General features: G+C 64.5%; 49 protein-coding genes and 1 tRNA gene (2 of these 50 running past the window's edge). 28 read left to right on the top strand and 22 right to left on the bottom strand.

The genetic code is table 11. From position 1 onward, the window contains the following. From rlmB to rnr, 3 genes are all read right to left on the bottom strand, one after another. On the bottom strand, nt 1–77 hold the 5' end (the start) of the coding sequence (gene rlmB, locus ACCQ06_RS09330) for a 23S rRNA (guanosine(2251)-2'-O)-methyltransferase RlmB (RefSeq protein WP_104613862.1). The gene continues 673 nt to the left of window position 1, outside the view; the window shows 77 of its 750 coding nt (coding positions 1–77); its start codon is at nt 75–77; the stop codon falls past the left edge of the window. Between the two features lie 315 nt (nt 78–392). Further along, nucleotides 393–866, bottom strand: coding sequence for a GFA family protein (locus ACCQ06_RS09325; RefSeq protein ID WP_104613863.1), 474 nt, complete (start codon nt 864–866; stop codon nt 393–395). Nucleotides 867–1,000: 134 nt separating this feature from the next. Continuing rightward, nucleotides 1,001–3,526: a ribonuclease R gene (gene rnr, locus ACCQ06_RS09320; RefSeq protein ID WP_316691887.1), complete on the bottom strand. Its 2,526-nt coding sequence runs from the start codon at nt 3,524–3,526 to the stop codon at nt 1,001–1,003. Nucleotides 3,527–3,647: 121 nt separating this feature from the next. Here rnr and ACCQ06_RS09315 point away from each other — a divergent pair. Next, a tRNA-Leu gene (locus tag ACCQ06_RS09315) sits at nt 3,648–3,734 on the top strand. A 435-nt stretch (nt 3,735–4,169) separates the two neighbouring features. Here the strand turns inward: ACCQ06_RS09315 and ACCQ06_RS09310 are convergent. From ACCQ06_RS09310 to ACCQ06_RS09300, 3 genes are all read right to left on the bottom strand, one after another. Next, nucleotides 4,170–5,606, bottom strand: coding sequence for a platelet-activating factor acetylhydrolase IB subunit (locus ACCQ06_RS09310; protein ID WP_316691885.1), 1,437 nt, complete (start codon nt 5,604–5,606; stop codon nt 4,170–4,172). A 437-nt stretch (nt 5,607–6,043) separates the two neighbouring features. Continuing rightward, complete coding sequence (locus ACCQ06_RS09305; RefSeq protein WP_228323466.1) at nt 6,044–6,154, bottom strand: acyl-CoA dehydrogenase family protein; 111 nt, start codon at nt 6,152–6,154, stop codon at nt 6,044–6,046. Between the two features lie 28 nt (nt 6,155–6,182). Further along, nucleotides 6,183–7,331, bottom strand: coding sequence for an acyl-CoA dehydrogenase family protein (locus ACCQ06_RS09300; protein WP_104613865.1), 1,149 nt, complete (start codon nt 7,329–7,331; stop codon nt 6,183–6,185). 123 nt (nt 7,332–7,454) lie between these two features. Here ACCQ06_RS09300 and ACCQ06_RS09295 point away from each other — a divergent pair, with 123 nt between their 5' ends. The 4 genes from ACCQ06_RS09295 to metH are packed head-to-tail and all read left to right on the top strand — an operon-like array spanning nt 7,455 to nt 12,791. Continuing rightward, nucleotides 7,455–8,447 (top strand): ArsR/SmtB family transcription factor, encoded by a 993-nt coding sequence (locus ACCQ06_RS09295; RefSeq protein ID WP_316691882.1) that lies wholly within the window; start codon nt 7,455–7,457, stop codon nt 8,445–8,447. After that, nucleotides 8,447–9,586: a homocysteine S-methyltransferase family protein gene (locus ACCQ06_RS09290; RefSeq protein WP_104613867.1), complete on the top strand. Its 1,140-nt coding sequence runs from the start codon at nt 8,447–8,449 to the stop codon at nt 9,584–9,586. The genes ACCQ06_RS09295 and ACCQ06_RS09290 overlap by 1 nt, the downstream gene beginning before the upstream one ends. Further along, nucleotides 9,583–10,041 (top strand): hypothetical protein, encoded by a 459-nt coding sequence (locus ACCQ06_RS09285; RefSeq protein WP_316691879.1) that lies wholly within the window; start codon nt 9,583–9,585, stop codon nt 10,039–10,041. The genes ACCQ06_RS09290 and ACCQ06_RS09285 overlap by 4 nt, the downstream gene beginning before the upstream one ends. Next, nucleotides 10,038–12,791 carry a methionine synthase gene (gene metH / locus ACCQ06_RS09280; protein ID WP_316691877.1) on the top strand — a complete coding sequence of 918 codons (2,754 nt, stop codon included), beginning with the start codon at nt 10,038–10,040 and terminating at the stop codon, nt 12,789–12,791. Before ACCQ06_RS09285 ends, metH begins: the two co-directional genes overlap by 4 nt. Before the next feature lie 148 nt (nt 12,792–12,939). Here the strand turns inward: metH and ACCQ06_RS09275 are convergent, their stop codons facing one another. The 10 genes from ACCQ06_RS09275 to ACCQ06_RS09230 all read right to left on the bottom strand — a co-directional run bounded on the left by ACCQ06_RS09275 (nt 12,940) and on the right by ACCQ06_RS09230 (nt 23,018). After that, nucleotides 12,940–14,145 (bottom strand): AGE family epimerase/isomerase, encoded by a 1,206-nt coding sequence (locus tag ACCQ06_RS09275; protein WP_228323471.1) that lies wholly within the window; start codon nt 14,143–14,145, stop codon nt 12,940–12,942. After that, on the bottom strand, nt 14,142–15,128 hold the full coding sequence (locus tag ACCQ06_RS09270; RefSeq protein ID WP_316691875.1) for a carbohydrate kinase family protein: 987 nt from the start codon (nt 15,126–15,128) through the stop codon (nt 14,142–14,144). Before ACCQ06_RS09270 ends, ACCQ06_RS09275 begins: the two co-directional genes overlap by 4 nt. Continuing rightward, on the bottom strand, nt 15,125–16,435 hold the full coding sequence (gene fucP, locus ACCQ06_RS09265) for an L-fucose:H+ symporter permease (RefSeq protein ID WP_316691873.1): 1,311 nt from the start codon (nt 16,433–16,435) through the stop codon (nt 15,125–15,127). The genes ACCQ06_RS09270 and fucP overlap by 4 nt, the downstream gene beginning before the upstream one ends. A 13-nt stretch (nt 16,436–16,448) precedes the next feature. Continuing rightward, a complete protein-coding gene (locus ACCQ06_RS09260; RefSeq protein ID WP_104613873.1) occupies nt 16,449–17,588 on the bottom strand; it encodes a LacI family DNA-binding transcriptional regulator in 1,140 nt (379 codons plus the stop codon). A gap of 175 nt (nt 17,589–17,763) precedes the next feature. Then, a complete protein-coding gene (locus tag ACCQ06_RS09255) occupies nt 17,764–18,612 on the bottom strand; it encodes a transporter (protein ID WP_316691871.1) in 849 nt (282 codons plus the stop codon). Between the two features lie 430 nt (nt 18,613–19,042). Further along, on the bottom strand, nt 19,043–19,780 hold the full coding sequence (locus ACCQ06_RS09250) for a DUF2058 domain-containing protein (protein WP_323707078.1): 738 nt from the start codon (nt 19,778–19,780) through the stop codon (nt 19,043–19,045). Nucleotides 19,781–19,798: 18 nt separating this feature from the next. After that, nucleotides 19,799–20,035 (bottom strand): SlyX family protein, encoded by a 237-nt coding sequence (locus ACCQ06_RS09245; protein ID WP_024939344.1) that lies wholly within the window; start codon nt 20,033–20,035, stop codon nt 19,799–19,801. Then, complete coding sequence (locus ACCQ06_RS09240; RefSeq protein WP_228323476.1) at nt 20,028–21,374, bottom strand: UDP-glucose dehydrogenase family protein; 1,347 nt, start codon at nt 21,372–21,374, stop codon at nt 20,028–20,030. The genes ACCQ06_RS09245 and ACCQ06_RS09240 overlap by 8 nt, the downstream gene beginning before the upstream one ends. A 24-nt stretch (nt 21,375–21,398) precedes the next feature. Beyond that, nucleotides 21,399–22,370: an FKBP-type peptidyl-prolyl cis-trans isomerase gene (locus tag ACCQ06_RS09235; RefSeq protein ID WP_104613877.1), complete on the bottom strand. Its 972-nt coding sequence runs from the start codon at nt 22,368–22,370 to the stop codon at nt 21,399–21,401. A gap of 90 nt (nt 22,371–22,460) precedes the next feature. Continuing rightward, nucleotides 22,461–23,018: a glutathione peroxidase gene (locus ACCQ06_RS09230; protein ID WP_228323477.1), complete on the bottom strand. Its 558-nt coding sequence runs from the start codon at nt 23,016–23,018 to the stop codon at nt 22,461–22,463. Nucleotides 23,019–23,153: 135 nt separating this feature from the next. Between ACCQ06_RS09230 and ACCQ06_RS09225 the strand changes: the two genes are divergently transcribed. From ACCQ06_RS09225 to ACCQ06_RS09195, 7 genes are all read left to right on the top strand, one after another. Beyond that, a complete protein-coding gene (locus ACCQ06_RS09225; RefSeq protein ID WP_055844822.1) occupies nt 23,154–23,402 on the top strand; it encodes a hypothetical protein in 249 nt (82 codons plus the stop codon). Between the two features lie 2 nt (nt 23,403–23,404). Then, on the top strand, nt 23,405–23,767 hold the full coding sequence (locus ACCQ06_RS09220) for a GntR family transcriptional regulator (protein ID WP_005988451.1): 363 nt from the start codon (nt 23,405–23,407) through the stop codon (nt 23,765–23,767). Beyond that, the gene (locus ACCQ06_RS09215) at nt 23,764–24,639 is read left to right on the top strand and encodes an ABC transporter ATP-binding protein (RefSeq protein ID WP_005988449.1); all 876 of its coding nucleotides are present in this window, start codon (nt 23,764–23,766) and stop codon (nt 24,637–24,639) included. Before ACCQ06_RS09220 ends, ACCQ06_RS09215 begins: the two co-directional genes overlap by 4 nt. After that, entirely contained in the window at nt 24,636–25,622 is a 987-nt protein-coding gene (locus tag ACCQ06_RS09210; RefSeq protein ID WP_104613880.1) for an ABC transporter permease, read from the top strand. The genes ACCQ06_RS09215 and ACCQ06_RS09210 overlap by 4 nt, the downstream gene beginning before the upstream one ends. 9 nt (nt 25,623–25,631) lie before the next feature. Then, the gene (locus ACCQ06_RS09205; protein WP_316691859.1) at nt 25,632–26,456 is read left to right on the top strand and encodes a DUF4097 family beta strand repeat-containing protein; all 825 of its coding nucleotides are present in this window, start codon (nt 25,632–25,634) and stop codon (nt 26,454–26,456) included. A 32-nt stretch (nt 26,457–26,488) separates the two neighbouring features. After that, the gene (locus ACCQ06_RS09200; RefSeq protein ID WP_104613882.1) at nt 26,489–27,022 is read left to right on the top strand and encodes a DUF2884 family protein; all 534 of its coding nucleotides are present in this window, start codon (nt 26,489–26,491) and stop codon (nt 27,020–27,022) included. Nucleotides 27,023–27,228: 206 nt separating this feature from the next. Then, a complete protein-coding gene (locus ACCQ06_RS09195) occupies nt 27,229–27,651 on the top strand; it encodes a hypothetical protein (RefSeq protein ID WP_104613883.1) in 423 nt (140 codons plus the stop codon). Between the two features lie 147 nt (nt 27,652–27,798). Here the strand turns inward: ACCQ06_RS09195 and ACCQ06_RS09190 are convergent, their stop codons facing one another. Continuing rightward, complete coding sequence (locus tag ACCQ06_RS09190; protein ID WP_228323480.1) at nt 27,799–29,205, bottom strand: class II fumarate hydratase; 1,407 nt, start codon at nt 29,203–29,205, stop codon at nt 27,799–27,801. A 287-nt stretch (nt 29,206–29,492) separates the two neighbouring features. Between ACCQ06_RS09190 and ACCQ06_RS09185 the strand changes: the two genes are divergently transcribed. The 16 genes from ACCQ06_RS09185 (at nt 29,493) to ACCQ06_RS09110 (ending at nt 50,946) form a co-directional block, all read left to right on the top strand. After that, nucleotides 29,493–30,815, top strand: a complete 1,323-nt coding sequence (locus ACCQ06_RS09185) for a hemolysin family protein (protein ID WP_316691855.1) — start codon at nt 29,493–29,495, stop codon at nt 30,813–30,815. 35 nt (nt 30,816–30,850) lie between these two features. Continuing rightward, nucleotides 30,851–32,218, top strand: coding sequence for an adenylosuccinate lyase (gene purB, locus ACCQ06_RS09180; protein ID WP_316691854.1), 1,368 nt, complete (start codon nt 30,851–30,853; stop codon nt 32,216–32,218). 372 nt (nt 32,219–32,590) lie between these two features. Further along, entirely contained in the window at nt 32,591–33,091 is a 501-nt protein-coding gene (locus ACCQ06_RS09175) for a DUF3060 domain-containing protein (RefSeq protein WP_228323483.1), read from the top strand. 393 nt (nt 33,092–33,484) lie between these two features. Then, nucleotides 33,485–34,945 (top strand): ribosomal protein uL16 3-hydroxylase, encoded by a 1,461-nt coding sequence (locus ACCQ06_RS09170; protein ID WP_316691853.1) that lies wholly within the window; start codon nt 33,485–33,487, stop codon nt 34,943–34,945. Continuing rightward, entirely contained in the window at nt 34,942–35,874 is a 933-nt protein-coding gene (locus ACCQ06_RS09165; protein WP_316691851.1) for a GNAT family N-acetyltransferase, read from the top strand. The genes ACCQ06_RS09170 and ACCQ06_RS09165 overlap by 4 nt, the downstream gene beginning before the upstream one ends. A 180-nt stretch (nt 35,875–36,054) precedes the next feature. Continuing rightward, nucleotides 36,055–38,883, top strand: coding sequence for a 2-oxoglutarate dehydrogenase E1 component (locus tag ACCQ06_RS09160; RefSeq protein WP_425611864.1), 2,829 nt, complete (start codon nt 36,055–36,057; stop codon nt 38,881–38,883). A gap of 42 nt (nt 38,884–38,925) precedes the next feature. Continuing rightward, on the top strand, nt 38,926–40,131 hold the full coding sequence (sucB, locus tag ACCQ06_RS09155; protein ID WP_316691847.1) for a dihydrolipoyllysine-residue succinyltransferase: 1,206 nt from the start codon (nt 38,926–38,928) through the stop codon (nt 40,129–40,131). Nucleotides 40,132–40,275: 144 nt separating this feature from the next. Then, a complete protein-coding gene (gene lpdA, locus ACCQ06_RS09150; protein WP_316691846.1) occupies nt 40,276–41,712 on the top strand; it encodes a dihydrolipoyl dehydrogenase in 1,437 nt (478 codons plus the stop codon). 164 nt (nt 41,713–41,876) lie between these two features. After that, nucleotides 41,877–42,470 carry an LOG family protein gene (locus tag ACCQ06_RS09145; protein WP_170068416.1) on the top strand — a complete coding sequence of 198 codons (594 nt, stop codon included), beginning with the start codon at nt 41,877–41,879 and terminating at the stop codon, nt 42,468–42,470. A gap of 275 nt (nt 42,471–42,745) precedes the next feature. Beyond that, on the top strand, nt 42,746–43,348 hold the full coding sequence (locus ACCQ06_RS09140) for an IMPACT family protein (protein WP_316691844.1): 603 nt from the start codon (nt 42,746–42,748) through the stop codon (nt 43,346–43,348). Continuing rightward, nucleotides 43,345–45,114, top strand: coding sequence for an ABC transporter transmembrane domain-containing protein (locus ACCQ06_RS09135; protein ID WP_228323490.1), 1,770 nt, complete (start codon nt 43,345–43,347; stop codon nt 45,112–45,114). Before ACCQ06_RS09140 ends, ACCQ06_RS09135 begins: the two co-directional genes overlap by 4 nt. Before the next feature lie 90 nt (nt 45,115–45,204). Continuing rightward, complete coding sequence (locus ACCQ06_RS09130) at nt 45,205–46,104, top strand: hydrogen peroxide-inducible genes activator (RefSeq protein ID WP_316691842.1); 900 nt, start codon at nt 45,205–45,207, stop codon at nt 46,102–46,104. An 88-nt stretch (nt 46,105–46,192) separates the two neighbouring features. Next, a complete protein-coding gene (locus tag ACCQ06_RS09125; RefSeq protein ID WP_316691840.1) occupies nt 46,193–47,881 on the top strand; it encodes an ATP-binding cassette domain-containing protein in 1,689 nt (562 codons plus the stop codon). Beyond that, nucleotides 47,865–48,950 carry an efflux RND transporter periplasmic adaptor subunit gene (locus ACCQ06_RS09120; protein ID WP_316691839.1) on the top strand — a complete coding sequence of 362 codons (1,086 nt, stop codon included), beginning with the start codon at nt 47,865–47,867 and terminating at the stop codon, nt 48,948–48,950. Before ACCQ06_RS09125 ends, ACCQ06_RS09120 begins: the two co-directional genes overlap by 17 nt. Continuing rightward, complete coding sequence (locus ACCQ06_RS09115) at nt 48,947–50,350, top strand: TolC family protein (protein ID WP_316691838.1); 1,404 nt, start codon at nt 48,947–48,949, stop codon at nt 50,348–50,350. Before ACCQ06_RS09120 ends, ACCQ06_RS09115 begins: the two co-directional genes overlap by 4 nt. A gap of 401 nt (nt 50,351–50,751) precedes the next feature. Then, entirely contained in the window at nt 50,752–50,946 is a 195-nt protein-coding gene (locus ACCQ06_RS09110; RefSeq protein ID WP_104613899.1) for a hypothetical protein, read from the top strand. 250 nt (nt 50,947–51,196) lie between these two features. Here ACCQ06_RS09110 and ACCQ06_RS09105 read toward each other — a convergent pair whose 3' ends face one another. The 5 genes from ACCQ06_RS09105 to grpE all read right to left on the bottom strand — a co-directional run. After that, on the bottom strand, nt 51,197–52,327 hold the full coding sequence (locus ACCQ06_RS09105) for a prephenate dehydrogenase (protein WP_316691836.1): 1,131 nt from the start codon (nt 52,325–52,327) through the stop codon (nt 51,197–51,199). Next, nucleotides 52,324–53,232 (bottom strand): pyridoxal kinase, encoded by a 909-nt coding sequence (gene pdxY / locus ACCQ06_RS09100; protein ID WP_228323495.1) that lies wholly within the window; start codon nt 53,230–53,232, stop codon nt 52,324–52,326. The genes ACCQ06_RS09105 and pdxY overlap by 4 nt, the downstream gene beginning before the upstream one ends. Nucleotides 53,233–54,045: 813 nt before the next feature. Then, nucleotides 54,046–55,173, bottom strand: coding sequence for a molecular chaperone DnaJ (dnaJ, locus tag ACCQ06_RS09095; RefSeq protein ID WP_316691834.1), 1,128 nt, complete (start codon nt 55,171–55,173; stop codon nt 54,046–54,048). 161 nt (nt 55,174–55,334) lie between these two features. Beyond that, nucleotides 55,335–57,260 carry a molecular chaperone DnaK gene (dnaK, locus tag ACCQ06_RS09090; RefSeq protein WP_005988399.1) on the bottom strand — a complete coding sequence of 642 codons (1,926 nt, stop codon included), beginning with the start codon at nt 57,258–57,260 and terminating at the stop codon, nt 55,335–55,337. 142 nt (nt 57,261–57,402) lie between these two features. Next, nucleotides 57,403–57,671, bottom strand: partial view of a nucleotide exchange factor GrpE gene (gene grpE / locus ACCQ06_RS09085; RefSeq protein ID WP_104613903.1) — the 3' portion only. It continues 250 nt past the right edge of the window; only the last 269 of its 519 coding nucleotides appear in the window; its start codon lies beyond the right edge, outside the window; it ends in the stop codon at nt 57,403–57,405.

Below are 57,671 nucleotides of genomic sequence, written 5' to 3'. Positions count from 1 at the left end.
CGCACGTTGTCGGCGTCGTTCTCGACGGACGAGGCGACAGCATTGACGCCGACGATCCACTGGTTCTGCTTGCTCATTGCGCGGGCATACGAAGAAATGAGGGGGAATGGTAGGGCCTGCGGCCTGCTACGTCACGGCCGGGGCGTGGATTGCCCGACAAATCGGGCCAAAGTCGTGCCGCAATGCCATTGGCACCTGCGGGCGTCATGCGCCACTGGCTGCAGCGGGCATGCAGCAACCGTCTCGGCACGCCGGATGTCTTCGCGCTGCGTGAACCGCTATGGATGGCTGCCTGAACGCTTAGCGCGCCGACGTCGGCAACACGCCGCAACGCACCGACATCCGCATGTTTGAACACAGCAATGAGCTGCATTGCGAAGCCACATGACCGCTTACACCGGCCACCGCTCGGTGTCGTGATCCGGATGCTGATGCGATACAAGAGCTGCCTGAAACGCCCATGCAGCCGCGTCGTCCTCGCTCGGGCGTGTCAGCAGCTGCGCCAGGGTATCGACGAACGGCAACTTGCGCTCCAGCCCGTACTGAATGTGCGGAGGCAACCGCTCCGGCCTATCGAATGCACCGGCGGCAATCGCCACGCCGTCGGGCGCTTCATAGGTCAACGGCGTCCCGCACTCGGCGCAAAAGCCGCGCTGTACCACTGACGAGGATGCGAAGCGCTTGGGCTCGCCACGGGTCCAGCGGAACTCGGTGCCGCGCACCGACACCAGCGGCGCGTAATACGCCCCGAAGGCTTTCTGACACATGCGGCAATGACAGATCGATGCGTCATCCAGCACGCCGCGCACATGAAAACGCACGGCACCACATTGGCAGCCACCGCTGTATTCGCAAGATGCACGCATCGTTTGCCCCTCAGATCAGCGTGTGATGCAAGCCAACGCGTCATACCGGCACGCGGCGGCACTCATGACGCACTTGCCAACTCGATGCACTGCGGGCAGCCATTCCGGCCGCCCGCAACACCATGCATCCAGCATCAATACGACTTTTTCTTGCGCTTGGTCGGCTTCTCGCGCGGCGGCAGCGGTGCTTCTGTAGGCGCACCATCCTCTGCCAAACGGAAGTCGATCTTGCGTTCTTCCATGCTGGCCTTGAGCACCAGTACGCGTACCGGATCGCCCAGACGGAACTCGCGACCACGGCGCTCGCCGCTGAGCGTCTTGCGGATCGGGTCGAACTGGTAATAGTCCTGCGGCAACTGGGTGACATGCACCAGGCCATTGACCTTGGACTGGGTCAGCTCCACGAACAGGCCGAAGCCGGTCACGCCGCTGATCACGCCATCGAACTGGCCGCCGACATGCTTTTCCATCCAGGCGGCGCGATAACGCTCGTCCACTTCGCGCTCGGCTTCATCGGCACGTCGCCCACGCTCGGAGCATTGCAGCGACAGCGCCGCCATCTGCCGCGGCGTGTAGATGAATTTTTCCGGGCTGGCGCCGGTCAGCGCGTGCTTGATCGCGCGATGCACCAGCAGATCCGGGTAACGGCGGATCGGCGAGGTGAAGTGCGCATATGCCTCCAACGCCAGACCGAAGTGACCGTTGTTGTCGGGCGAATACACCGCCAGGCTCTGGCTGCGCAGCAGCACCGATTCCAGCAGCGCGGCATCCGGGCGCGCACGCACCTTCTTCAGCAGCTTGGTGTAATCGCCCGGGCGCACCTTGCTCCACGCCGGCAGGCTGAGCTGGAATTCCTTAAGGAACTCCAGCAGGTCTTCGTACTTGCTCTCCGGCGGCCGCTCGTGCACGCGATACGGTGCAGGCACATGCACGCCCAGCAGATAGCGCGCGGCTTCCACGTTGGCGGCGATCATGCATTCTTCGATCAGCTTGTGCGCGTCGTTCCGCACCAGCATGCCGGCCTGGGTGACCTCACCGGTGTTGTCGAGCACAAAGCGCACTTCGGAGGTTTCGAACTCGATTGCACCGCGATGCGTCCGCGCCTTCGACAACACGTTGTACAGCTGATGCAGATGCTGCACCTGCGGCAACAACGGGCCGATGAATGCCTTGGTATCGGCATCGTCTTCGCCAACCGCCTTCCAGACCTGGTTATAGGTCAGGCGCGCATGCGAGTTCATCACCGCTTCGTAAAAACGCGAGCCGGTCACTTCGCCATCGCGGCCCACCTGCATGTCGCAGACAAAGCACATGCGGTCGACCTTGGGCATCAACGAGCAAATGCCATTGGACAGGGTCTCCGGCAGCATCGGCACCACGAACCCCGGGAAATACACCGAGGTGGCGCGCTTTTGCGCTTCATCGTCCAGCGGCGTGCCGGGACGCACATAGTTGGACACGTCGGCGATCGCCACCACCAGACGGAAACCGTCGGCATTGGGTTCGCAATACACCGCGTCGTCGAAATCCTTGGCGTCCTCGCCATCGATGGTGACCAGCGGCATCTGCCGCAGGTCCACGCGCCCACCGATCATCTGCGGCTCGACCACCAACGGCACGGCGGCCGCTTGGTCCAGCACTTCCTGCGGGAATTCGTGCGGCAATTCATGGCCATGGATGGCCATTTCCACCACCAACGACGGCGTCAGCTTGTCGCCCAGCACCGCGATGATCTTGCCGATGGCCGGGCGGCGCGCGTCAGGCGGCGCGATCAGTTCGCACACCACCAACTGCCCTTCGCGCGCCTCGCCAATGCCGTCCGGCGCAATCTGCACGTTGCGTTGCACGCGCTTGTCGTCCGGGTCGACGTAGGCCACGCCATGTTCGTAGAAGAAGCGCCCGATCATGCGCGACATGCGCCGTTCCAGCACGCGTGCGATGGCGCCTTCGCGGCGGCCACGGCGGTCGATACCGGTCACGTTGGCCAATGCACGGTCGCCGTGCATCACCTTGCGCATTTCGTACGGCGGCAGGAACAGGTCGTCACCGCCCTCGTCCGGCTTGAGGAAACCGAAGCCTTCCGGATTGGCGATCACCACGCCGGCGATCAGGCTGGTCTGCTGCACCGGCGCGTAGCCGCCGCGGCGGTTCTGCACCAACTGCGCCTCGCGCACCATCGCCGCCAGGCGCTTGCCCAGCGCCTCGATGCGATCGCTCAGGCCCAGCTGCTCGGCGATCTCTTCGGCGGTCTGCGGGCCGTCGCAGGCTTCCAGCAGCTGCAGGATGGCCTCGCGGCTGGCGATCGGCTCGGCGTAGCGCAATGCCTCGCGGTCGGCATGCGGGTCCTTGAATCCGGTGTCGGCGACGGCCTGGACGGTGTCTTTCTGGAAACGTTCCGGCGGCGGCGCGGCCGGACCGCTCTTGCGTGGATGCGGCGCGCGGGGCGCAGCAGGCTCGACTGGAGGTGCCGGCTGATCGGACGACGCCTTTGCCGCAGCGCGCTTGTTGGCGGATTTGGTGGACGCACCTGCCGCAGCGCGGACCAGGAAGTCCGGCATCCAGCCCGGCAGTTTTTGTTGCTCGGCGGTGGTGGACTCGCCCGGGCTGGCGGATTTGCGGCGGCTGGGCCGGTCGGAATCGGGGGTATTTTTCTTTGTCATTGCCCTAATGGTAACCCCTGCGGTCATGACATGGGCGGCAAGGCTAGCCAGGCCGTTGGCGATTGCTACACATCACCCGTTGACAACCCCGCCAGGAGTCTGCAAAATTCGCGGCTCACCTGCCCAGGTGGCGGAATTGGTAGACGCACTAGCTTCAGGTGCTAGCGGGGGCAACTTCGTGGAGGTTCGAGTCCTCTTCTGGGCACCAGTTTAAAAAGACCTCCGAGCGATCGGGGGTCTTCTGGTTTCTGGGGTTTGAAAATGCGGGCGCTGCGGTTGAAGGCCGATGAGGTGATTCAGAGCCGCTAAGAAAACTTAGCGAGCAGTCGTCGGCCGGATGTGGACGGCGCGCTCAAAATCGCAATGGACGATTGGTAAGTGCCAGTTCCGGGCACCGGCCGCGCCCGCCGGGTGGTGAGTGCAGTCGTTTGATTAGCTGTGCTCCGCCGATTGATCCATCGACGTGACCGGATGATCGCGACGCCTACGCGGCCTTGCGCTCCACTTCATCACGACCGCCGATCAGAACGACGACCAACGCGTCGCTACCCAGACCTACGGCGCACGCTGCACCACGGTCAAACACCAAGACTTCGAAACGACAGCACCCACCTGCCTGGCGGGCGCCGCCGTGATGGCTGCCCTACGGAGCGGCCGTTATTCCAGCATCGCGCAGGGCCTGCGCCCAGATCCTGTAACCGGCTTCGCTGGGATGCGTACCGTCGGGCATCAGCGCCTCCGGCAGGCTGCCATCGGGCTGCAGCAGCTGCTTGCCGATATCGACCAGACGCACCGATGGGTTGGCCGCATAGCGTTCGCGCAGCAGGCGGTTGGTTTCGGCAATCGGGCCGCGTTGCGGATCCCTAGAAGTGCGGCCGCGCGGCATGATCGCCATCAAAATCAACTTACTGTTGGGCATGCGTGTGCGCACTTCGCGCACGATGGCATCGACGCCCTGCGCGGTTTCGGCTGGCGTACTCGCACGCGATTGCGCGGTGCCGGTGAGATTGTTGGTGCCGATATGCAGCACCACCCAACGCGGATCGAGGCCGTCGAGCTCGCCCTGGCGGATGCGCCACAATACGTTCTGGGTGCGGTCCCAGCCAAAGCCCAGATTCAATACCGGCCGCTGGCCGTACAGCCACTGCCAGGACTGCGGCCCGCTGACGCGCGTGGCCTGTGGCGGGCCGGCCCAGAAGTGGGTGATCGAATCGCCAATCATCACCACCTCCGGCTTCAAACTGCGCGCGGCAGCCAGCGCGGCATGATGGCGCGCGTACCAATCGTAGGAATCCTGCTCCAGCCAATCGACCGGCATCAAGGCAGTGGTCACGTCGCGACCGAGCTCGGCCACCGGCTTGACCGGCGCTTCACCCAACAGTCGCGCCAGGGTCGGCTCGATCGCCTCGGCGAGCATGCGCTGGCCCTGCGTATCCGGGTGCAATGCACCGGCCGCCGGACGAAAGCGCGTGTCGTAAAACAACTCGGTGCGCAGCTTGCCGTCGCGCTGGAACACCGCGCTCACATCCAGATAGGTCACACGCGGGTTGTCGCCGTAGCGCACCGCCAGACCCTGGTTGATCTGCGCATCGCGACGCGATTTTTCGCCGGAAACCGCGCTGGGCAGCACACTCAACAGCAGGATGTGCGTACGCGGCAGCTTTTGTTCGATTGCCGCGACTACCGCGTCGATGCCGAGCTGGGTCTGCTCTGCACTCTGGCCGAGGTGGCCGGTGTTATTGGTGCCGATCAGCACCAGCGCGACCTTGGGCTGCAAGCCATCCACTTCGCCATTGGCCAGACGCCACAGCACGTTTTCGGTGCCATCGCCACTGAAGCCCAGATTGAGCGCGCCGCGGCTGCCGTAGAAGGTCTGCCAGGTGGGCTGAAAGTCTTCGTCGGGCGCCTTGGATTTCTCGTAGTTCTGCGTGATGGAATCGCCGATCAACAGCAGCATCGTCTCAGGATGCTGTTTGACCTGCTCCAGCACCTGCGCGTGACGCTGAGACCACCAGGGCTCCTGCAGGCGGTCGGTGGGCACGATCGAGGGAGATGGCGTTTGCGCAAGCGCAGGCAGCATCAGCAGGCACCACGACATGCCAAGGCCGATCGCGGCAAGCGGCCGGATACGACCGCGAAACAGGGAGGGAAACGTAAGCATGCGTGACAGAAAGGATCGGAGGAATTCCGATTGTGGGCTGCGCCGTTGGCACCTCACAAGCTAATCCGACAAGCGCGCCCTTTCCGCCCCACTGTCGAGGCAGGACTAACGATGCAACGACTAGACGAGGCACCGATGCACCGACACGACACTCCCTTCTCCCGCCTGCGGGAGAAGGTGGCGCGCAGCGCCGGATGAGGGCCCCATGCGGGCCCATCCGCCTACGAAGCCCGCCTTCCCCGCAAGCAAGTGAAGGCAGAGGGATCTGCACGTCGCCTGGATAGATCTTGCTGCTCTCGATAGCGCGCAGAGCCGCATCGCGCAGCGCGCACTAGCCGCACGCGTCCGCGCCGACTTCAACGCAGCCCGGTTTCCCCGCGCGCAATCACCAGGCGTTGAATTTCAGACGTTCCCTCAAAGATTTCCGTGATCTTGGCATCGCGCAGAGCGTTCCAGCGTTGCCGCACCTGCGGCAGCGCTGGAGTGCGGACGACCTCAGCGTAGCCCGGTCTCGCCGCGCGCGATCACCAGGCGTTGAATTTCAGATGTTCCTTCGTAGATTTCCGTGATCTTGGCATCGCGGAAGTAGCGCTCAAGCGGCATTTCCTTCGAATAGCCCATGCCGCCGTGGATCTGCACCGCTTGGTGGGTGATCCACATTGCCGCCTCCGATGCGGTGAGCTTGGCGACCGCCGCTTCGGTGCCGAACGTCTTGCCCTGCCCCTTGAGCCAGGCCGCACGCAGCGTCAACAACAGCGCCGCATCCAGCTTGCACTTCATGTCAGCAATCTTGGCCTGGGTCATCTGGAACGTACCGATGGCCGCTCCGAAGGCTTTACGTTCCTTGACGTACGCAAGCGTGGCTTCATACGCGGCGCGCGCAATGCCGACCGCTTGCGAGGCGATGCCGATGCGCCCGGCATCGAGCACGCTCATCGCGGTCTTGAAGCCCTCGCCTTCCACGCCCAGCACCTCGTCCGGCTGGGCCACATAGTCGGCGAACTCGATCTCGCAAGTGGCCGAGGCGCGAATGCCCAGCTTGGGCTCGGTCTTGCCGCGATGAAAGCCGGGCTTGTCGGTGTCGACCATAAAGGCGGTGATGCCGCGCGAGCCCTTCTCCGGCTCGGTCACCGCAAACAACACGATGTACTTGGCCACCGGGCCGGAGGTGATCCAGCTCTTCTTGCCGTTGATGACGAAGCTGCCGTCGGCCTGCTTGACCGCGCGGCAGCGCATCGCCGATGCATCCGAGCCGGACTGCGGTTCGGTCAGCGCAAATGCGCCGATATGCGTGCCTTCGGCGATTGCGCGCACGTACAGCTGCTTCTGCGCCTCGCTGCCGTTCTTCAGGATGCCGGTGCAGAACAACGAGTTGTTGACCGACATGATGGTGGAGTGCGCGCCGTCGCCGGCCGCGATCTCGATCATCGCCAGCGCGTAGCTGATCGGGTCCATGCCGGCACCGCCGTATTCGGCCGGCACCTCGATGCCCATCAGGCCGTTTTCGCCCAGCAGCCGGATGTTGTCCAGCGGGAACTCGCCGCTGCGGTCGAACTGCTCGGCGCTGGGGGCGATCTTTTCCTGGGCGATCCGGCGGGCCACGTCCTGGATCATCAGTTGCTCTTCGGTAAAGCTGAAATCCACGTTCGACCCCTCCCGGGTATTGGCTGAGCAGCCATTGTAGCCCCAACCATTCGCATGCGTATGTAGTTGACCCCGCACCCCGCCGGGCCGAAAATATCTCCATATCGCGATATAGAGATATTCATGGATCTGGAAGACTGGTCGGCGCGCCTGAAAGTGTTTGCCGACGCCACCCGGGTACGCCTGCTGGCGCTGCTGGAACAGGAAGAACTCACCGTGGCCGAGCTGTCGGCCATCACCCGCCTGGCCCAGCCGCGCGTGTCCACTCACCTGGCCAAGCTCAAGGAAGCCGGGCTGGTGCGCGACCGCCGCGCCGGGGTGTCGGCGTATTACCGCTTCGACGAAGTGTCGCTGGACCCGGCCCAGCGGGCGCTGTGGCTGGCGCTGAGCACCGGTAGCGACGACCCGCTGCTGCGCCAGGATGCCGAACGCGTGGCGGCCGTGCTGGCCAACCGCGCCGCCGACCAGAACTGGGCCGATTCGGTAGCCGGCGACATGGAGCGGCACTACTCGCCCGGCCGCACCTGGGAAGCGCTGGCGCGTACCGCCCTGCCCTTACTGGAAACCGGCGACGTGCTCGACATCGCCTCCGGCGACGGCGTGCTGGCCGAACTGGTCGCCCCGCATGCCACCCGCTACATCTGCATCGACACCAGCGCACGCGTGGTTGCCGCTGCCAGCGAGCGCTTGCGCAAACTGCGCAACGTGGAAGTGCGCGAAGGCGATATGCATGCGCTGCCCTTCCCCAATGCCAGCTTCGACCTGGTGGTGCTGATGCACGCGCTGACCTATGCCGCAAAACCGGCGCAGGCGGTGGCCGAATCCGCACGCGTGCTGCGCCCCGGCGGGCGCCTGCTGCTGTGCAGCCTGGCCAAGCACGAACACCGCGCGGCCGTGCATGCGTATGGCCACGTCAATCTCGGGTTTGCCGCCAAGGAATTGCGCAAGTTCGTCGAAAAAGCCGGACTGGATGTGTCCAGCCTGGAGACGGTGACGCGCGAGAAACGCCCGCCCCATTTCGAAGTGATCTCGTTGATTGCGATGAAGCCGGGAGTCGGAAGTCGGGAGTCGGGATTGCTTGAAAGCAACAGCACGAGTGCGCGGAGAACTGGCTGATGACATCCCTGCCAATCGCAAAGTCCGAACCCCCAATCCCGTTCTCGCTGCCATGGCTGCGCCCGGACCGTGCAGCCAAGCTCACTGCCGCGCTGCGCGAACGCATCCTCATCATCGATGGCGCGATGGGCACCATGATCCAGCGCCACGATCTGCAGGAAACCGACTATCGCGGCACGCGGTTTGCCGAGGGCTACGACAGCGCGCATGTGCATGGCCCGGGCTGCGATCACGCCCACACGCAGGAAGGTCACGATCTGAAAGGCAACAACGATCTGTTGTTGCTGACCCGCCCCGAGATCATCGCCGGCATCCACCGCGCCTATCTGGATGCCGGTGCCGATCTGCTGGAAACCAACACGTTCAACGCCACCTCGGTCAGCCAGGCCGACTATCACCTGGAACACGTGGTGTACGAATTGAACAAGGCCGGCGCGCAGGTCGCGCGTGAATGCTGCGATGCCGTCGAAGCGCTGACGCCGCACAAACCGCGCTTTGTGATCGGTGTGCTCGGCCCCACCAGCCGCACTGCGTCGATCAGCCCGGACGTCAACGACCCCGGCTACCGCAATACCAGTTTCGATGCATTGCGCGCGACCTACCGCGAGGCTGTCGAGGGTTTGATCGACGGCGGCGCCGACACGCTGATGGTGGAGACCATCTTCGACACGCTCAATGCAAAGGCCGCGCTGTACGCGATCGAAGAAGTCTTCGAAGCACGCGGCGGGCGCCTGCCGGTGATGGTCTCCGGCACCATTACCGATGCGTCCGGTCGCACGCTGTCCGGCCAGACTGCCGAAGCGTTCTACGCCTCGGTCGCACACGGGCGGCCACTGTCGGTGGGGCTGAATTGCGCGCTGGGCGCAAAGGACCTGCGCCCGCATGTGGAAACGCTGGCGCAGATCGCCGACGCCTATGTCAGCGCGCATCCGAACGCCGGGTTGCCGAATGCGTTTGGCGAATACGACGAAACGCCCGAGGAGATGGCCGAGACGCTGCGCGAATTTGCCCAGTCCGGCTTGCTGAATCTGGTTGGCGGTTGCTGCGGTACATCGCCGGACCACATCCGCGCAATTGCCGAAGCGGTAGCGGATCTGCCGCCGCGGCAATTGCCGGGTGCGCAGGAGCTGGCGGCGTGATGCAGAACGTGGGCCCTCATCCGGCGCTGCGCGCCACCTTCTCCCGCGCGCGGGAGAAGCACGGCGCATTGCTAGGCAGCTGGACGAAAGCTTCCTTCTCCCGCACGCCGAAGAAGCATGACGGATTGCTCGGCACGTGGACGAAGGCCACCTTCTCCCGCACGCGGGAAAAGCATGACGCATTGCTCGGCACCTGGACGAAAGCTTCCTTCTCCCGCACGCCGAAGAAGCATGACGCATTGCTCGGCACCTGGACGAAGGCCACCTTCTCCCGCACGCGGGAGAAGCACGGCACATTGCTCGGCAGCTGGACGAAAGCTTCCTTCTCCCGCACGCGGGAGAAGGTGCCCGAAGGGCGGATGAGGGGCCTCTCGATCCGCGCCCTGCCGACCGCCAACCATCATCGCCTCGCCTGGACATTCGCCACGTCCGACGCCCACCAGAGCATCGCATGAGCACTCCCCGCTACACCCGCCTGTCCGGCCTGGAGCCGCTGGTCATCACGCCGGACCTGCTGTTCGTCAACGTCGGCGAGCGCACCAACGTCACCGGCAGCGCGCAATTCCGCAAGCTGATCAAGGAAGAGCGCTACGAAGAAGCGGTGGACGTGGCGCGCCAGCAGGTCGCCAACGGCGCGCAGATCCTCGACGTCAATATGGACGAGGGCCTGATCGATTCCGAAAAAGCGATGACACGCTTTCTCAATCTGATCATGTCCGAGCCGGATATCGCGCGTATCCCGGTAATGGTGGATTCGTCCAAATGGACGGTGATCGAAGCCGGCTTGAAATGCCTGCAAGGCAAGAGCGTGGTCAACTCGATTTCGCTGAAAGAAGGCGAAGCAGTCTTCATCGAGCAGGCGCGCAAGGTGCTGCGTTACGGCGCAGCCGCGGTGGTGATGGCCTTCGATGAAGTGGGCCAGGCCGACACCTGCGCACGCAAGGTGGAAATCTGCACGCGCGCCTACAAGGTGCTGACCGAGCAAGTGGGTTTCCCGCCGGAAGACATCATCTTCGACCCGAACATCTTTGCCGTGGCCACCGGCATCGAGGAGCACGACAACTACGCAGTGGACTTCATCGAGGCAACGCGCGAGATCAAGCGCACGCTGCCGCATTGCCACATCTCCGGCGGCGTATCGAATGTGTCGTTCTCCTTCCGTGGCAACGAGATGGTGCGTCAGGCGATTCACTCGGTGTTCCTGTTCCATGCGATCAAGGCCGGCATGGACATGGGCATCGTCAATGCCGGTGGTATGCCGATCTACGACGAGCTGGACCCGGACCTGCGCGAGCGCGTGGAAGACGTCATCCTCAACCGCCGCAAGGACGGCACCGAGCGGCTGCTGGAAATCGCCGAACGCTACAAGGGCAGCAAGGGCGCGGCCAAGGTCGAGGACCTGGCCTGGCGCGAAAAACCGGTGCGTGCACGCCTGGCGCATGCGCTGGTGCATGGCATCGATGCCTACGTGGAAACCGACACCGAAGAAGCGCGCAAGCAATCGACACGCCCGCTGGATGTGATCGAAGGCCCGCTGATGGACGGCATGAACGTGGTCGGCGACCTGTTCGGCGCCGGCAAGATGTTCCTGCCGCAGGTGGTCAAATCCGCGCGCGTGATGAAAAAGGCCGTGGCCTATCTGCTCCCCTTTATCGAAGCCGAAAAACTGCGCACCGGCGACGTTGGCAAGTCCAATGGCAAGATCATCATGGCCACCGTGAAAGGCGATGTACACGACATCGGCAAGAACATCGTCGGCGTAGTGTTGGCATGCAACAACTTCGATGTGGTGGACCTGGGCGTGATGGTGTCTGCACAGGTGATCCTGGACCGTGCGCGCGAAGAAAATGCGGATCTGATCGGGTTGTCCGGCTTGATTACGCCCTCGCTGGAAGAGATGTCGCATGTGGCGCGCGAAATGCAGCGACAGGGTTTTCAGATTCCGTTGTTGATCGGTGGCGCCACCACCTCGCGCGCGCACACCGCGCTGAAGATCGATCCGCATTACGCCGCACCCACGGTCTGGGTGAAGGATGCCTCGCGTGCGGTAGGCGTTGCGCAATCGCTGATCTCGCGCGACCTGCGTCAGGCATTCGTCGCTGCCAACGATGCGGACTACGCCGAGATCCGCGCACGCCATCGCAACCGTGGCGATGCAAAGCGGCTGGTGTCGTTGGAAAAGGCACGCGCACAGCGTTTCGATGGCGATTGGGCTAACTACACACCGCCCACTCCGCGTCAGCCTGGCCTGCACGTATTCGACGATTACCCGCTGCAAGAGTTGATCGAGCTGATCGACTGGACGCCATTCTTCCAGGCGTGGGAGCTGGCCGGCAAATTCCCCGCCATCCTCAGCGACGAGATCGTCGGCACCCAGGCCAGCGAGCTGTATCGCGACGCGCGACGTATGCTCAAGCAGATCGTCGACGAAAAATGGCTCACCGCCAAGGCGGTGTTTGGGCTATGGCCGGCCAATGCAGTAGGCGATGATGTTGTTACGCTGACCGAGCCTGCGGAATCGGGAATCGGGAATCGGGAATCGCAAGGCGATGCATCGGCGCCCGACCATTCCCGATTCTCCATTCCCCATTCCCTGCATTTCTTGCGTCAGCAAGTCGACAAACCCGTCGACCGTCCCGACTTCTGCCTGGCCGATTTCATCGCGCCCAAGAGCAGCGGCAAGCAGGACTGGATCGGCGGGTTTGCGGTCACTGCCGGCATCGGTATCGACCCGCATGTTGCGCGTTTTGAAGCGGCGCACGACGACTACAACTCAATCCTGCTCAAGGCATTGGCCGATCGCCTGGCCGAAGCTTTGGCCGAGCGCCTGCATCAGCGCGTACGTATCGAGTTCTGGGGCTACATCGACAACGAAGAGCTCGACAACGAAGCCTTGATTGCCGAACGCTATCGCGGCATTCGCCCGGCACCCGGTTACCCCGCATGCCCGGAACACAGCGAAAAACGCACGCTGTTCGATCTCCTCAATGCCGAACGCAACACGGACATGTCGCTCACCGAAAGCTTCGCAATGCTGCCCACTGCAGCGGTGTCCGGGTATTACTTCAGCCATCCCAAGAGCCAGTATTTCGTGGTCGGGCGGCTGGGCAAGGAACAGGTCGCCGACTACGCCAAGCGCAAGGGCATCACCCTGGCATTGGCCGAACGCTGGCTGGCATCGAATCTGGATTACGACCCGGAATAACACCGGGCCGGCATCGCCATCAGCAGCCAACCCAACGTAGGAGCGCATCCGGACGCGACAAGCTTTACCGATAAAGCCCCATCGCGCCCGGGTGCGCTCCTACAGCATGGCGCGGCCGCACAGACGGCCGCGCCCGGTCACACCCGCATCAAACTGCTGGACGCAACACGTTCAACACTTCGTAGCACGCGCCCATGGTGTGGTAATCGGTCTTGCCGGCCGGGCTCTTCTCGTCGCTGTACTTGCGGTTATCCGCATCCAGAATGCGATACCACGCGCCGTAGCGGTGGTCGACCATGTGGGTCCAGGAGTAGTCCCACAGCTTGTCGTACCACTGCCAGTAGCGCGCATCGCCACTGCGCTGCACCAACAAGGCCGCTGCAGCCAACGACTCGGCCTGCACCCAGAAATACTTGTCGTCATCGCACACCTGCCCGTCAGGTGCGAAGCCGTAATACAGCCCGCCGCGCTGCGCATCCCAGGAGCGATCCACCGCAACATCGAACAGATGCTGCGCAGTCGGCAACAACCAGTCTGTCGGCGCGTAGCGATCCAGCAGCATCAGCAGCTTGGCCCACTCGGTCTGGTGACCCGGCTGGAAGCCCCAGGGACGGAACAGATGCTTGGGGTTATCGCGGTTGTAGTCCCAGTCGATGTTCCATTGCGGGTCGTAGTGCTCCCACACCAACCCATCGGCCTTGGCCGCCTGGCGTCGGGTCATGGTGTCGGCCAGCTGCAGCGCACGATCGAGATAGCGCTGCTCGCCGCTGGCCTCGTAGGCGGCGATCATCGCCTCGCACATGTGCATGTTGGCGTTCTGGCCGCGATAGCGGGTGAAGTTGAACTGCGCATCGGCCTCATCGCGATACAGGCCGAAGTCCGCTTCCCAGAAGTACTTTTCCAGCAGCTGCCAGGTTTCGTCCATCCATTCGCGCGCTTCGGCAATACCGGCTTTCAGGCCGCACGAATACGCCAGCAGCACGAACGCCACGCCGTAGCAGTGGTTCATGTCGTCTTCGACCACGCCATCGCGCAGCGTCCACGCATACCCGCCAGTGGCCGCATTGCGGTGCACGTTGCGCAGATACTCCAGGCCGTGACGCACCGCTTGCAGGTACTCGGCGTTGCCGAATTCGCGATAGGCCATCGCGTAGTTGAAGACGAAGCGCGTGCTGCTCACCAGATGCCGGTGGCCGGCATCGTAGATGCTGCCGTCATCCTTGAAATACTGGAAGAAGCCACCGGCCGGGTCGATCGCGCGCGGGTGATAGAACGCCATGGTGTCGGCAATATGCTGGCGCAACACATCGGCCGAGCGGAAATCGGGGGCGGGAGATGCGGGCAACGGGCTCATGCTTGTTCCTGGATCAGAGAATGGACTTCATCGATGCTGGGCATCGCGGCGAACGCGCCCTTGCGCGTCACTGCCAATGCACCGACAGCGGCGGCGAAACTAATCACCTGCGTCATCGCCGCAGCATCGCCGCACAGGTGTTCAAGCGTGCTCGCACGTGCGGCCAGCTGATACAGCAAGCCACCGACGAACGCATCGCCAGCCGCGGTGCTGTCGCGCACCTGCACAGTGAACGCCGGCACCTGGCCGGAATCCCCCCGTGTCTGCCAATGCACCGGGCCACCGCCGTCGGTGACCAGCAGCCAGCGCGCGTGGCCCTGCCACAGCTTCTGCGTCACCGCGCTGGCGTCGCTATGCAAGGTGCCGGCCAGATACTCCAGTTCTTCGCGCGAGAGCTTGACCACGTCGGCCAGCGCCAGCGCTTCCCACAGCAACGCAGCCGGGTCCACATCCTGCGGCCACAGCATCGGGCGCAGATTGAGGTCCAGGCTGACGATGGCGCCGTCGGCACGCGCGCGGCGCATGCCGTCCAGCGTGCATTGCGCGATCGCATCCTCGGTCATGCTGTTGGAGCACACGTGCAGCACCGCGGCCTGTGCAAACCCATCTGCGGCAAAGTGCTCCGGACGGAACAGCAGGTCCGCCGCCGGTGGCCGGTAAAAGCTGAAACTACGCTCGCCGGCGTCGTCCAGCGCTACAAACGCCAGCGCGGTCTTGGCTTCATCGGTGCGCACGATGCCATCGGTGACAACGCCGGCCTGCTGCAGACTCTGCAACAGGAAATCGCCAAACATGTCGCGCCCGAGCATGCCCACAAAATGCGCAGCGCCGCCGAGCTTTGCCACCGCAACCGCCACGTTGGCCGGCGCACCGCCGGCATATTGTGCGAAGGTGCGCGCGTCATCGGTGCTGGCCTGCGGCAAGGCCAGCATGTCGATCAAGGCTTCGCCGAAGCAAACCACCTGGTTCTTGGCAGCACTCATGCGCGCGCCTCCGCCAGAGCGCCGCGCAAGCGCGAACCCCAGATGCCGTAAAACACGATGTACAGGTAGCACACCAGCGGCAGCACGAACGACTCATGCAGGCCGATGCGATCCGCCAGCAAGCCCTGCAGATACGGCACGATCGCGCCACCCACGATGGCCATGATCAACAGGCTGGATGCGCGCCCGGTCAGCGGACCGAGCCGCTCGATGCCCAGGGTAAAGATGGTCGGGAACATGATCGAGTTGAACAGCCCGATCGCCACCAGCGCATACACCGCCAGCATGCCGCCACTGGCCATGGTCAGGCCCAGCAGCAGGGCGTTGATGCCCGCAAATACCGACAGCAGCACGCGTGGCGACAGCTTGGCCAACAACGCCGAACCGATGAAGCGGCCGATCATCGCCAAGGTCCAGTACGCCGAGACGTACTTGGTCGCCTCGCGTTCGGTGAACCCGCCGATCTCAGGCAACGAGAAGTAATTGACCATCAGGCTGCCGATCGCCACTTCTGCGCCGACATAGAAGAAGATCGCCAGCACACCGAAGCGCACATGCGGGTGGCGCAGCGCATCCAGCAGCGAATGCTTGCTCTCTTCCTTCTGCGCGCCGGCATCGGTCAACGCGGGCAGACGGAACAGAAACACGAAGATCGCCAGCAGAAACAGCACCACGCCCAGCCCGATGTAGGGGCCTTGCACGGCTTGCGCTTCCTGCACGCGATAGGCCAGCTGCTCGGCGTCCGGCAACGCCTTGAGCTGGTCGCCACTCATCACCGTGTTGGAGAGGATCAACCAGCCGCCCAGCAGCGGCGCAATCGCGGTCCCCAGCGAATTGAGCGCCTGTGCCAGGGTCAGCCGGCTGGAGGCACTGCGCTCCGGACCCAGCAACGCGACATACGGATTTGCCGCCACCTGCAGGATGGTGATGCCGGTCGCCAGCACGAACAACGCCCCCAGGAATGCGCCGTAGACACGCAGTTCCGCCGCCGGCCAGAAACCCAGCGCACCGACCGCCGCCACCGCCAGCCCGGCCACGATGCCCTGCTTGTAGCCCAGGCGATTGACCAGCCAACCGGCCGGCAACGACATCAGGAAGTACGCACCGAAGAAGGTGAACTGCACCAGCATCGCCTGCGCAAAGTTCAGCTCGAACACCGCCTTCAGATGCGGAATCAGGATGTCGTTGAGACAGGTGAGAAAGCCCCACATGAAAAAGATCGTGGTGACCACCGACAACGCGACGCCGTTGTTGACGGGCGCCTTGTTGCCGCTTGGCACAGTGGATTGCGTGGAAAGGGAAACCATAGGAGTTGCCTGGTCAGCGGCCTGAGGCCTTGGTGGGGGAATGGACGGGGGAATCGCTTGCGGGATGTTGCGAAGACACAGAGAGGAGTAAGGGCGCGCAGGCGCTACTCGCGCGGACCTTCAGCGCCACTGCAGCTGTCAGCCGTTGCGACGCCAGGTCCGGGCTGCCGATGCGCTGCAGCACCAGCTGCGCCGCTTGCTGGCCGCGCGCACGCGGATCGGCCGCCAGCGTGGTCAACGCCGGGGTAAACAACGCGGCTTCGGCGATGTCGTCGAAGCCGGTCACCGCGAAATCGCGACCCGGCACACTGCCGTGCATCGCCAGCGCAGCCATCAGCCCAAGCGCAACGCTGTCGTTGTAGCAAACCGCCGCGGTCGCAGTATGGTCGGCGTTGTCGAGCATGCGCGTGCCACACAGTGCAGCGTCCTGACGATTGGGCGCCGACTCGACGTACTGCACCGCCAGACCCGCACCGGACATCGCGCGCGTATAGCCGGCACGACGCTGCCGGCACGAGCTGGATTCGGCATGACCGCCGAAGAACACGATGTGCCGATGCCCTTGTGCAATCAGATGCGTGCAGGCCAGAAACGCACCCTGCTCGTTGTCCAGCTCCAACAGGTCCCAACCGGCCCCGTCCACCTCGCGATTGAACAGCACCACGTTGCGCTGGCGGCCGAGCACCTGCGCCAGCGCCTGCGCCTGGCTGCCCTCGGCGGGCGACAGGATGATCCCCGCCGGCGTGTGCTCCATCAACGAGGTCAGTACCGCCTGTTGACGTTGCGTGGACTCGCCGGTACTGCCCAGCAGCGTCACATAGCCGGCCGCGCCCAACGCTTCGTCAACGCCAGCTGCAAACTCTGCGAAAAACGGGTTGGACAGATCGTTGATGACCAGCGCGATGCTGGACGAGGTACGCTGGCGCAGATTGGCTGCGGCCCGGTTGTAGACATAATGTTGCCGGTCCAGCTCGGCTTCCACCCGCGCGCGCGTGCTGGCATGCACCAGCGGGCTGCCCCGTAGCACCAGCGACACAGTCGCGCGCGACACGCCGATTGCGCCTGCGATATCGCGCAGCGTCACCGCGCCACGCCGTGCCTGGCGCGCGTCGCCTGCCTCCGGTGCGACGGAGGTCTGCTTGGGACGCGTCAAGCGCCGGACCCCGCTGGGTGAAAAACGCGCATGTAATGGACTTGAATTGGATCGATCCAATTAAGCCTTTTCCCGCCCTTCAATGCATGCGGCAGTGCAGCATGAGCAAGCTCACAGACACCGTGCGCAAGTGCCGCCACCGACCTCATCGGCGATGGTGGACTGCGACTTCCGATTACTGAAAGGCGATCGACACCCCGATCCCGCCCTGCCAATCCGGGCTTTCCGAGGTCAACCCGCGCAGCACCGAGACATCCAGCTGCATCGCATGCGGTAGCTGCCAGGCGCCGCCGGCGCCGGCCACACGCGAATGCTCGCTACCGGTATCCAGGCCCGCTTCCACATAACTGCTGAAATGCTCGCCCGAGAAGAACGTGTAGTTGGGCGAAAACGTCCAGGTGTGCCCGTCGTTGTCGCGTGCATAGTTGACGTACAACGCCAACGCGCGCTGCTGCGCCAGATCCCAAGATGCAGTCACCCCGAGCTCGCGGGAATAGCCATCGCTGAAAGCGGGGCTGCCGGTCGGCACGTGATAGGTGCCCAGTGCCGCCCAATGGAAACTCTCCGATCGCGACGGCAAGACAACCTTCAACCCGACATGGCTATCGCCGCCGCCGCGCACACGCGCACCACCGCCGTGCTGCCAGTTGTAGCTGTCGCTGCCCAGCTGCAGCTCCACATGCTCGGATACTCCAAAACGCAGCACCGTGTCGGCGGTATACAGCGTTGTGCGCTGACCATCCGCACGGTCGGTACTGGCATCCGGCAAGCCCTGCTCCCACGCGAATGCGCCGGGCTGCAGCACCTCGGCAGCGAACGGGATACCGGGACGGTCGAACGCCGGAGCGTCTTGCGACTGCGCAGATGCCTGCGGACTCACACCACAGCAGAGCGCAAACACGACGCCGGCCGACGCAACCAGGCGACCGGCATGCAAACGCAGCGCATCAGGTGCGGCCGATGAAACCGATTCGCTAGCGCAGGACTTCACACATTTTGAGGGCATGGACATAGGCGGCACCATCGGGAAGTGAGCAACAACGCACCAGACACAAAGCCTGCGTGCGCCAATCTGTCATGGCGCGCATAGTGCGGCCCCAGCCGTGACCAGCTTGTATAGCGAACGTACTCCCGACGCTGGTCCACAACAGGCCGCTGAAACGGCAATCCAAGCAAATCCACAGCAATGCTCGGCCTCGGTAAGTGATTGCGACTATTCGTGTTACTTGTCGCCCTACAAGAGTGCGTCGATGGCAGGCTCGGGCGGCGATCGATTTTTCGGCCGACCCTAGATGCAGCGTGCAGCGATCAATCGCGGTACACGAGACGCTATGAAACGGGCTGCGCCAGAATGACGTAAGCGCACCCAAAACGTTGCATGGCCCGCGAAAGCACCGCAAACACAAAGGCACCCGACAGGTGCCCACGTGTCACATTATCGCTGGATTACGCCATCACCAGACCAGATCGTCGGGCACCTGATACTTCGGATCGGCGTACGGGTCGTCGCCTGCCGGTGCATTCGGGTCCACCTTCAGGGCCACCGACGGTGCGAATACGGATTCGGCTTCGGCGAGCACCTGCGCGGTCACCAGCAGATAGCGCCCGTTGAGTTGCAGCACGCCCAGCTCGCCGGCATTGAGCGCCTTGAGCTGATCGGCGGTGACATAGATGCGCTTGATCTTGCCGCCATAGGGGAAATGCCGAGCGATGTCGGCATCGGCCTGGTTCAGGCCTTTGTCCTTGAGCAGCTCTTCGAGCTTGGCCTTGGCTTCGCGACGCAGGCGTGCTTCTTCCTGCTTCACGCGCTCGGCTTCGATGCGCTCGTCCTTTTCGCGTTGCGCACGAATCGCATAGGCCTTGGCCAGGTCGATGTCCTCGCGCGTGCGCGCCGGCCTGGGGCCGCGTCGGTCGGCATTGGGATGTTGCGGACGTGGCGACGCTGCCGGCTTGCCATCATGCCGCCGGTCGGGCCTGCCATCGTTTTTACGTTCGCTGGTTGCATCGGTCGCCGCAGCGGCGTGTGGCCGCTGCGGTCCCCTGCCCTGGCCACCCGGCCGGTTGCCGCCGGGTGCGGGCTTGACACCGTTGCCATGGTGACGCGCGGCAGGCCGTGCGTCGGGTTTGCGTTCGGGCTTGGGCGCGGACTTGAAGCCCAGGCCAAGCAACTGGTCACGTAAGGTATCGCTCATGGCGGTGGCAATCTGCAATCAATAGTGCGGAGGCGGCGGTTCGTCCGCTGCATCGGCAAACAACGTGGAGCGCACCTTGCCCAGATCCTCGAGCAGGTGGCGGATCAGTTCGGCGTTGCGGGCGCCCGTCAAACGGGCGTCCGCAAGCGCTTCACTCAGTTCGTTGAGCGCCTGCTCCTGGAAGGAGAGGCGCGTTTCCAGTTCCACCAACCGCGCGTCCAGTTCCTGGTCGCGCGGCGAGAGTTGCTCATGCATGCAACGAACGGCCTCGTCCGATGGCGTAGTAAGCCAGACCGGCGGCTTCGATTTCCTGCGGGTCATACAGGTTGCGGCCGTCGAACACGACGTCGTCCTTCAATGCCTGCTTGATCTTGCCGAAATCCGGGCTGCGGAATTGCTTCCACTCGGTGACCACAACCAGTGCGTCGGCGCCTTCCAGTGCAGCAAAGGCGTCGTCGCAGAAGGTCAGGTCGTCGCGCTCGCCGAAGATGCGCTTGGCCTCGTGCGTGGCTTCCGGGTCGTAGGCACGCACGGTGGCACCGGCTTCCCACAACTGCGCCATCAGACGACGGCTGGAAGCCGCACGCATGTCGTCGGTATTGGGCTTGAACGCCAGGCCCCACACCGCGAAGGTCTTGCCGGCGATGCTGCCGCCTTCGCCACCGTAATGACGCTGCACCAGTTCGAACAGGTGCCCCTTCTGCGCGTTGTTGACGCTTTCCACCGCGTTGAGCAGGGTCGGCTGCATGCCGTACTGCTCTGCCGTCTTGGCAAGCGCCTGCACGTCCTTGGGGAAGCACGAGCCGCCGTAACCAGCACCGGGATAGATGAAGTGCCAGCCAATGCGCGGATCAGAGCCGATACCGTTACGCACGTGCTCGACGTCCGCACCGACACGCTCGGCGATATTGGCGATCTCGTTCATGAAACTGATCTTGGTCGCCAGCATCGCGTTGGCCGCGTACTTGGTGAGCTCGGCCGAGCGCACGTCCATTTCCACGATGCGATCGCGGTTGCGATTGAACGGGGCATACAGACGACGCATGCGTGCGATCGCAGCCGGCTTCTTGGCGCCGATCACGATCCGGTCCGGACGCATGCAGTCGGCCACCGCATCGCCTTCTTTCAGGAACTCGGGGTTGGAAACCACATCGAACTCATGGTCCACGCCACGTGCGTCCAGCTCTTCCTGGATCGCCGCGCGCACCTTGTCGGCGGTCCCGACCGGCACCGTTGACTTGTTGACCACGACCGACGGGCCGTCGATATGGCGACCGACAGTGCGTGCAACCGCCAGCACGTACTGCAGGTCGGCACTGCCATCTTCGTCCGGCGGCGTGCCTACGGCGATAAAGGTGATTTCGCCGTGCGCAATCGCCTCGGCGGCGTCGCTGGTGAAGCGCAACCGGCCAGAGGCGTGGTTGGCTTTCACCATCGGCTCCAAGCCGGGTTCATAGATGGGAATCACCCCACGATTGAGACCATCAACTTTCGCCTGGTCGATATCCACGCAGATAACGTGATGACCTACTTCCGCCAGACAGGTACCGGTGACAAGACCAACATAGCCGGTACCAAAGATCGCAACTCGCATGGGTGGGGGTACTCCTGTGGGGGGTCAGGGAAGGATACCCATCAGTTCGACATCGAACGTCAACGTTGCGTCCGGTCCGATCGGCCCCCCTTGCGTGCCGTTCGGGCCATAGGCCAAGTTGGATGGAATCCAGAAACGATATTTCGAACCGACCGGCATCAAGGCGACGCCCTCGGTCCAACCGGGAATGACTTGATCCAGACCGAACTCGGCCGGCTGGCCGCGCTGATACGAACTGTCGAAGACCTGCCCATTGAGCAGCTTGCCTTCGTAGTTCACGCGCACTTTGCTGGTCCGCATCGGGCGTTCGCCGCTGCCCTGGCGCAGCACCATGTACTGCAGGCCGGACGCGGTGGTGATCACGCCTTTTTCGGTTTTGTTCTTGGCAAGGAAGGCGTTGCCTTCTTCGCGATTCTTCGCGCCGGCAGCGCCCTGCTTGGCAGAAGCGAAGGCCTGCATGGTGGCGGCCGCTTCCTGCTGGGTCAGACGCGTGGTGCCCTTGGCGAACACGGTACGCACCGCTTCCATCAGGGTCGACAGATCGATCTCGTCCTTGATGCCTGCCAGCGACGGGCCGACAGCGCGGTCGCCGAGCATCAGGCCGACATTTTCCTTGGACGGGGTGGCCGGCGTGGAACCCGGCGCCATGCCCGGCACCTGCTGGCCGTTACGGGCAGCGAGTGCGGTGCGCAATGCGGTATCGGTGGCCTGAGTCTGCTCGTCGGACAACAGCGGCTTGCCACCCTTGAATGCATTTTCGATGGCGCGTTGCATGGCGCTCAGATCGATGTCCTGGGCAATCGGCTCGAACGAGCGCGCCACGTCCATACCGATGGCGTAGCTGACGTTGTCGCGCGTGCTCTTCTCAGACGATGCATTCAAAACTGGCTTCTCCTTGGTGGCCGCTGCGGCCGGTTGCTGCGACATCGCCGGCATCGAAGCCGTCATTGCCACCATCAGTAGCGACGCCGCCGCGCCGCGCTTTCCCATCTTCATTCGATGCACTTCCCGAAAGTGAAAAGACACGCCACCGACGGCGCTGAACACGCATTGTCGCATGCGCACGCGGCGTTGCGAGAGCCGCGCTCAGCGCGACGGCGCATTGAGCTCGCGTTCGATCGCAGCCAGCACGCTCGGATCGTCCGGTTTGATCTTGCTGGGGAACTGCGCCACCACCCGCCCATCGCGACTAATCAAATACTTGTGGAAGTTCCAACCCGGCGCCACGCCCGTTGCCTGCGTCAACCGCTGATACAGCGGCGTCGCATCCTTGCCCAGCACGTGCACCTTCTCAAACATCGGGAACTTGACGCCATAGGTCAGCGTGCAGAATTCCTGGATCTGCTTCTCAGATCCGGGTTCCTGTCCCTGGAAATCGTTGGATGGAAAGCCCAACACCGCAAACCCGCGGCTGGCGAAGCGTTGGTTGAGCGCTTCCAGACCTTCGTACTGCGGCGTGTATCCGCATTTGCTGGCGGTATTGACCACCATCACCACCTTGCCGCCGTAACCCCGGTTCAGGTTGATTGGCGCCTTGCCGGCCAGCGGGCGGTAGTCCAGATCCAGCAACGGCGCCGTGGCGGCCAGCGCGGAGCTGGCAAAAAAACCAGCAAATACAACGACCAATAGACGTTTGAGCAGCATTGGCAGGCCCTCGAAGATGATGCGGCACCGGGTTTTGCGCAGGGTGCCATCAGTTGGGTGTGACAGACAGTTGACTGCCTGCGTGTCGGTGTTATAGTTTAATACAACACCAGTCATCCAACGCAGGGGGAAAGCATGAACAGCACACGTGTCACGCGACCAGTTCCGCTGTTGCTGTTCGGCAGCACCCTGTTTGCCATTGGTTGGCTGGGAGCCGCTTCCAGTCAGGTCACGGAGTCCGGCGCCGATTATGGCGTGTCGGAGGCGGTTACGGAAAACGCGACAACTCCCCCCGAGGAGCGCACCCGGCCTGGCCGGCACCTGCGCGCTTCGCTGTCGATGCCCTATTTCTCCTTCGCGCAGGTTCTGCGTCCACGGAGCTGATCATGAACGACATCCAATGGAGCGACGGCGCTCCCATCTACCGCCAACTCAAGGAACGGGTTATTGCCATGATGCTCGATGGAATCCTCAAACCCGGCGACGCCCTGCCTTCGGTGCGCCAGGTGGCGGCGGACTACCAACTCAATCCCATCACCGTCTCGCGCGCCTACCAGGAGTTGGCCGACGAGAACCTGGTGGAAAAACGCCGCGGTCTGGGCATGTTCATGACCCCGGAAGCCGCACAGAAGCTGCGCGGAAGCGAACGCGACCGCTTCTTGAACGAAGAATGGCCGGCGGTACTGGAACGCATCCAGCGCCTGGGCCTGTCCATCGACGATCTGTTGCCACAGGGGAAAACACCATGACCGCCGTCTCCACCGACCATGTCGTCGACGCACGTGGCCTGCGCAAGGCCTACAAACATCGGCTGGCGCTGGACAACACCAGCTTCACCATCGCCCCCGGCCGCATCGTCGGATTGATCGGCCCCAACGGTGCCGGCAAGACCACCGCGCTCAAGGCCGTGCTGGGCCTGACCGACTTCGACGGCGACTTGAAGGTGCTTGGCATGGACCCGCGCACCGAGCGCAACGCGCTGATGAACGAGGTCTGCTTCATCGCCGACGTGGCGGTGTTGCCGCGCTGGTTGCGGGTGGGCGAAGCGATCGACTTCGTGGCGGGCGTGCATCCGCGTTTCGATCGCGCCAAGTGCGAGCGCTTTTTGGCCAACACCCAGCTCAATCGCAAATCGCGGGTCCGCGAGTTGTCCAAGGGCATGATCGTGCAGCTGCATCTGGCGCTGGTGATGGCCATCGATGCGCGCATCCTGGTGCTGGACGAGCCCACGCTGGGCCTGGACATCCTGTATCGCAAGCAGTTCTACCAGCGCTTGCTGGAGGATTACTTCGACGAGCAGAAGACCATCATCGTCACCACCCACCAGGTCGAAGAGATCGAACACATCCTCACTGATGTGATGTTCATCCGCGACGGCCGCATCGTACTCACCGCCGACATGGAAGACGTGGCGCAGCGCTACACCGAAGTGCTGGTCGGTGCCGAACACCTGGAGACTGCGCGCGCCCTGACCCCGATCGACGAACGCGCCCTGCCCTTCGGCAAGACCGTGATGCTGTTCGATGGCGTACCCAAGGATCAGCTCGCCCGCTTCGGCGAAACCCGCAATCCCGGCCTGGCCGACCTGTTTGTTGCCGTCATGAAGGGGACCTACGCATGAATGCCATGACCAACCACGCATCGCCCGCCCGCACCTTCGGCTGGCTGCTCAAACGCGAATACTGGGAACACCGCGGCGGCTTCGTCTGGGCGCAGGTGATCACCGGCGGCATCGCGGTGTTCTTTGCGCTGCTGGGCGCGGTGATCGGCGCGATCAGCGCACGTCGCAACATGACCGGCGACAGCATCCGGATGGACGATCTGGCCGAATACACGCGCACCCTGGGCCAGGTCGGCGATGGACTGCTGCTCGGCGGCATCGGCATCGCCTCGGTGGTCCTGGCGTTCGTGGTGTTCTTCTACGCGCTTGGCAGCCTTTACGACGATCGACGCGACCGCAGCGTGCTGTTCTGGAAATCGTTGCCGGTGTCCGACGTACAGACCGTATTGTCCAAGGCCGCCTGGGCCTTGCTGCTGGCGCCGCTGATTTCCATCGTGATCGGGACGGCGGTCGGCCTGGCGTTATGGTTGATCGCCATCGTTGGCGCATCGATCGCAGGCGTGCCCAGCCCCTGGGCGATGGCCACCCACTCGCATCCGTTCGCGTTGCTGTGGCTGCTGTTGAAGACCGTGCCGATGAGCCTGTTGTGGTCGTTGCCGACCATCGGCTGGCTGATGTTCTGCTCGGCCTGGGCCGGCAGCAAGCCGTTCCTGTGGGCAGTGCTGTTTCCGCTGCTGGCCTGCGTGATGTTGAGCATTCTGGCAGCGATGCCTGGCGTGTCGCTGCCGATTGGCGACATCTGGTACATCGTTGGCTATCGCGGCCTGCTCAGCGCCCTGCCAGGCACGTGGTCGCCGCTTGCCGTCAGCGGCAACCTGGATAGCAGCGCGATGAAGAACCCCAGCGACCTGGTGCAATGGGCGTTGCAGCACACCGACAGTTCGCGGGTCTATGGCGACCCCGACATCTGGATCGGTGCCGCCATCGGCATCGCGCTGATCGCCGCTTCCATCTATCTGCGCCGTCGGCGCTCCGAAGCCTGAGGACACTCCATGCGCCTGCCTTTGACCCTGGCCATCCTGTTCGCATTGCCCGGCACCGCGGTGGCCGAGGAGCAGTGCAAATTCTCCGAGCCACGCAGCCTGGAGCTGCAGCTTGCGGGAGTGAAATCGGTGTTGTTCGACGTCGGTTCCAACGACCTGCACCTGGACGCGGCGCCCGGCAGTGGCAGCCGTCTGCACGGCCGCGCCTGTGCGGCCAAGGCCGATGGGCTCAAGAGCCTGACCGTCACCCAGAAGCGGGTTGGCGACCGGCTGGTGGTGACGCTGGCGGACGACCGCCTGCTGCGTATGTCCGTCGGCGAAAACTATTCGTATCTGGACCTGCGCGGCAGCGTGCCCAATCACCTGCTGGTGCAGTTGGATGTGGGCTCCGGCGATGCCGACATCACCGGCGCCGCTGCAGTGAGTGCGGATGTCGGCTCCGGCGATGTGTCCATTCGCCATAGCAAAGGGCGAGTCACCGCCAAGGTGGGCTCGGGCGACATCGAAATGGAAGACATCGGCGCGCTCCTTGTCCTGGCCGTGGGCTCGGGCGATCTGAAGGCCAAGCAGATCCACGGGGCGGCGGAGATCGGCAAGGTGGGCTCGGGCGACGTCACGCTGCGCGATGTGGCCGGCAGCATCAAGGTCGGCACGATCGGGTCCGGCGATATGGAGCTCAACGACGTGCGGGGAAACATCACCGTCGAGGCGATCAATTCCGGCGCGCTCAACGTGCGCAAAGTGAGCGGCGATGTGAGCGTTGCACGCAATGGCAGCGGCGATATCAATATCAAGGACGTCGCCGGCACCACGCGCGTGCCGGGCGAGCGCTGATCACTTCATCCACGATTCGAAGGGGACTGCTGATGAAATCATTTCTCTCTGCGGTGTTGGTCGGTGCACTGCTGGTTGGCTGCGGCAGGCCAGAGGTCGCCGTCGACGGCTCGGCGCACATCCAGGGCAGCGGCGTGACGTTCGATGGCAAGCGCCTGACGCTCAAGCGCGACACCTTGCCTGCTGCCACCATCGGCATGGATGGCACGCTCAGCATCGGGGGCAAGCCGGTGGCCCTGAACGATGCACAGCGCCAGGCAATGCGCGGCTATTACGCGCAGGTGCACGCGGTGGCCAACAAGGGCATCGACATCGGCACGCAGGGCGCCGCGTTCGGTGCGCATGCCGCGGGCGAAGCGCTCAAGGGCGTGCTCAGCGGCAACGTGGAGAAGATGGGCGACAAGATCCAGGCCGACGGCGAAGCCTTCAAGCAAAACGCCCTGCGCATCTGCGACCAGCTGGGCAAGCTACGCACCGCCCAGGACGCCGCCGTGCAGCTGGTGCCGGCGTTTGCGCCTTACTCCACCCTCACCCAGCACGACGTCGACGATTGCCGTAAGGAATGACGGGGGCCACAGCAGCTGCGTCGTCGCCGACAAGTGCAGCGGCTGTCAGCAACCCAAAGACGCGCGGGATCATGCGGTTTTTGGGCGCACGCCATGGCGCAGAGGCGGGACCTGCGACATTTTGTCAGCCGGTCCGGCTGGCCGCCGCGCTGATCGATAGCGCGGGGGCGGATTACACTAGACGCTTCCCACGACCGATCGACCCCATGAACAAGTTCGTGATGCTCTGCATGGCGCTGCTGCTGTGCACCCTTGCCGCCTGTGGCGACCAGTCGTCCCGTCGCGCCGAACGCGGCAAGCCGCGCGTTGCCATCACCACCCAGTCGGTGATGATCCGCCGCCCGCCGGCTGCCAATGCGGAAATCACGCCCGACGGCACGCTCAAGATCGACGATATCGCGCTGCCGCAGAAGGAACCGACCCGCGCCAAGCTGCAGTTGCTGTTCGGGCATTTGCAGATGCTGCGCCAGCAGGCCGTCAATGCCGCTGGCGCGGACCCCGAGTACAAGTCGATCAAGCTGACCGCCACGCCGGAGATCCAAACGCTCAGCAACGAATTGCTGGATGAAATCCCGTCGCTGCAGCCGTACCGCGAAAGTTTCGGCAACGTGCAGGCCGAGCGGCACTGAGTATTAGCGAAGCACGCGAAAACTCTGATTCGCAAGAACGGAAGGCTAGAACCCAGCATAGGAGCGCGCCCGAGCGCGACGGGGCTTTATCGATAACGCCCCCATCGCGCCAGGTGCGCTCCTACGCACACACGCGCATTGCGGTGATCAGCCACCGCCGCCACTGCTGCCGGCCTGGATGCCACCACGCGTCAGTGCAGCAGGATCCAGCAAACGGCGCAGGTCCGCTTCGCTGAGCCCGCTGTCTTCCAGGGCCACCTCCAGCACCGGCCGCTGTTCCTTGTAGGCGCGCTTGGCGATGGCTGCGGCTTTTTCGTACCCGATGATCGGGTTGAGTGCGGTGACCAGGATCGGATTGCGGTCCAATGCCTCGCGGACGCGGTCCTGACGCACCTTCAATCCAGCGATGGCGGTATCGGCCAACAGGCGCGACACGTTGCCCAGCAGGGTGATCGAATCCAGCAGGTTGTAGGCGATCAACGGCAGCGTCACGTTCAACTGGAAGTTGCCGGTCTGCCCCGCCACGGTGATCGCGGTGTGGTGGCCGATGACCTGCGCGCAGGCCATCACGGTCGCCTCGGGAATCACCGGGTTGACCTTGCCCGGCATGATCGAGCTGCCCGGCTGCAGCGCCGGCAATTCGATCTCGCCCAGGCCCGCCAACGGGCCGGCGTTCATCCAGCGCAGATCGTTGGCGATCTTGATCAGCGCCACCGCCAGCGCGTTGAGCTGGCCGGACAATTCCACCGCATCGTCCTGCGCGGCCAGGCCTTCGAACTTGTTTTCCGCGCTCTCGAACTTGGCGCCGCTCAGGCTCGACAGAGCCTTGGCCACCTTGCCGCCGAAGCGCGGGTCGGCGTTGATGCCGGTCCCGATCGCGGTGCCGCCCAGCGGCAGACGGCGCAGCCGCTTGAGCGCATCGTCGAGCCGGTCCTGCGCCGAACGCAATTGCGCAGACCAAGCCCCGAATTCCTGCCCGAACGTCAGCGGCATCGCATCCATCAAATGCGTCCGGCCGGTCTTGACGATCTTGTCCAGCGACCTGGCGCGCTTGTCGATGGTCTTGCGCAGATGCTTGAGCGCCGGCTGCAGGTGTTCCTGCACCGCAAGCAACGCCGACACACGGATCGCGGTGGGCACCACATCGTTGGAACTCTGGCCGAGATTGACGTGATCGTTGGGATGCACCGCGTCCTTGCCGGCGCGCGTGGCCAGTGTGGCAATCACCTCGTTGGCATTCATGTTGGACGAGGTACCCGAGCCGGTCTGATACACATCGATCGGAAACTGCGCGTCATGCGTGCCGTCGGCGACCTGCAATGCCGCGGCCTGCACGGTCTTGCTGATCGACTTCGGCAACAGCCCGAGCTCGGCATTGACACCGGCGGCGGCGGCCTTGATCAAGCCCAGCGCGCGAATGAAGCCGCGCGGCATCGGCTGACCAGACACCGGAAAATTCTGCACGGCGCGCTGGGTCTGCGCGCCCCATAACGCATCGGCGGGCACCTGCAATTCGCCCATGCTGTCGTGTTCGGTCCTGAAACGTTCGCTCATCTGCCTTCTCCGCACAGTGTTGGATTGTGGTGACGCAATGGCTGGCAGCGGGCGCACCCACGCTTGCGAGGGTCACTACGATACTCGCTGTCAGCGTTGCAACGATGTCATCGCGGCGCGTGGACTAGACTCACTGCTGATCCATACGAGGTACCACGCCGCCATGGGCGACGACCCTGACTGTAGAAACGCACTGCGCGCGCGCTGCTTCGCTGCACCCCGCACCACCACGCAAATGCCTGCATTGATGCATTCACCCGCCGCACCTGCAACGCGCGGAGGCGACCATGCTCGGTAATGTGCTGCTGTTGATCGTCGCGCTGTTGCTGGTGCTGTTGAACGGATTCTTCGTTGCCGCCGAATTCGCCCTGGTCAAACTGCGGCACACCCAGGCGGTGGGGCTGGCACAGACCCATGGCTGGCGTGGGCGTCTGTTGCTGGGCGTGCACGCGCATCTGGATGCGTATCTGTCGGCATGCCAGCTCGGCATCACCCTGGCGTCGCTGGGATTGGGCTGGGTCGGCGAACCTGCATTCGCGCATCTGCTGCAGCCGTTGTTCGATGTGCTGGGCATGTCCGAGGACGCTGCGCAGTTCACCGCCCTGGCAATCGCCTTCAGCCTGATTTCGTTCCTGCACATCGTGCTGGGCGAACTGGCGCCCAAGACCATGGCGATCCGGCGCCCGGAGCGCATGTCGTTGTGGACGGCCGCGCCGTTGTACGTTTTTTACTGGGCGATGTACCCGGCAATCTGGGTACTCAACACCAGCGCCAACCGGCTGCTGCGCCTGCTGGGCTGGGGCGATGTGGAGCACCAGTCGCACCGCTATTCGCGCGAAGAACTCAAGCTGATCGTCGGGCGCCAGGACCCCAACGCGCCCACCGCCGATCATGGGCTGGCGCTGATGAGCCATGCGCTGGAACTGCCAGATCTGGTGGCCGGCGACCTGATGCGCCCCCGCGAGCATATGCGCAGCCTGCGCGAGGACATGAACCTGGACGCGGTGCTGGCCGAGTTCAGCGAGTCGCGCTACAGCCGCTACCCCTGGTTCGACACCGATGGCGAACAGGTGCTGGGCATCCTGCATACCAAGGATCTGCTGGTGGCGATGGCGCGCGGCCAAGACCTGGACGACCTGCGTCCGTTGCTGCGACCACCCACCTTGCTGTCTCTGGAAACCCCCATTCCCAGCGCGCTGGAGCAGTTCCGCAGCGGCACCACCCATCTGGCGCTGTGCGTGGAGGACGAAGGCCGCATCCTGGGCTTCTTCACCCTGGAAGACCTGCTGGAAGTGGTGGTCGGCGAGATCGAGGACGAGCACCGCCATGTGGTGCGCGACGCTCCGGTGCGCAGCCAGGACGGCTCGCTGCTGGTCGCCGGCAGCACCTCGATCTTCCGCCTGGAACGCTTGCTGGGCCAGGACCTGAGCGCCCCGGACCATATCAATTCGGTCGGCGGGCTGATCGTGCATCAGCTGCAGCGGCTGCCAGAAGAAGGCGAAACCCTGGAACTGGACGGCCACGCGCTGATCGTACGGCGCATGGCCGGCCACCGCATCCAGGCGGTGACGGTGCGGCCGGTGGGCGAAGCGGGCGTCGGGGCGGCGTAGAATATCGGCCCCGCCAGCTTCCCAGTGCCCTCCCCATGTCGGATTCCGCCCTGCTCGCCCTGTCCCCGCTCGACGGCCGCTACGCCTCCAAGGTGGACGCGCTGCGCCCGATCTTTTCCGAATACGGCCTGATCAGGGCGCGGGTCAAGGTCGAGATCGAATGGTTGCTGGCCCTGGCCGCCGAACCGGGCATCGCCGAGCTGGCGCCGTTCTCGGCCGCCGCCAGTCAGCGCCTGCGCGCGCTGGCCGACGACTTCAGCGTGACCCACGCCGCACGGGTCAAGGAGATCGAGCGCACCACCAACCATGACGTCAAGGCGGTGGAGTACTTCATCAAGGAACAACTCAAGGACGATGCCGAGCTGGGCCCGGCACTGGAGTTCGTGCACTTCGCGTGCACCAGCGAAGACATCAACAACCTCAGCTACGGCTTGATGCTGGAGCAGGCGCGCCGCGACGTGCTGCTGCCCACGCTGGACGGCCTGGCCGCAACATTGCGCAGCCTGGCGCACGCGCAGGCCGCGCAACCGATGCTGTCGCGCACGCACGGCCAGACTGCCTCGCCCACCACGCTGGGCAAGGAAATCGCCAACGTGGTCGCGCGCCTGGAGCGCCAGCGCAAGCAGATCGCGGCGGTGGAACTCACCGGCAAGATCAACGGCGCGGTGGGCAACTACAACGCGCACCTGGTCTCGTACCCACAGCTGGATTGGGCCGCATTTGCGCAGCGTTTCGTGGAGAGCCTGGGTTTGGTGTTCAACCCCTACACCACCCAGATCGAGCCGCACGACAACGTGGCCGAAATCGGCGACGCCACACGCCGCGCCAACACCATCCTGATCGACCTGTCGCGCGATATCTGGGGCTACATCTCGCTGGGATATTTCAAGCAGAAGCTGAAAGAAGGCGAAGTCGGCTCGTCCACGATGCCGCACAAGGTCAACCCGATCGACTTTGAAAATGCCGAAGGCAATTTCGGCGTTGCCAATGCATTGTTCGAGCACTTCTCGGCCAAGCTGCCGATCAGCCGCTGGCAGCGCGATCTCACCGATTCCACCGTGCTGCGCGCATTGGGCACCGCGTTCGGCCACACTCAGGTGGCACTGGATTCGCTGGCCAAGGGCCTGGGCAAGCTGACCGTCAACCCGCAGCGCCTGGATGCCGATCTGGACGCGGCCTGGGAAGTGCTGGCCGAAGCCGTGCAGACGGTGATGCGCCGCCACGGCCTGCCCAACCCATACGAACAATTGAAAGCGTTGACGCGCGGCCACGGCATCACCGCCGCCTCGATGCAGGCCTTCGTGGAAAGCCTGCAGCTGCCCGACGAGGACAAGCAGCGTCTGCGTGCGCTCACTCCGGGCGGCTACACCGGCCTGGCCGAGCAGCTGGCGCGCGCGATCTAAGAACGCTCTCAACAACGTCAGGCGTGCCGAGTGGGCCCGGCATTTCGCTCACATGCGGCGACCTCCCACGCTGAAGATCAAGCACGTGCGCGTAGTGAAGAGTGCTTCGGTTGTTGATCGACAGCACGTGGAAAAGGCGTTCAACGCTTGCCTAAGCGGGAACACCATCGGCCGCACCACGCCAAGCGGGCGCGGCCATTGTCGGGGTGCGGTAGGTCCTGGAGGGTGCGGTAGGTGCTGGCATTTCTAGCGACGTGACGGAACGGCTGCTTCGCCGGGTATGCCGGCAACGCCCAAGCATCGAGCCGGCGTCAACGGCGCTCCCCGATGCGGCTGCTATGGTGCCGGCCTCATCCAAGCGAGGGATCACCCATGCGTGCAGTGCGTAGTATCGCGTCGCTGTTTGCCCTGTACAGCATCGCCGCATTGAGCGGCTGCGGCGCCGACGGCCCTGCGGCCCAGGCGCTATCGGCCGTCTCGTCCACAGTGACCGACCCGGCCAGCGGCGCCGATTGCGACGGCAAGGATGTGCGCCTGACCCGCGACGACAGCGAGTGGATCCTGCATGGCAACTGCGGCACGGTGACCATCACCGCCTCACGCGGCGCGATGAATCTGGACAACGCACGCAGCATCCGCATGGAAGGCAGCAACTTCACCGTGCTCAACAAACAGCTCGGCCAGCTCAGCGTCACCGGCCACGACAACACGCTCAATCTGAGCACTGTCGACAGCGTGGACATCCAGGGCAACAAGAATCTGGTACTGGCCCGCGCCGTCAAGCAGGTGCGTTTTTCCGGCAACGACAACACGGTCAACCCCTCCAGCAAGCCCACACTGGACGACCGCGGGAGCGGTAACAAGGTGATGTAACTCGGTGGCCGCGACGGCGCGGTGGCGCCGCCTTCGCCCAGCACGGCAATAAGGAAATTAAATGGTGAATGACGCGCCCTTGGTGCGCCACGCGTGCAGAGCGCGCATCTTTTTCGCAAGCCAACGCAGGCCGCGAAGCCGTCCACGCACCGCATCAGTCTTCACGGCAAGTACGCTGTTGCCGCCCGCACAGCGTTGCAGCACCTACCGACGTGACCGCCTGCCAAGCGCAGTCGCCGGAACCGCGCAGGCCCGAACCACCACGTCCCTGAAGCATTGCCTGTTGCCGGCCCCGCGCGCAGGTGCAGATCCGGCGCAGGCATCGGACAATGAGGTATCTGCGCCGGCCCTGCCCGCGCACCACTATTCCATCGACACCTGCAAGGACTCCCCATGGCTGCACGCAAGGCAAACCCTCCCGTCATCGAAGTCCAGGCCCGCCCCGGCCAGCCGCTAGGCATGCCGGTGGAGCGCTTTCTGCGCACCTACTGGCACAAGCACCCGCTGCTGATCCGCAATGCCTTCGCAGACTTCGCCTCGCCACTGCAGCCGGAAGATCTGGCCGGCCTGGCCTGCGAAGACGGCGTGCTGGCACGCCTGATCAGCCACGACCGCGCCACCGACGGCTGGAGCGTGCGTACCGGCCCGTTCCAGGAAACCGACTTCCCCGGCCTGCCCGATCACGATTGGACGCTGCTGGTGCAGGACGTGGACAAGTGGGACGCCGACGTGCGCGCACTGCTGGAGCAGTTCCGCTTCCTGCCGCGCTGGCGCATCGACGACATCATGATCAGCTTCGCCGCCACCGGCGGCTCGGTCGGCGCGCATGTCGACCATTACGACGTGTTCCTGCTGCAGGGCCAGGGCCACCGCCGCTGGCAGATCGACGCACGCACCTCGCAAGGCCGCAAGCCCACGCCGCTGGCGTTCCGCGACGACGTGGACATCAAGCTGCTGCGCGAGTTCAAGCCGACCCACGACTGGGTGCTGGGTCCGGGCGACATGCTGTATCTGCCGCCGCTGGTGCCGCATCACGGCGTGGCCGAAGACGCCTGCCTGACCTTCTCGATCGGCACCCGCGCACCGTCCTCGGCCGAGCTGATCGGCGATTACCTGGACACCCTGATCGCCGATGCCGACGAGTCGGTGCGCTATCACGACGAAGACCTCAAGGTGCCGGCCGACCCGTACGAGATCGACGTCACCGCGATGAACCGCGTGGTCGAAGCGCTCAACGCGCTGCGCATGAACGACCCGGATCGCCTGGGCGACTGGTTCGGCCGTTTCATGACCACCTATCGCGCCTCCGGCGACGTGGTGCCGGCGCCCGAGCCGATCCCGCGCGAAGCGGTCGAACAGGCGCTGGAAGAAGGCGTGGTGCTGTATCGCCACCCCTGGTCGCGGCTGGCCTGGCGGCGTGCCAAGCGCGGCGCCACGCTGTTTTGCAGCGGCCTGGAATTTGCGCTGTCGGCCAAGGATGCGGCGCGTCTGGCGGCGGCCGAAGAAATCGATGGCGGGCTTTACGCGCAGCTGAGCGCACGCGGCCGCGAGGTGGTGTTGGAGCTGTTGGCGCAGGGCCATTACCAGCGCGCCCATGACGACGCGCACGAAGACATCGACGACGACCAAGCGCATGTGCTCACCGTGTCGGCCGACCAACAAGACGATCAGGACGACGCCGACAGCGCGGACGCAAACGACGCCATCGATCCCGACGCCGATGTCGAAGCGGTGGCGGACGACGCAGATAGCCCGGCTGACATCGCAGACACCGCGCAGGACGAGGATGGCGACAGAGAGGCTTCGGATATCGCCGATGATGGCAACCACGACGAGACCCCGGAGCGCGCATGAGTCCGCACGGCAGGCCGCAAATCGTCGCGCTGGACCCGGCAGCCGATGCCGCGGCCCTGCGCGCGTTGCGGCAGGCCTGCACAACCGCCATCGCGGGCATTGCCCACGATGCCGAGTGGGATGCGTTGGACCCGCTCAGCCTGCACTTGGCCGCGCGCACCGACGACGGCCAGCTGGTCGCCTCGGTGCGCGTGACGCCGGATCGCCGCATCGACCGGCTCGGCCTGGTGCCGGACTGGCGGCGGCGCGGCCTGTCCGACCAGCTGCTCGCCGCAGCGGTGGATGCCGCAGCCGAGCGTGGCTGGCCCAGCCTGCACGCCCGCGTCACCGCAAACGCCGAGGCCGTGTTCGCACGCCTCGGTTTTTTACCCGAACTCCCCCCGCATTCTTCGCACGCGCGTACTGCCGATAGTGGCGCTGCGCCCGCCAAGCCCGTGCATCGCCGGCTCGACGGCCCGATGGCGGTGGACGATCTCGCCGCGGCCCTGGCCACCACCACCGGCCTGCTCAGCAGCGCGCGCCGGCAGGTGCTGATCTACACCCGCGCACTGGACCCGCCGTTGTTCGACAATCCCGCGGTGCTCGATGCGTTGCGCCGCTTCGCCACCGCCCGCCACGACAAGCGCGTGCAGGTGCTGGTGCAGGACACCGCCAGCGCCGCCGCCAGCAGCAGCGCGATGTTGCGCCTGGCCCAGCGGTTGCCGAGTGTGTTCCGGTTCCGCGCGGTCAGCGATCCGGTCGATACCAGCTATGCGGCGGCTTACGTCGTCGGCGACGACGCCTACTACTTTCGTCCAACAGGTCATCGCTACGACGATGGCGAAACCTGGTTGTCCGGTGCGGCCCGCAGCCGCCAGCTGGAGCGCGAATTCGCGCAGATATGGGAGCGCAGCACGCTCTGGAACGAACCGCGCGCGCTCGGCATCTGACGCCGCAGCGCCTCTTGCGCGTAGGCGCCCGACCAATTGGTCTACCCGGCCGGTCAGCTCGCAGACGCCCCCTCACAAGCGCAAGGGGGTATAATTTTTCGAGATTTGAGACCGACCGATAGGGCAACTCGCCCTGCCGCTTCCGCACAATCATCCCCACAGCAGACCCGACTTACCATCGTGGATAATCTCCTAAAGCAGTTCGCGCAGTCATCGCAGCTCGCCGGCGGCAACGCCGCCTATATCGAGGATCTGTACGAGCAGTACCTCGTCGCCCCGGACAGTGTCGATCCGAAGTGGAAGACGTATTTCGACGGCTTCCAAGGTCGCGATGCCGGTGATGTGCCGCACTCGGCAGCCATTGCCCACATTCTCAGCGCGTCCAAACAGGCCGCCAATGCCAGTACCGGCGCGGGCGCCAGCGACGAGCGCGAGCGCAATGTCGGCCGTCTGATCACCGCCTACCGTGCACGCGGCCACCTTGGCGCGCAGCTCGACCCGCTGGGGCTCACTCCGCCGGTCAACCCACCCGATCTGGACCTGCCGTTCCACAGCCTGTCGCAGGCTGACATGGACAGCGAGTTCAGCACCGGCGGTGTCGGTGGCCAGCCGCGGATGAAGCTGAAAGATCTGCTGGCCCGCCTGAAGGCGACCTACGCCAGCAGCATCGGCGCAGAATTCATGCACATCCAGGAATTCGACCAGCGCCAGTGGATCTACAAGCGCCTGGAAGATGCCGGCGGCAAGATCGCAGGCGATGCGGCAAGCCGCAAGCGCACGCTGGAACGGCTCACCGCCGCCGAAGGCCTGGAGCGCTACCTGCACACCAAGTACGTCGGCCAGAAGCGCTTCTCGCTGGAAGGCGGCGATGCGCTGATTCCGATGATGGACGCGATCATCCACCAGTCCGGCAAGGACCAGGTCAAGGACATCGTGATCGGCATGGCCCACCGCGGCCGCCTCAACGTGTTGGTCAACACGCTGGGCAAGAACCCGCGCAAGCTGTTCGACGAATTCGAAGGCAAGTTCGAGCACGCCCACGACGACCGCGCGCACACCGGCGACGTCAAGTACCACATGGGCTTCTCGGCCGATATCGCGGTGGGCGACAGCAACCAGGTGCATCTGGCGCTGGCGTTCAACCCCTCGCACCTGGAAATCGTCGACCCGGTCGTGGTCGGCAGCGTGCGCTCGCGCCAGGAACGCTTCGGCGATGCCGAACGCAAGACCGTGTTGCCGATCCTGATCCACGGCGATGCCGCATTCGCCGGACAGGGCGTGGTGATGGAGCTGTTCCAGATGTCGCAGGCGCGCGGTTTCGCGGTCGGCGGCACGGTGCACATCGTCATCAACAACCAGATCGGCTTCACTACCAGTACCCGCGACGACGCCCGCTCCACGCTGTACTGCACCGACGTGGCCAAGATGATCGGCGCGCCGGTCTTCCACGTGAATGGCGACGACCCGGATGCGGTGATCTTCGTGTCCAAGCTGGCTTACGAATTTCGCCAGCAGTTCAAGAAGGACGTGGTCATCGACCTGGTCTGCTACCGACGTTGGGGCCATAACGAAGCCGACGAACCGGCAGCGACCCAGCCGGTGATGTACCAGACCATCCGCAAGCACAAGACCACCCGCGAGCTCTACGCCGCCAAGCTGGAAAGCGACGGCGTGCTGAGCGCCGACGAAGCCAAGGCTCTGGTGGACGGCTATCGCAACAAGCTGGATTCGGGCGAATACACCACCGAACTGGCCACGCGCAAGCCGGACGAATTCGCCATCGATTGGTCCAAGTATCTGGTCGGCACCGCCGCCGATCCGGTGGACACGCGCGTCAAGCGCGACCAGCTGGACCGTCTGGCCAAGCTGATCACCACCATTCCAGAGGGCGTAGAGCTGCATGCCCGCGTCGCCAAGATCTACGACGACCGCGTCAAGATGGCCGCTGGCGATCAGCTGGCCGACTGGGGCTTTGCCGAAAACCTGGCGTACGCCACGCTGCTGGCCGAAGGCCACAAGCTGCGTCTGGTCGGTCAGGACGCCGGTCGCGGCACGTTCTTTCACCGTCACGCGATCCTGCATGACCAGAAGAACGACAACTACTACCTGCCGCTGCGTCAGCTGGTCGAGAACCCGGAAGACGCCACCATCATCGATTCGCTGCTCAGCGAAGAAGCGGTGATGGGCTTCGAATACGGCTACTCCACCACCGACCCGAACGCGCTGTGCGTGTGGGAAGCGCAGTTCGGCGACTTCGCCAATGGCGCGCAGGTGGTGATCGACCAGTTCATCGCCGCCGGTGAAGCCAAGTGGGGCCGTATCGCCGGCCTGTCGCTGTTCCTGCCGCATGGTTATGAAGGGCAGGGCCCGGAGCACAGCTCCGCGCGTCTGGAGCGCTTCCTGCAACTGTGCGCGCTGGAGAACATGCTGGTGTGCGTGCCGACCACGCCGGCGCAATGCTTCCACATGATCCGTCGCCAGATGCGCATGACCACCCGCAAGCCGCTGGTGGTGATGACGCCCAAGTCGCTGCTGCGTCACAAGCTGGCGGTGTCGAGCCTGGAAGAACTGGCCGATGGGCAGTTCCAGCACCTGATTTCCGATGCCAAGGCCGATGCCGCCAAGGTCAAGCGCGTAGTCCTGTGTTCGGGCAAGGTCTATTACGACCTGCTCGAAGACCAGACCAAGCGCGGTCAGGACGATGTGGCCATCCTGCGCGTGGAGCAGCTGTATCCGTTCCCGCGTGCGCAGCTGGCCACCGAGCTCAAGGCCTATGCCAACGCCACCGACGTGGTGTGGTGCCAGGAAGAGCCGCAGAACCAGGGTGCGTGGTACCAGATCCGCCATCACCTCAACTTCTGCCTGGCCGGCGGTCAGAGCCTGCATTACGCCGGCCGCGCCCGTTCGCCCTCGCCTGCCGCCGGCCACATGGCCGACCACATCGTCGAACAGCAGAAGCTGGTTGCCGATGCGCTACTCAATCCGTTCAACGACCAAGTCGCTGAATAACTCCTCTTCCCCAAAGAACGAAAACCCTAGGACGCTCCCCGAATGGCCACCGAAGTCAAAGTTCCGGTACTGCCCGAATCCGTTTCCGACGCCACCATCGCCAGCTGGCACAAGAAGGCCGGTGAAGCGGTCAAGCGCGACGAGAATCTGGTCGACCTGGAAACCGACAAGGTCGTGTTGGAAGTTCCTTCGCCGGTCGACGGCGTGTTGAAGGAAATCAAGTTCGAAGCCGGCAGCACCGTCACCAGCAACCAGATCCTGGCGATCATCGAAGAAGGCGCCGTTGCCGCCGCGGCTCCGGCCGAAGAGAAGAAGGCCGATTCACCGGCAGCCGCTGCACCCGCTCCGGCTGCGGCACCGGCTGCTGCCGCTGCGCCCAGCCCGTCGAAGTCGGCGGCCGATGCGCTGCCGCCGGGTGCGCGTTTCTCCGCGATCACCCAGGGCGTGGATCCGTCGCAGGTCGAAGGCACCGGCCGTCGTGGCGCGGTGACCAAGGAAGACATCGTCAACTTCGCCAAGGCCGGTGGCGTGGGCAAGGCCTCTGGCGCCCGTCCGGAAGAGCGCGTGGCGATGACGCGCGTGCGCAAGACCATCGCCAAGCGCCTGATGGAGTCCAAGAACTCCACCGCGATGCTGACCACCTTCAACGAAGTGAACCTGGCCAAGGTGTCGGCCGCGCGCAAGGAACTGCAGGACGAGTTCCAGAAGGCGCACGGCATCAAGCTCGGCTTCATGAGCTTCTTCGTCAAGGCCGCCGCCAACGCGCTGCAGCGCTTCCCGCTGGTCAACGCCTCGATCGACGGCGACGACATCATCTATCACGGCTACAGCGATATCTCGATCGCCGTGTCCACCGAAAAGGGCCTGGTCACGCCGGTGCTGCGTAACGTCGAACGCCAGTCGTTCGCCGAGGTCGAACAGGGCATTGCCGATTACGCCGCCAAGGCGCGCGCCGGCAAGCTGGGCCTGGACGATCTGCAGGGCGGCACGTTCACCATCACCAACGGCGGCACCTTCGGCTCGCTGCTGTCCACTCCGATCATCAACCCGCCGCAGAGCGCCATCCTGGGCATGCACGCGATCAAGGAACGTCCGATCGCCGAGAACGGCCAGGTCGTGATCGCCCCGATGATGTACCTGGCACTGTCCTACGACCACCGCATCATCGACGGCAAGGATTCGGTGCAGTTCCTGGTCGACATCAAGAATCAGCTGGAAAACCCGGGCCGGATGCTGTTCGGTCTGTAAGCCATCGCTCCCTCTCCCGTCTGCGGGAGAGGGTTGGGGTGAGGGCCGCGCCATCGTCGGCCGCTGCTGCCCTCCCTCATCCGGCGCTTCGCGCCACCTTCTCCCGCCTCCGGGAGAAGGAGAACGAATCAAGGAATTGCTAAAATGGCTGAAAACTACGACGTCGTCGTCATCGGTGCCGGCCCGGCCGGCTATCACGCGGCGATTCGCGCGGCCCAGCTGGGCATGAAGGTCGCCTGCATCGACGCGGCAATCGGCAAGGACGGCAAGCCCGCAATGGGCGGCACCTGCCTGCGCGTGGGTTGCATTCCGTCCAAGGCGCTGCTGGATTCCTCGCGCCAGTTCTGGAACATGGGTCACCTGTTCGGCGACCACGGCATCAGCTTCAACGACGCCAAGATGGACGTGCCCACCATGATCGCCCGCAAGGACAAGATCGTGAAGCAGTTCACCGGCGGCATCGCGATGCTGTTCAAGGCCAACAAGATCACCCCGTACTACGGCTTCGGCCAGTTGCTGCCGGGCAATATCGTCAAGGTCGCCCAGCACGAAGGCGGCGAAATCGAGCTCAAGGGCACCAACGTGATCCTGGCGGCCGGTTCGGAATCGATCGAACTGCCGTTTGCCAAGTTCGACGGCGACACCATCGTCGACAACGTCGGCGGCCTGGACTTCACCGCCGTGCCCAAGCGCATGGCAGTGATCGGTGCCGGCGTGATCGGCCTGGAACTGGGCAGCGTGTGGAAGCGCCTGGGCGCCGAAGTCACCATCCTCGAAGCGCTGCCGGACTTCCTGGCGCTGGCCGATGCCGAAGTGGCCAAGACCGCGCTGAAGGAATTCAAGAAGCAAGGCCTGGACATCAAGCTGGGCGCCAAGGTCAGTAAGACCGAGATCACCGGCAGCGGCGATGCCAAGCAAGTGGTGCTCAGCTACACCGACGGCGCTGGCGAGCAGACCCTGACCGTGGACAAGCTGCTGGTGGCCGTGGGCCGCAAGGCCGCGACCAAGAATCTGCTGGCCGACGGCACCGGCGTCAAGGTGACCGAGCGTGGCCAGATCGAGGTCGATGGACACTGCCATACCGGCGTCGACGGCGTGTGGGCCATCGGCGACTGCGTGCGCGGGCCGATGCTGGCGCACAAGGGCTTCGAAGAAGGCATCGCGGTGGCCGAGCTGATCGCCGGCCTGCCGGGTCACGTCAACTTCGACACCATTCCGTGGGTGATCTACACCGAGCCGGAGATTGCCTGGGTCGGCAAGACCGAGCAGCAGCTCAAGGCCGAGGGCGTGGCGTACAAGGCCGGCAGCTTCCCGTTCGCGGCGATCGGCCGTGCGGTGGCCATGGGCGAACCGGCCGGCTTCGTCAAGGTGATCGCCGATGCCGAAACCGATCGCGTGCTGGGCATGCATCTGGTGGGCGTGGGCGTCTCCGAGCTGGTGCACGAAGGCGTGCTGACGATGGAATTCAACGGCTCGGCCGATGACCTGGCACGTATCTGCCACGCGCATCCGACCTTGTCCGAAGCGATCCACGACGCCGCGATGGCGGTGAGCAAGCGCGCGATCCATAAGGCCAATTAAGCCGGGAATCGGGAGTTGGGAATCGGGAATCGTAAAAGCGGTCCCATCACCTCACTCCTCATGCTGACGCCGGACCTAGGTCCGGCGTCATGCGTTCTGGCTTCTATATTTGCTTTGACCCATTCCCTATTCCCGACTCCCGACTCCCCAATCCCCAATCCCCGATGAAATCAATCTGCGTCTATTGCGGCTCCAATGCCGGCAACAAACCCGTCTATGTCGAGCGCGCCATGGCGCTGGGCGATCGCATCGCCAAGCAGGGTCTGCGTCTGGTCTATGGCGGCGGCAATGTCGGTTTGATGGGCACGGTGGCCAACGCGGTGCTGGCCGCTGGCGGCGAAGTCACCGGCGTCATTCCGCAGCAGCTGGCCGATTGGGAAGTGGCGCATCGCGGGCTGACCACACTGGAAATCGTCGGCTCGATGCATGAGCGCAAGATGCGCATGTTCGAGCTGTCCGATGCCTTCGTCGCCCTGCCCGGCGGCTTCGGCACCATGGAAGAGATCTTCGAGATGCTGACCTGGCGCCAGCTCGGCATCGGCAACAAGCCGTGCGCCTTCCTCGATATCGCAGGCTTCTATGCGCCGCTGATCGGCATGATCGATCGCATGGTGGAAGAACGTTTCCTGCATCCGGATCAGCGCGCCGACCTGTGGTACGGCGACGACATGGCGCAGATGCTGGATTGGATGCAGTACTACACCCCGGCCCAGGCATCCAAGTGGATCGACGAGAAGCGCCGCTCGACGCTGGTGTGATCGAAGGCATCCCTGACCCGCACGGCCGCAACGCGCGTCGCTTTCTACAGGCGCGCGCAGCATCAACGCGCATCGCCCCAGCGAACGCATGCTCACGCTAATACCAGGCAAACCCGTGCGCCCGAACATTCCCTCAGGCGCGACGTCGGTCGCCAACGTCCCACGCACGCAACTGCCCATCGCTACGGCAGCAGCACGCTGCAATCGCCCCGGCCTGCCAGCTTGCAACGGCAGTCACGCTGACTGCAGCAATCGAGATCGCCGCCTCGCATAGAATGGCGACGATGCTCGATACCCTCGCCGCTGACGCGCAACACAGCCTGGACATCAAGCACAGTCGCTTTCTGGCCCATGCTGCTGCACTCGACTCTTCCGCGCAGGCGCTGGAGATCCTGCAGCGCGTGTCGGTGCCCGATGCCACACACAACTGCTGGGCCTACCGGTTCGGTCAAGAGTACCGTTCCAGCGACGATGGCGAACCCAGTGGCACTGCGGGGCGGCCGATTCTGGCGGCCATCGATGGCCAAGGCTTCGATCGCGTGGTGGTGGTGGTGACGCGCTGGTATGGCGGGATCAAGCTCGGTGCCGGTGGGCTGGTGCGCGCTTACGGCGGCACCGCAGCCGAATGTCTGCGCCTGGCCATGCGGCGGCCGCTGGTCGCGCTGACCCGGCTCGACCTGCAATGCCAGTTCGACGATCTGGGGCTGGTACACGCGGCGCTTGCCGCGTTCCATGTCGACAAGCTGGATGAACACTTCGACGCCCAAGGCGCAGCGTTACGCGTGCAATTGCCTGCAGATCAGCTGGCTGGCTTGAAAACCCGCCTGTGCGACGCCACTCGCAATCGTGTCCATCTCTCAACACCGGAAGCCGCATGAATCAGCCAGCCGCCGCCAGGCCCAACCCGTTGCGGAAGCTTGGCAGCCTGCGCACCTTGTGGCCGTTCGTACAACGTCAGCGCGGCCTGTTCGCCGCCTGGCTGATCGCACTCGCGGTGTCTGCGGCGGCCACGTTGAGCCTGCCGGCCGCGGTCAAGCGCATGATCGATCACGGCTTCTCCGGCGGCACGCAGATCAACCACGCCTTCGCCCTGTTGTTTGCGGTGGCGGTGGTGCTCGCCCTGGCCACGGCAGCGCGCTTTTACTTCGTAGCGTTGCTGGGCGAAAAAGTCGTCGCCGACCTGCGCGGCCGTCTGTATGCGCACCTGATCAGCCTGGACGCCGGCTTTCATGATCGCAGCCGCAGCGGCGAGCTGGTATCGCGACTGTCCGCCGACAGCGAGCTACTGCGGGGGCTGATCGGCACCACCATGTCGGTGGCGTTGCGTAGCTCGGTGACGGTGATCGGCAGCATGGCGATGTTGTTCGTCACCAGCCCGCGCCTGGCTGGATTCACGATGATCGGCATTCCGCTGGCGGTGCTGCCGATCGTGCTGGGCGCGCGCCGGTTGCAAAAGATTTCGCGCGCCAGCCAGGACCGTGTGGCCGATGCCAATACGCTGGCGGCCGAAACGTTGGGCGCAGTGCGCACCGTGCAGGCGCATGCGCGCGAGCGTTACGAAAGCCAGCGTTTCAGCCAGGCCTTGTTTGCGGCGATCGATACCGCGCGGCTGCGCATCCGCACCCAGGCCGGCGTAACCGCCATCGCCATCATGCTGATCTTCGGTGCCATCGTTGGCGTGCTGTGGTTGGGCGCGCATGACGTGGTGTCCGGGCGTATGACACCCGGCACGCTGGGCCAGTTCGTGCTGTATGCCTTGATCGGCGGCGGCTCGGTCGGCGCGCTGGCCGAGGTATGGAACGAGTTGCAGCGCGCCGCCGGCGGCATGGGCCGGGTCGGCGAGCTGCTCGACGAAGAGCCGGCCATTTTGGCGCCGGCCACGCCAACGCCCTTGCCGCAGCCGCTGCGCGGGGCGATCCATTTCGACCAGGTGGCGTTTCATTATCCGCAGCGCCCCGACGCACCGGCGCTGGACAAATTTGATCTGCACGTCAGCCCCGGCGAGACCGTTGCCCTGGTCGGGCCGTCCGGCGCGGGCAAGAGCACGGTGCTGGCGATGCTGCTGCGCTTCCACGACCCGGCCAGCGGCAGCGTGCGCATCGACGAGGTGGACCTGCGCCAGACCGACCCGGTGCGCTTGCGCGAGAACATCGCGCTGGTCCCGCAGCAACCGACCCTGTTCGCGGCCAGTGCCGCCGACAACATCCGCTATGGCCGCCTGGAGGCCAGCGATGCCGAGGTGGAAGCGGCGGCGGCGGCGGCAGAAGCCGATGTCTTCATTCGTGCCCTGCCCCAAGGCTACGCCAGCGAGCTGGGCGAGCGCGGCACGCGCCTGTCCGGCGGCCAGCAGCAGCGCGTGGCGATCGCGCGTGCCTTGCTCAAGGATGCGCCCATCCTGCTGCTGGACGAAGCCACCAGCGCACTGGACGCACAGAGCGAGCGCGCCGTGCAGCAAGCGCTGGACCGGCTGATGCAGGGCCGCACCACCCTGGTCATCGCGCACCGCCTGGCCACCGTACTCAAGGCCGACCGCATCGTGGTCATGGATGCCGGCCGCATCGTGGCGCAGGGCACGCATGCGCAGTTGATCGCCGAAGGCGGCCTGTACGCCGAGCTGGCACGGCTGCAATTCATCGATCAATGACGGCCGGTTGAGGCCCACTGCGGGCCACACGCTCACTCACCGGCCTGGCCGGCAGTGCGACTCCGAGCGACCCGACGTGCCGATGCGACCATGCCCCGCCCCAAGACCACCCTTCGCCAACTGAGTTACTTCGTCGCACTTGCCGACACCGGCAGCTTCACTCGCGCCGCCGAACAGATGGGCGTGTCGCAGCCCTCGCTGTCGCAACAGATCCGCGCACTGGAGACCATCATCGGCGCGCCGCTGTTCGAGCGCGGCGTGCCGGCCATCCTGACCCCGCTCGGGCGCGATCTGCTCGACCGCGCGCGCAGCATCCTGCTCGACGTGGCCGATCTGGAAGACCTGCGCACCACCGCGGCCGATACATTGATTGGCACCATCCGGCTCGGTGTCTCGCCCACGCTGGGCGCCTACCTGATGCCCAGCCTGGTTGCGCGGCTGCACCGCGAGCACCCGGCGCTGCGCGTGCACGTGCGCGAGGGTTTGCCCACCGTACTGGCCAGCGACCTGGCCAATGGCGTGCACGATCTGATCCTGGCGCAACTGCCGGTGGCCGGACGCAGCCTGCACAGCGAACGACTGTTCCGTGAGCCCTTGCACGTGACCATGGCCGCCGATCACCCGCTGCGCAGCAAACGCTACATCACCCCTGCCGATCTGCGCGGTACCAACCTGCTCACCTTGATGCCGGAATACCGATTGGCCGAACAGGTGGCCGCCATCGCGATGGACGTCGGTGCCCATGTACTGCGCGATTACGAAGGAACGAGTCTGGATGCGATCCGGCAGATGGCCGGCATGGGCATGGGGTTGGCGCTGTTGCCGGACCTGTACGTGCGCCAGGAAATCCGCGAAGGCGACGATGTGGTGGTGCGCCCGATCAAGGGCGGCCGCTATTACCGCGAGATTGGGCTGCTGTGGCGGCAAGGCGCAGGACGTGCGCCAGCGTTCGGTTTGATCGCCGATTTGCTGCGCGCTGCAGCCGCATAGGAAAATCCTATACAACGCATAAGCGCTCCGGCCTTGTCCTATAGCGGTAACTCGTCAATGCTTCACTGAACTCATCAATGGAAGTTCAATGGCGTCACAGCGGATCGGATGGCGGGAAGCGGCGGGCTGGCTGGCGGAAATCGTCGGGCCTGACATGCCGTACGTGCGTCTTGCCCTGGTGTACGGCGTGGCGATCAGCCTGCTGTCGCTGGCCACGCCCATCTCGGTGCAGTTGCTGATCAACAGCGTCGCCAATACCGCACTGCCCACGCCACTGTGGACGTTGTCGGGCCTGTTGCTGGGGCTGCTGCTGCTGGTGGCGTGCCTGAGCGCGATGCGGGTGTGGATGATGGCGCTGTTCGAACGCCGCCTGTTCGCGCGCGTGGTGGCCGAGATCACGGTGCGCGCGGTGCATGCGCAGAACCCCTTCTTCGCCGACCAGAACCGCGGCGATGTGTTCAACCGCTACTTCGATCTGGTGGTGGTGCAAAAAGCGGTGCCCAGCCTGGCGATCGGCGCCTTCACCATCGTGCTGCAGTCGGCCGTCGGCCTGATCGTCACCAGCTTCTACCACCCGTTTTTCCTCGGGTTCAACGCCTTGCTGCTGCTGATCATCTTCGCCATCTGGATGATCTGGTCGCGCGGTTCGATTCGCACTGCGGTCGACCTCAGCCACGCCAAGCACAATGCCGCGCATTGGCTGGAAAGCGTCGGCGGTTCCAATGGCTTCTACAAATCCAGCCGCCATCTCAACTTTGCGATGGACCGCTCCGAGGCGGTCACTGCGGCCTATGTCGACCGGCATCGGCGCCATTTCCGCTATAGCTTCACCCAGACGGTGGCGTTCCTGCTGCTGTACGCAGTTGCCAGCGCGGCGCTGCTGGCGCTGGGCGGCAGCTTGATCCTGCGTGGCGAGCTGTCGATTGGCCAGCTGGTGGCGGCCGAGCTGATCCTGAGCGCGGTGTTCTATGGCATCGCGCAGCTCGGCGCGTATCTGGACACGTTCTACGATCTGGTGGCCAGTGCCGAAGAATTGTCGCTGCTGTATGCCATTCCGCAGGAACGTGCCGTCGTGGCGGCCGGCAAGATCCCCGGCAACAGCGCGGTGCGGCTGGACGGCGTGGTGATCGAGGGGGCGCGGTTCGATTTCACCCTGGAAGCCGGCGAGCATCTGGTGACGCTGGCCGATGGCGGCGCCGAGCGGCTGCTGGCGATGGTGCTCAAGCGCCATGTGGTGCCGGATCGCGGCCTGGTGATGGTGGGCGGTGCGGACCTGGCCACCTTCGACATGTACCTGCTGCGCTCGGAAGTCACCGTGCTCGATCGACCGACGATTGTCGAAGTCACCATCCGCGAGTATCTGGCCATGGCCTCGGCCGACGTGAGCTCCGAAGCGATGCTGGAAGCCATCGACACGGTGGGGCTGCGCGCACGCATCGCCGCCTTGCCGCAGGGCCTGGACACGCGCCTTGCCGCGTCCGGCTTTCCGCTGTGGATCGGCGAAGTGATGGCGCTGAAGCTGGCAAACGCCTTGCTGGTGCGCCCACGCGTGCTGATGTTGTCGCAGCTCTACGACCTGCTCCCCGCAGAACGCCTGACCCGTGTGCTGGGACGCCTGAAGGAGGCCGGCACCACCGTGCTGCTGTGCACCGGCAGGCCGGAAGACATCACCCTGGATGGCTGGTTCCGCCTGGAACCCGCGCGCCAGCAGCGCTACGCCACGCGCGACGAACTCATCGCATCCACCCAGGAGGCCACCAATGCAGCACGCCCCTGATCGGATCGCGCACTTCCCCACGCTGGCCTCGATGCGGCCACCGAGCATCGCCAAGGCGCTAGCGTGGATGCTGTTGATCGGCGTCGCCATCGCAGGTTCCATCCTCGCGTTCGCACCTTGGGTGCAGACCGCCAGCGGCAAGGGCCAGGTGGTCTCGCTGGACCCGGGCGACCGCCAGCAGCAGGTCACCGCCTTCGTGCCCGGCCGCGTCGAGCGCTGGTACGTACACGATGGCCAGCACGTGTCCAAGGGCGACCCGATCGCACGCGTCGGCGACCTGGACCCGGATCTACTGACTCGGCTTGCCAGCGAGCGCGCGCAGGTCGCGGCGGAAATCGCCGCCATCCAGCAATCGCGCGCGGTCGCCAGCATCGACGTGGAACGCAGCCGGCAATTGCTCGCCGAAGGGCTGGCCGGGCGCCGCGATTACGAGCTGACCCAGATCAAGGTGGCCGAAGCCGACGCCAAGCTGGCCGAATCGCGCGCCAAGTTGACCCGCATCGACATCCAGTTGAACCGCCAGTCCGCACAGCTGGTGCGCGCGCCGCGCGATGGTCGCGTACAGCAGCTCAACGCCGCCAGCGGCAGCGCCATGGTCTCGCCCGGCACGGTATTGGCGGTGATTGCGCCCGAGCGCGTGGAGCGTGCCGTGGAGCTGTATATCGATGGCCGCGACGTGCCGTTGATTCGTCCCGGCCGCCCGGTGCGGCTGGAGTTCGAAGGCTGGCCGGCGATTCAGTTCAGCGGCTGGCCGTCGGTAGCGCACGGCATGTTCGATGGTCGTGTGCGCGCGATCGACCCCAATGCCGCACCGGATGGGCTGTTCCGCATCCTGGTCGAGCCGCAACCGGGAAAACCGGCGTGGCCGGCGCAGGAATTCGCCCGCCAGGGCGGCAAGGTGCGCGGCTGGGTACTGGGCGAAGCGGTGCGGGTGGGCTACGAACTATGGCGCCAGCTCAACAACTTCCCGTTGGAATTCGGCCGCCGCCCCGCCGCGACCACGCAGGGCGATGGCAAGGCCAAGCCTGCCGCCGACAAGTCCGAAGACGACGCGACGGGCAAGAAATGATGCGGCATCTGCTTGTCCTGCTGATCGCACTCTGCCCCGGTGCGGCCTTCGCCCAAGCCGCGCCACTGAGCCTGGACGAAGTGCTGCAGTCCTCGGCCCGCTCTGCGCCGCAGATCGTCGAAGCGCTGGCGAAAGTCCGCCAGGCCGAAGGCAAGGGAATCTCGGCCGACGGCGCATTCGACACCGTGTTCGATATCGAAGGCCGCTCGCGCGAGGCCGGCTACTACGACGGCAGCAGCATCGAAAGTGGCGTCAAGCGGCCGTTCGAGAACAACGGCGGCTATTACTACGGCGGCTACCGGTCCTCGCGCGGTGCGTTCCCGGTCTACGAAGACAAGTCGTATACCGACCGCGGCGGCGAAGTGAAGGTCGGCGCGCTGTACGCGCTGTTGCGCGACCGCGTGGTCGACGAGCGTCGCACCAAGCGCAGCGTTGCCAGCGCCGACATCAATGTCGCCCAGTACGAAGCGGAGATGGTGGCGATCGGCGTGCAGCGGCGCGCCGTGGACGCCTACCAGAGCTGGGTGGCAGCCGGCCTGAAATTGCGTGCGTACAACGACCTGTTGGCGTTGGCCGAGCAGCGCCGCAATGCGATTTCGCGGCAGGTGACGCTGGGTGCGCGCCCGACCATTCTGTTGACCGAAAACGACCAGAACCTGGTGCGCCGGCGCGCGCTGGTGGTGCGCTCGGAGCAGGACTTCGCCAATGCGGCCAATGCCTTGTCGCTGTATCTGCGCGACGACGCCGGCATGCCGCTGATCGTCTCCAGCGAGCGCCTGCCGCCCGATGCTTCCGCACTGGAAGGTCTGGCCGGTGCCAGCAAAATCACCGCGCCGTTGGAGCGGCCCGATTACCGCGCCGTGCTGACCCGCATCGACCAGGCAACCGCCCGGCTGATGCTGGCGCAGAACGACCTGAAGCCGCGGCTGGATGTGAGTTTCGAAGTCAGCAAGGACCTGGGCGACCCCGGCGTGGGCGGGCCGAACCGCTCGCCGACCGATGCGATCATCGGTTTTCGTTTCAGCGTGCCGCTGGAGAACCGTTCCGCCAAAGGCCGGGTTGCCGAGGCGCGCGCTGAGATCGAAGCACTGGATCAGCGCAGCCGCTTCCTGCGCGACCAGATCTCGGTGGAGGTGGAGTCCATCGTGATCTCGCTCAACGCTGCCGAGCGGCTGGCCAAGATGGCCGACGAAGAACGCGGCCTCGCCGACCGCCTGGCCGCCGCCGAACGGCGACGCTTCGAACTGGGCTCGGGCGATTTCTTCCTGGTCAACCAGCGCGAGGAAACCGCCAACGACGCACGCGTGCGTTTGATCGATGCGCAGGCGCGGATTGCCTCGGCGCGCGCAGAGTTGGCAGCGGCTACCGCTGACCGGGATGCGTTGCAGTTAGGTCGTTGACGCGTTGAGTCTGCGCTGGTCGCGCCTGCGCGCATTGGTCCTGCGCCATACCAATTGCGCCGCTGGCAGTGCTTGTAAGGGCTTATACAGCGTGGCCGGCGATATCGCAGGGCGATCCGCAGAACTGGCAGCGATCTCGACTGGATACGGCGCTACGGATTTCGAAGCTACGTTGCTTGCTGAGCTATAAGCAGCCGCGACGTTGCGAATCGCTGCAATGGGTTCGGTCCAAGACACCCAGCGTCGGACCCCGCATGGCGATCTCAACCTGCAGGTCGTTCGCCTCATCGTACGACGACGTCCGAATAACATCTGCGTGCGCATGCTCGGCGTGCCGGCCAACCGCTGGCGGTACGGGCCAATCGCCCGCAGGGCAACCTTGCAATCCTTCGGAGGTGCATATGTCTTTTCGGCAATTTCCCGCGATCGGCGCAGATGGCGAGCCGTACGTCATCATCGAATTTCGCAACGAGCAGTCGCCTGGCCAGGGCGCACATCCCGCGCCGCGTTACGAACTCCCCGACGGCCGTCATTTGCAACGGCAAGGGCAACGCTTCATCACCGAAGGCGGCGAGCTGCAACTCTCCACACCGTGAGCGCTGCCTGGTCATTTTTTGACCAGCCAGACGACAGCCCTTGCCCTGCAAGGGCTGCGCCAGCTTATCCACATGCTTGTGCAACTTTCATCCACACCCCGTGTGGATGAAATTGTGATTCTCTTCCGAACAGAGGCTTTGAATTTGCGCCGCTTGCAGCGCCGAATGCGACGTGCAGCGTTACGCAATTGATGATCAGGACACATCAACAACAGCATTTTGCCGGCTAACGTACAAGTCAACCGGCAAGTCAGTCTGCGACGCGATCCGACCGCTCCAGCACCCGCCCGATCCCACTAAGGTCGATCTCACTTGCCGCACGCGCCAATGCTGCACGATCACTATCGGATTCGAACCCGATCCGAAAATGCAGCTCGCCCACCGGCGTGCGCGAGGAATGGATCGAGGACAGGTTGACCCCGTGCCGCTCGAAGACATGCAACAGTGCGCGCAGCGAGCCGGGCTGGTCTTCGGGCAGATACACGCTCAAGGTCAGCGGTTCGGTGAGGTCGGCCAACAGGTAGCCCACGCGCTCGTAGGTGTAGTTGCCTGCGGCCAATGCGGTGTGTTGCAGGGAATGGACGTTAGCGTCCAGGAACTGACTGCGGAACTGCGCGCGCGCCGCGTCGTCGCCTTGCGCCACCAGCGCGCGTAAGTGCTGCAGCTGCGACAGCAGGCGGTCGAGCATTTCGCCGACGTACGGGTTACCGAACTGGATGTCTTCATAAATCGATGGATTGAGCGAGAGGATGCGCGCGATCACTGCAGTGTCGAGTTCGAACGATGCGGAGCGATACGGCATCAACGCCTGCAATTGACCCAACAGCGGTGCGTAGTCGCGCAAGGTGCCCGCCTGTGCCAAGTGAGTGGCGTGTACCATCGACTGCACCAAGGCCATCACCCGGTCGTGGTGCTCCGGCGTGGCGTAAACGCACTCTGCCTGGAGTGCCACGTACAAGGTCTGCACCCACGCCGACCAATGCTGCAGGCGCGCTTCGCAGACCACCATGACCCGCCCCTTCAAGGTTGGCGATTTCGGCGGCGCGGTCATCGGATGCAGGCCGACCACGTCTGCCTGCGACGCCAGCATCGCAGCGACCGGCGCCTGCTTGATCGAGGTGACGTCCATCCACAGCTGCGATGCAGCGCGTGCGCCGGCCAGTTCCACATAGCGTTGGATCAACGCGGCGGTGTGGCGAATCGGCGCAGAAAAAATCAGCACATCCGCACGCTGCGCCAGGGTGGCTTCGTCGATGTCGCCGCTGACTGCAGGATCGAAGCCGATCACCTCCAGCTGCATGCGGGTGCGCAAAAACTGCGCCAGCCAGCGTCCGTAGGCGCCGGCAATGCCGACGATGCCGACGACCGGCTGCGCACTCATGCCAGGCGCTCGACGGCAAAGCGCGGCCGTACCGCAAGCGCGGCCGGCGCGGCAGCCAGCACATCGAACTCTTCGTAACCTGCCGCCAGCGTGGCCTCCAGCGCGCTGTGCACACCGGTGAGCGCGTGTCCTACCGCCTGCTCGAACGGCATATCACGCAGCAAAAAACCGATCAACAGCGCCATCAACACATCGCCGGTGCCGGCCACGTCGACCGGCAGATGCGGGCTGGCCCAGCGATACACCGCATCAGTACTGACCGCCAAGGTCACCAATTCGCCTGCTACGCCGGCAACGCTGTGCGCAAGCACCCATTGCGGGCCGCGTGCGAGCAGGACGCGGGCCGCAGCAATGGCATCGTGCTGTTCCAGGCTGGGCATACCGGTCAAGCGTCCCAACTCGAACGCATTGGGCGTGACCAGCCAGGCATGCGGTAGCAAGCGTTCGGCGAACACCCGCTCCAGGCCCGGCTCGACGTAGGGGCCGGTGTGCGTGTCGCCGATCACCGGATCCAGGCAATAGCGCAGCTGCGGCGCCTGCGGCAGCGTCTGCTCCAGCCAATCGGCGAATGCTTCGCCATTGGCCAGGCTGCCGAAATAGCCGGAGACCAGCATGCGCGCCCGCTGCGGCAGGCCGCGTTCTGTGGCGCCGAGCAATAGATCGGCCAACCAGTCGGCCGGCAAGATACGGCCGCGCAAGGTTGCGTAGAACGGCGCGTTACTGAGCAAGGTGGTCGGCACTTCGGCCACACGTAATCCGAGCGCGCGCAGCGGCGGTACGGCAGCGCTGTTGCCGGCATGGCCATAGACCAGCTGCGACTGCACCGAGATCACATCGACCGGCGAAGGACCATCCGGGCGCTGGCGACGACCGTGGACGAGATGACTGTCGGTTGCATCGCTCATGGGAGGCGCCGTCGTGAGAGGAGAGCCCCATTATCTGCTGCAATACGTGAGCGCGTGGCGTGTTTGGAGCCGCGCGATGTGCAGTGCGACGCGCGTTGACTGGATGCGAGCTGGATGGCGCTGACATTCACGCCGTTTGGTGACGCAGACGTCGGAGCCGAACGCTTCAGCGCTGCGCATTCTCTGCAGGTTTTGCAAACGTTGCGATCTGACGAGGCGCGACAGCGCTGAGTGAGCGGGTATCGGCTCAGCGTCGGGATGGTGTCAGTGGCTCAGATGCGGTTTGCGGCATCGCGCAGTGATTCGATCGAGAGTGCTGGGCACTGCGCGCGCGAGGCGAGTGAAGCGCAGGCCTGCACGGAGGTCAGCCCGAAGCGTTATCACTTGGATATCTCTATTGATGCCCGGCTGCACCGGAGCAAGGCCAAGTTGCCGTTCTTAGGCGTTGACGATCGTTACGCCGCACCCTCATCCGCCCTTCGGGCACCTTCTCCCGAGGGGAGAAGGATGTTGTTCTTCTGGCACTTTCTTGCGAGGGAGAGCCTGGTACTTTCCTGCGAGCAAGCTTCTGGCAGTTTGTTTCGTTCCGGCAGTTTGTTTCGAACGCTCTTCTGGCAGTTCTTCCGAGCGGGAAGGATGTCGTTCGTGTAGCGCTTCTCGCGACAAGAAAAGGATATCTCCGCAGGAGCGCTTTCGATCGAGCGAAGGAAAGCTGTCTTCTCCTCATTCGCCTCACCAATGTCCACGCCTGCTCCGGGCAGGAGCAGGCACGCCCTTTGTTCGGCTGCGCCCCCTCACTGCCCATGACGTCGCTTACGACGTCATGCGATCCCAGAAGCCCTTGACGCCATCGATGAAGGTGGCCGACTTGGGCGAATGCTTGCGCGCATCCTCACCGGTGAAGGTTGCCTCGAACTGCTGCAGCAACTCGCGCTGATCGGCGGTCAGGTTGACCGGCGTTTCGACCACGACACGGCAATACAGATCGCCTTCGCTGCGGCTGCGCACCGAACGCACGCCCTTGCCGCGCAGGCGGAACAACTTGCCGGTCTGGGTCTCTGCCGGGATACGGATTTCCGCTTCGCCACCCAGGGTCGCAACGCGTACGGTGTCGCCGAGCGCCGCCTGCGAAATGCGGATCGGCACTTCGCAGTGCAGGTCGTCGCCGTCGCGCTGGAAGATCGCATGCTCGCGCACGCGCACTTCCACATACAGGTCGCCCGGCGGTGTGCCGGCCGGGCCGGCCTCGCCTTCGCCTGCCAACCGGATGCGGTCGCCGGTATCCACGCCGGCCGGCACCTTGATCGACAGCACCTTGTCTTCTTCCACGCGACCGGCGCCATGGCAGGTCTTGCACGGGTTCTGGATCAGCATGCCGCGGCCATCGCAGTGCGGGCAGCTTTGCTGCATGGCAAAGATGCCGCGCTGGATGCGCACCTGGCCGCGCCCATGGCAAGTGGCGCAGGTCTCGACCTTGCCGTCTTCCGAGCCGCTGCCGTGGCAGGGTTCGCATTCGATCAGGGTCGGAATCTCGATGCGGCGTTCGATGCCGGCGACGGCTTCTTCCAGATCCAGTTCCAGTACGTAACCGACGTCGGCGCCGCGTCGCGCAGCGCGCGGACCGGCGGCGCCACCGCCAAAAATATTGCCGAAGATATCGCCAAAGATATCTCCCATGTCCGGGCCGCCCGGCCCGCCACCGCCACCCATGCCGTGCTCGAATGCCGCGTGACCATGCGCATCGTAGGCGCGGCGCTTGTTGCCGTCCGACAACACTTCATAGGCTTCCTTGCACTCCTTGAACAGCGCCTCGGACGCAGCGTCGCCCGGATTACGATCCGGGTGGTGCTTCATGGCGCAACGGCGATAGGCCTTCTTCAGCTCGTCGTCGCTGGCACCGCGGGCAACGCCCAGCACTTCGTAGTAATCGCGTTTGCTCATAAGCGGGGATTCGTGGTTCGTGATTCGTGATTCGTTTGAAACGCGAAGGCGGACAGCATGCTGCTGGTCCGCCTTGGCGACGCGACGCGTAGAGGATATCGGGCGGGAGGGACATGCGCTTTAGCGCCTGCCCTCCCCATGCCCGACTCCCAAATCACGGCTTACTTCTTGTCGTCCTTGACCTCGGTGAACTCGGCGTCCACCACGTCATCGGCGGCCTTGGAGGCCTGCGCATTGCCGCTGGCCGCATCGGCGTTGCCGCCCTGCTCTGCCGCAGCGGCCGCTGCGTACAGCGACTGGCCGGCTTCTTCCAGCGTCTTGCTGCGCGCTTCGATCTGCGCCTTGTCGTCGCCCTTCATGGCGGTCTCAAGATCCGCCAGCGCCGCTTCCACCTTGCCGATCACATCGCCGCCGACCTTGCTGCCATGCTCGGTGATCGCGGTGCGGGTGGCGTGGATCAGACCATCGGCCTGGTTGCGGGTCTGCACCAGCTCCTGAAACTTCTTGTCTTCTTCGCGGTTGGCTTCCGCGTCGGCGACCATGCGCTGGATCTCTTCGTCCGACAGGCCCGAACCGGCCTTGATCTCGACCTTCTGTTCCTTGTTGGTCTTCTTGTCCTTGGCCGACACGTGCAGGATGCCGTTGGCGTCGATGTCGAAGGACACCTCTACCTGCGGCATGCCGCGCGGCGCCGGCTCGATGCCGGACAGGTCGAACTTGGCCAGCGACTTGTTGAAGCGGGCCTGCTCGCGCTCACCCTGCAGCACGTGCACGGTCACGGCCGACTGATTGTCTTCGGCGGTGGAGAAGGTCTGCGAGGCCTTGGTCGGGATGGTGGTGTTCTTTTCGATGATCTTGGTGAACACCCCGCCCATGGTTTCGATACCCAGCGACAGCGGGGTCACGTCCAGCAGCAGCACGTCCTTGACGTCACCGGCCAGCACGCCGCCCTGGATCGCAGCGCCCACGGCCACGGCTTCGTCCGGGTTGACGTCCTTGCGCGGTTCCTTGCCGAAGAAATCGGCAACCGCCTGCTGCACCTTCGGCATGCGGGTCTGACCGCCGACCAGGATCACTTCGTTGATGTCGCTGGCGCGCAGGCCGGCGTCGTTCAACGCGGTGCGGCACGGCTCGATCGACTTCTTGACCAGGTCCTCCACCAGCGCTTCGAGCTTGGCACGGGTCAACTTGATGTTGAGGTGCTTGGGGCCCGACGCATCGGCGGTGACGTAGGGCAGATTCACTTCGGTCTGCTGGCTGGTCGACAGCTCGATCTTGGCGCGTTCTGCCGCATCTTTCAGGCGCTGCAGCGCCAACGGGTCCTTGCGCAGATCGATGCCCTGATCCTTGTTGAACTCGTCCACCAGATATTCGATGACGCGGTTGTCGAAGTCTTCGCCGCCCAGGAAGGTGTCGCCGTTGGTGGCCAGCACTTCGAACTGCTTTTCGCCGTCGACTTCGGCGATTTCGATGATAGACACGTCGAAGGTACCGCCGCCCAGGTCGTACACCGCAATCTTGCGATCGCCGCCGTTCTTGTCCAGGCCATAGGCCAGGGCCGCAGCGGTCGGCTCGTTGATGATGCGCTTGACGTCCAGACCGGCGATGCGGCCGGCGTCCTTGGTGGCCTGACGCTGGCTGTCGTTGAAGTACGCCGGCACGGTGATCACCGCTTCGGTGACCTTCTCGCCGAGGAAGTCTTCGGCGGTCTTCTTCATCTTTTCCAGCACGCGTGCGGAGATTTCCTGCGGCGCCATGCGCTTGGCATCGCTGGTCTGCACCCAGGCGTCGCCGTTGTCATGCGCCAGGATGCCGTACGGCACGTGCGAGATGTCCTTCTGCACTTCGGCGTCGGTGAACTTGCGGCCGATCAGGCGCTTCACCGCGTAGAAGGTGTTCTTCGGGTTGGTCACTGCCTGGCGCTTGGCCGAGGCACCGACCAGCACTTCGCCGTCCTTGGTGTAGGCGACAATCGACGGCGTGGTGCGGTCGCCCTCGGAATTTTCGATGACGCGGGCCTTGCCGCCGTCCATGATCGACACGCACGAGTTCGTGGTGCCGAGGTCAATACCAATGATCTTGCCCATGGATACGCTCCTGATGATTCTGTAGCTGTGTCCGGCGACGCCGGGTCTGGCTGAGATGTGGGGGTGGCGCGCAGGTGTTCAAGCCATCCGTGCGCATCTGTGTTCTAACGGCGCGCCCGGCAGTTCAGCCAGACGCTGGCAATCAGTCGTGCTTGGCCACGACCACCAGGGCCGGACGCAACAGGCGATCGTTGAGCAGATAGCCCTTCTGGAACACCTGCACGACGTGGCCCGGCGCAATGCCTTCGGCCTCGCCCTGGCTGATCGCCTGGTGCTGGTCGGGGTTGAACGGCTGGCCGACCGGGTCCAGCAGGGTCAGGCCGTTGTCGGCGGCAACCTTGAGCAATTGCTTGTAGGTCATGTCCAGGCCATCGCGCAGCGGGCTGGGCTGGGCGCCGGCCGCAGTGAGCC

This window comes from Xanthomonas sp. NCPPB 4467 (assembly GCF_041475665.2).
GTDB classification, from domain to species: Bacteria; Pseudomonadota; Gammaproteobacteria; order Xanthomonadales; family Xanthomonadaceae; genus Xanthomonas; species Xanthomonas dyei.
The sequence above is the reverse complement of the archived record's forward strand: the minus strand, read 5'-3'. Positions and strand labels throughout refer to the sequence as shown.

Bases quoted from the DNA above. Each gene is read 5' to 3' on its own strand.
- ACCQ06_RS09210 (WP_104613880.1), top strand. From the start codon at position 24,636: ATGAATGCCATGACCAACCACGCATCGCCCGCCCGCACCTTCGGCTGG.
- ACCQ06_RS09270 (WP_316691875.1), bottom strand. From the start codon at position 15,128: ATGAGTGCTGCCAAGAACCAGGTGGTTTGCTTCGGCGAAGCCTTGATC.
- metH (WP_316691877.1), top strand. From the start codon at position 10,038: ATGAGCACTCCCCGCTACACCCGCCTGTCCGGCCTGGAGCCGCTGGTC.
- dnaJ (WP_316691834.1), bottom strand. From the start codon at position 55,173: ATGAGCAAACGCGATTACTACGAAGTGCTGGGCGTTGCCCGCGGTGCC.
- ACCQ06_RS09105 (WP_316691836.1), bottom strand. From the start codon at position 52,327: ATGAGTGCGCAGCCGGTCGTCGGCATCGTCGGCATTGCCGGCGCCTAC.
- ACCQ06_RS09310 (WP_316691885.1), bottom strand. From the start codon at position 5,606: ATGCTGCCTGCGCTTGCGCAAACGCCATCTCCCTCGATCGTGCCCACC.
- ACCQ06_RS09230 (WP_228323477.1), bottom strand. From the start codon at position 23,018: ATGCTGCTCAAACGTCTATTGGTCGTTGTATTTGCTGGTTTTTTTGCC.
- ACCQ06_RS09170 (WP_316691853.1), top strand. From the start codon at position 33,485: ATGGCTGCACGCAAGGCAAACCCTCCCGTCATCGAAGTCCAGGCCCGC.
- fucP (WP_316691873.1), bottom strand. From the start codon at position 16,435: ATGGTTTCCCTTTCCACGCAATCCACTGTGCCAAGCGGCAACAAGGCG.
- ACCQ06_RS09200 (WP_104613882.1), top strand. From the start codon at position 26,489: ATGAAATCATTTCTCTCTGCGGTGTTGGTCGGTGCACTGCTGGTTGGC.
- lpdA (WP_316691846.1), top strand. From the start codon at position 40,276: ATGGCTGAAAACTACGACGTCGTCGTCATCGGTGCCGGCCCGGCCGGC.
- ACCQ06_RS09140 (WP_316691844.1), top strand. From the start codon at position 42,746: ATGGCGACGATGCTCGATACCCTCGCCGCTGACGCGCAACACAGCCTG.
- ACCQ06_RS09235 (WP_104613877.1), bottom strand. From the start codon at position 22,370: ATGAAGATGGGAAAGCGCGGCGCGGCGGCGTCGCTACTGATGGTGGCA.
- ACCQ06_RS09290 (WP_104613867.1), top strand. From the start codon at position 8,447: ATGACATCCCTGCCAATCGCAAAGTCCGAACCCCCAATCCCGTTCTCG.
- ACCQ06_RS09130 (WP_316691842.1), top strand. From the start codon at position 45,205: ATGCCCCGCCCCAAGACCACCCTTCGCCAACTGAGTTACTTCGTCGCA.
- ACCQ06_RS09245 (WP_024939344.1), bottom strand. From the start codon at position 20,035: ATGCATGAGCAACTCTCGCCGCGCGACCAGGAACTGGACGCGCGGTTG.
- ACCQ06_RS09220 (WP_005988451.1), top strand. From the start codon at position 23,405: ATGAACGACATCCAATGGAGCGACGGCGCTCCCATCTACCGCCAACTC.
- ACCQ06_RS09120 (WP_316691839.1), top strand. From the start codon at position 47,865: ATGCAGCACGCCCCTGATCGGATCGCGCACTTCCCCACGCTGGCCTCG.
- ACCQ06_RS09215 (WP_005988449.1), top strand. From the start codon at position 23,764: ATGACCGCCGTCTCCACCGACCATGTCGTCGACGCACGTGGCCTGCGC.
- ACCQ06_RS09165 (WP_316691851.1), top strand. From the start codon at position 34,942: ATGAGTCCGCACGGCAGGCCGCAAATCGTCGCGCTGGACCCGGCAGCC.
- ACCQ06_RS09275 (WP_228323471.1), bottom strand. From the start codon at position 14,145: ATGAGCCCGTTGCCCGCATCTCCCGCCCCCGATTTCCGCTCGGCCGAT.
- ACCQ06_RS09190 (WP_228323480.1), bottom strand. From the start codon at position 29,205: ATGAGCGAACGTTTCAGGACCGAACACGACAGCATGGGCGAATTGCAG.
- ACCQ06_RS09110 (WP_104613899.1), top strand. From the start codon at position 50,752: ATGTCTTTTCGGCAATTTCCCGCGATCGGCGCAGATGGCGAGCCGTAC.
- ACCQ06_RS09250 (WP_323707078.1), bottom strand. From the start codon at position 19,780: ATGAGCGATACCTTACGTGACCAGTTGCTTGGCCTGGGCTTCAAGTCC.
- dnaK (WP_005988399.1), bottom strand. From the start codon at position 57,260: ATGGGCAAGATCATTGGTATTGACCTCGGCACCACGAACTCGTGCGTG.
- ACCQ06_RS09175 (WP_228323483.1), top strand. From the start codon at position 32,591: ATGCGTGCAGTGCGTAGTATCGCGTCGCTGTTTGCCCTGTACAGCATC.
- sucB (WP_316691847.1), top strand. From the start codon at position 38,926: ATGGCCACCGAAGTCAAAGTTCCGGTACTGCCCGAATCCGTTTCCGAC.
- ACCQ06_RS09135 (WP_228323490.1), top strand. From the start codon at position 43,345: ATGAATCAGCCAGCCGCCGCCAGGCCCAACCCGTTGCGGAAGCTTGGC.
- ACCQ06_RS09325 (WP_104613863.1), bottom strand. From the start codon at position 866: ATGCGTGCATCTTGCGAATACAGCGGTGGCTGCCAATGTGGTGCCGTG.
- pdxY (WP_228323495.1), bottom strand. From the start codon at position 53,232: ATGAGCGATGCAACCGACAGTCATCTCGTCCACGGTCGTCGCCAGCGC.
- ACCQ06_RS09225 (WP_055844822.1), top strand. From the start codon at position 23,154: ATGAACAGCACACGTGTCACGCGACCAGTTCCGCTGTTGCTGTTCGGC.
- ACCQ06_RS09295 (WP_316691882.1), top strand. From the start codon at position 7,455: ATGGATCTGGAAGACTGGTCGGCGCGCCTGAAAGTGTTTGCCGACGCC.
- purB (WP_316691854.1), top strand. From the start codon at position 30,851: ATGTCGGATTCCGCCCTGCTCGCCCTGTCCCCGCTCGACGGCCGCTAC.
- ACCQ06_RS09115 (WP_316691838.1), top strand. From the start codon at position 48,947: ATGATGCGGCATCTGCTTGTCCTGCTGATCGCACTCTGCCCCGGTGCG.
- ACCQ06_RS09125 (WP_316691840.1), top strand. From the start codon at position 46,193: ATGGCGTCACAGCGGATCGGATGGCGGGAAGCGGCGGGCTGGCTGGCG.
- ACCQ06_RS09185 (WP_316691855.1), top strand. From the start codon at position 29,493: ATGCTCGGTAATGTGCTGCTGTTGATCGTCGCGCTGTTGCTGGTGCTG.
- ACCQ06_RS09205 (WP_316691859.1), top strand. From the start codon at position 25,632: ATGCGCCTGCCTTTGACCCTGGCCATCCTGTTCGCATTGCCCGGCACC.
- ACCQ06_RS09145 (WP_170068416.1), top strand. From the start codon at position 41,877: ATGAAATCAATCTGCGTCTATTGCGGCTCCAATGCCGGCAACAAACCC.
- ACCQ06_RS09240 (WP_228323476.1), bottom strand. From the start codon at position 21,374: ATGCGAGTTGCGATCTTTGGTACCGGCTATGTTGGTCTTGTCACCGGT.
- ACCQ06_RS09195 (WP_104613883.1), top strand. From the start codon at position 27,229: ATGAACAAGTTCGTGATGCTCTGCATGGCGCTGCTGCTGTGCACCCTT.
- rnr (WP_316691887.1), bottom strand. From the start codon at position 3,526: ATGACAAAGAAAAATACCCCCGATTCCGACCGGCCCAGCCGCCGCAAA.
- ACCQ06_RS09255 (WP_316691871.1), bottom strand. From the start codon at position 18,612: ATGGTGCCGCCTATGTCCATGCCCTCAAAATGTGTGAAGTCCTGCGCT.